The following is a 52,312-nucleotide window of genomic DNA, read 5'->3' on the forward strand; positions in this document are numbered from 1 at the left end:
CCGGGCTGCGGGTGCTGGTGCCACGTGAGCTGGCCTACGACAGCCGGGACGGGCAGTGGCGCTGGCGGGAGGACATCCCGCCGCGCAACCGGCGGCTGGCGTTGACCCAGGCGGAGATCGACGACCTGCTGGACCGGGGCTTCCCGCTGCCTGAGTGGCACACCCCGCCCGCGGTCGCCCGAGAGCTGGCCCGGGCCCGTCCGCCGCGCCGGTACCGCGGGCTGGTGGTCTTCCTGACCGGGCTGTCCGGCTCGGGCAAGTCGACCATCGCCCGGGGCCTCTCGGACGCGCTGCGCGAGGGCGGTGAGCGGACGGTCACCCTGCTCGACGGTGACGTGGTGCGCCGGGAACTCTCCGCGGGGCTCGGGTTCACCAAGGCCGACCGGGACCTGAACGTACGCCGGATCGGCTGGGTCGCCGCCGAGATCGCCCGGCACCGGGGGGTCGCCATCTGCTGCCCGATCGCGCCGTACGCGGCGGCCCGGGCGACTGCCCGGGAGATGGCGCTGGCCGCTGGGGCGGGGTTCGTGCTGGTGCACGTCGCCACTCCGTTGGAGGTCTGCGAGCAGCGTGACCGCAAGGGTTTGTACGCGCGGGCCCGCGCCGGCCTGGTCACCGGCATGACCGGCGTCGACGACCCGTACGAGGAGCCGACCGACGCCGACCTGGTGCTGGACACCAGCGATCTGCCCGTGGACGAGGCGGTCCAGGCGGTGCTGCACCACCTCACCGAGAGCGGCTGGGTCGAGCCCAAGCATCCGCCGCTCTGAGCGCCGGGCATTCGGCGCGGGCAGCGCCCCGGTTGGGCGGTACCGGTCGGTGAGTTGCCGGCCGCGCGGCGGGTGGCCGGGCCGGGCCTGACCAGGCTCAGCCGCGCGGCCGTGATCGCGCGCTCGGCCGACGGCTGGTCGCTCCGGGCCGCCGCCGGACCCACCCCGCTCCTTTCACCGGCTCCGGCCACGCGCTAATGTTCATTCTTGTTGGAACGCGTTTGACCACGTGAGAGTACGTGAGCGGCCGGGAGGTGCGGCGGATGCTGGCGCAGCAGCGGCAGGCGACGATTCTGGAGCGGGTCCGCGCGGCGGGCGGCGTACGGGTCAGCGAGCTGGCCGCCGAGTTCGGCGTCTCGGACATGACGATCCGGCGTGACCTGGAGACGCTGCACGAGCGCGGTCTGCTGGCCAAGGTGCACGGCGGGGCCACGCTGGCCGGGCCGGGGTCGACCGACGAACCCGGGTTCCGGGCGAAGTCGGTGCGGCAACCGGCCGAGAAGGCGGCCATCGCCGGCCGGGCGGCGCAACTGGTCCGACCGGGCGCGGCGGTCGCGCTCTCCGCCGGCACCACCACCGCCGAGCTCGCCCGCCGCCTGGTGGACGTGCCCGGGCTGACGGTGGTGACCAACTCGCTCCCGGTGGCCGAGATCATGCACGCGGGTGGGCGGCCGGACCAGACGGTGGTGCTCACCGGCGGGGTGCGGACGCCGTCCGACGCCCTGGTCGGGCCGCTGGCCGTCGGGGCGATCCGATCGCTGCACCTGGACCTGCTCTTCCTCGGCGTCCACGGGATCAGCGAGCGGGCCGGGTTCACCACGCCCAACCTCATGGAGGCGGAGACCGACCGCGCCCTGGTCGCGGCGGCCGACCGGCTGGTGGTGCTCGCCGACCACTCCAAGTGGGGCACCGTCGGCATCTCCTCGATCGTCGAGCTGTCGGCCGCGCACGTGCTGATCAGCGACGCCGGGCTGCCGATTGAGGCACGACGGATCCTCGGCGAACGCGTGGGCGAACTGGTGATGGTGTCGCCGACGGGCGCGCCGACGAATGGAGGGGCGGCGGAGTGAAGCGCACCGAGGTCCGGCTGGCCGACGGCCGGGAACTGATCTACTTCGACGAGCGGGACGACGCCGTCCGTGACCAGCCGGACCGGCGAGAGCTACCGCCTCCGCCGCACGCGTCGCAGTTGCGCTACGACCCGCTGACCGACGAGTGGGTGGCGGTCGCCGTGCACCGGCAGACCCGTACCTTCCTGCCGCCGGCCGACGAGTGCCCCCTCGACCCGTCGGTGGGTGACCGGCTCACCGAGATCCCGGCGTCGGACTACGACGTGGTGGTCTTCGAGAACCGGTTCCCGTCGCTGAGCAGCCGGGTCGCCGACGCGCCCGGGGAGATCACCCCGTTCACCCCGTTCCGGCCGGGGCTCGGTCGTTGCGAGGTCGTCTGCTTCACCTCCGACCACAACGCCTCGTTCGCGAGGCTCTCCCCCACCCGGGTCCGGACGGTGATCGACGCGCTCGCCGACCGCACCGTGGTTCTGAGCGAGCTTCCCGGGGTGGAGCAGGTGTTCTGCTTCGAGAATCGGGGTGTGGAGATCGGCGTGACGCTGCACCACCCGCACGGCCAGATCTACGCGTACCCCTTCGTCACGCCGCGGACCCGGACGATGCTCGCCGCCGCGCGCCGGCACGCCGAGCGCACCGGCGGCAACCTTTACGCCGACGTGCTCGCCGCCGAGCGGGCCGCCGGCGAGCGGGTGGTCCTGGCCAACGAACACTGGACGGCGTACGTCCCGGCGGCCGCCCGTTGGCCGTTCGAGGTGCACGTGGCCCCGAACCGGCCGGTGCCGGACATCCCGGCGCTGGACGACGCGGAGCGGGACGCCTTCGGGCCGCTCTACCTGGACCTGCTGCGCCGGTTCGACGGGCTCTTCGACATGCCCATGCCCTACATCGCGGCGTGGCACCAGGCGCCGGTACGGATCGACCGCGAGCTGGGCCACCTGCACCTGCAGCTGTTCAGCATCCGCAGGGCGAAGGACAAGCTGAAGTACCTGGCCGGCTCGGAGTCGGCCATGGGCGCCTTCATCAATGACATCGCACCGGAACGCGCCGCCGAACTCCTCCGCGCCGCCTGACCGGGGCCGCTCCATCCGGGGACAGGCGGGGAAACCCTCGGAACAGGGCGCGGGGGGCCCGGGACAGGGCCCCCCGCAGGGAAGGGACGGCTGGCTGTGCACGACAGCCGGGAAGGCTGGCTGATTGGCACTCGTGCCGCGCGGTCACCGCGGCCAACCCTCCTGGACGCGACTGGCATCTCGTCCACCTTGGTCAACGAGGCGCGCCGAGTCGAGTGACGGAAAAATAATCCGTCCGGCACGACGAAGCCCGCCGGCACGATGCCGGCGGGCTTCGTCGTTGCTGGTGGCGATCAGACAGCCAGCTTGCGGGCCAGGTTCTCGTCGAGCGCGTTCATGAACTCGTCGGTGGTCAGCCATGGGGCGTCGCGCGAGATCAGCAGCGCGAGGTCCTTGGTCATCTGGCCGCCCTCGACGGTGTCGACGATGACCTGCTCCAGGGTGTTGGCGAACTCGGTGACCGCCGGGGTGCCGTCCAGCTTGCCCCGGTGGGCCAGGCCCCGGGTCCAGGCGTAGATCGAGGCGATCGGGTTGGTCGAGGTCTTCTCACCCTTCTGCCACTGCCGGTAGTGCCGGGTGACCGTGCCGTGCGCGGCCTCGGCCTCGACGGTGCGGCCATCCGGGGAGAGCAGGACGGAGGTCATCAGACCCAGCGAGCCGAAGCCCTGCGCGACGGTGTCGGACTGCACGTCACCGTCGTAGTTCTTGCAGGCCCAGACGTAGCCGCCCTCCCACTTCAGCGCGGCGGCGACCATGTCGTCGATCAGCCGGTGCTCGTAGGTGAGGCCGGCGGCGTCGAACTCCGCCTTGAACTCGTTCTCGAACACCTCGGCGAAGATGTCCTTGAACCGGCCGTCGTACGCCTTCAGGATGGTGTTCTTCGTTGACAGGTAGACCGGGTACCCGCGGTCCAGGCCGTACCGGAACGAGGCCCGGGCGAAGTCCCGGATCGACTCGTCGAAGTTGTACATGCCCATGGCGATGCCGCCGCCGGAGAAGTTGGCGACCTCCATCTCCACCGGCGCGGAGCCGTCGGACGGGGTGTAGGTGACGGTCACCTTGCCGGGGCCGGGCACCACGAAGTCGGTGGCCTTGTACTGGTCACCGTGGGCGTGCCGGCCGATGATGATCGGCTTGGTCCAGCCGGGGACCAGCCGCGGCACGTTGGACATGATGATCGGCTCACGGAAGACGACGCCGCCGAGGATGTTGCGGATGGTGCCGTTCGGCGAACGCCACATCTTCTTGAGGCCGAACTCCTCCACCCGGGCCTCGTCCGGGGTGATCGTCGCGCACTTGACGCCGACGCCGTGCTCCTTGATGGCGTTGGCGGCGTCGACGGTGACCTGGTCGTCGGTCTCGTCGCGGTGCTGGATCGACAGGTCGTAGTAGTGCAGGTCGACGTCGAGGTAGGGCAGGATCAGCTGCTCACGGATCTGCTTCCAGATGATCCGCGTCATCTCGTCGCCGTCGAGCTCAACGACCGGGTTGTTTACCTTGATCTTCGCCATCGGCCGGCGCTCCTCTCGGGGGACACGTGCTCAAGCAGTACGAGCGTACTGGAAACTGGCCGGCACCCCCCAGCCGGCCTCGGCGGCAGGGAAATCGGGGCGGCCGGCGCGGAAGATCACTGGCATCATCGCCGGATGCCACTGAGCCGTACCCACGGGTCTATCACGGTCACCGCGATCACCGACGGCGAGGGGCCGTTCTTCGCGCCCCGCACGGAGGCGTTCCCGGCCGCCACCGCCGAGCAGTGGCGGGAGGCCGACCGCCGGGACCCGGCCGCGGTGACCGCCGACGGACGGTGGTGGCTGCACTTCCGCTGCTTCGCGATCCGGGCCGGCGACGGGCGGACAACCCTGGTCGACGCCGGCATCGGGCCGGCCGACTCACCGGCCGCGAGCTGGGCGCCGGTGCCGGGTCGGCTCCCCGCCGAACTGGCCGCCGCCGGTATCGATTCGGCCGACGTACGGACCGTCGTGCTCACCCACCTGCACACCGACCACGTCGGCTGGGCGGTCACCGGGTCACCCGGCACGCCGTACTTCCAAAACGCCACGTACCTGCTCCAGCGTGCCGAGGTAGCCGCCGTCGACCGGGTCAACCCGGAGCTGCGGGCCGGGCTGATCGCGCCGTTGCGCGCCGCCGGCCAGCTGCGGGAGGTCGACGGCGAGAGCACCATCGGGCCCGGCGTACGACTGCTCCCGACGCCCGGGCACACCCCTGGGCACCAGTGCGTGCTGGTGGAGGCGGACGAGTCACGGCTGCTGCTCACCGGCGACCTGCTGGTGCACGCCGTGCAGCTGGTCGCTCCCGAACTCGGGTACGCCCACGAGGAGGACCCGGCGACGGCCCGCGCGTCCCGCACAAACCTGCTGCGCACCCTGGCCGAGGCCGGCCCCACGATCCTGGCCACCCCCCACCTGTCCGCCCCCTTCCACCTCCACCCCTGACGCCTTCCCCGGCTCACCCACTCGCCGTCGCCCGGGTGAGCCGGGGGTGGGGGTGGGATGGCAGGAGGGGCGCGCCGTACGCGGCGCGCCCCTCCTTCGGTGGTGCTCAGGTCACATGTTGGCGACGTCGGCCTGCTTGGCGCGGACGGCCTCGGCGGCCTCCTTGAGGCTGTTGAGCTCGTCGGCGTCGAGGTCGGTCTCGACGACCCGCTTCACACCCTCGGCGCCGATCTGCGCCTCGACGCCCAGGTAGACGCCCGAGATGCCGTACTCGCCGTCGACCCAGGCGCAGACCGGCATGATCTCGCCGGAGTCCTCGGCGACCGCCTTCGCCATCTTGGCCGCGGCGGCGGAGGGGGCGTAGTACGCGGACCCGGTCTTCAGCAGCGCGACGACCTCGGCGCCACCGTTGCGGGTCTTGACCACGAGCTCCTCGATCTGCCCGTCGGGCATGACCTCGCGCAGCGGCTTGCCGTTGACGGTGCTCTTCGAGGGCACCGGCACCATGGTGTCGCCGTGCGAGCCGAGGGTGAGGGTCTTGACCGACTTCACCGGTACGTTCAGCGCCTCGGCCACGAAGTTGGTGAACCGGGCGGTGTCGAGCATGCCGGCCTGACCGAGCACCCGGTTCTTCGGGAACTGGGTGGCGAGCTGGGCCAGGGCGGTCATCTCGTCGAGGGGGTTGGAGACCACGATGACGACGGCGTTCGGGGCGTACTTGGCGACGTTCTCGGAGACCTGGCGGACGATCTTGGCGTTCGTCTCCAGCAGATCCATCCGGCTCATGCCCGGCTTGCGGGGCAGACCCGCGGTGATGACGACGACGTCGGAGCCCTCGATGGCCTCGTAGCCCTCGCCGTTCGGGCCGGTGGTGGCGCCGACGACCTTGGTCTCGAAGCCTTCGACCGGGCGCGACTGGTTGAGGTCCAGCGCGAGGCCCGCCGGCTTGCCCTCCACGATGTCGGTGATCACAACGGTGTCGAAGACGTCGTACTCGGCCAGGCGCTGTGCGGTGGTGGAGCCGTAGAAGCCGGCCCCGACGACAGTGACCTTCTTACCCATGGTCGTCCCACTCCCTGATACCAGTCGGTTTTCCGGACCGTATCAGTCATCCTGGCACCGATCCGGCCAGGGGCGGACGGTTATGACGCCGTTGGCCTGGAAGGGGGCCCCTATCCGGAATCCGCCGGCGGAGCGGGTCAGCCCTGCTCGGCGCGCTCGACCACGTTGGTGAGCAGCATGGCCCGCGTCATCGGCCCGACCCCGCCCGGCATCGGCACCAGAGCGCCGGCCACCTCCACCACTGCCGAGTCCACGTCGCCGGTGTAGCGGCCCTTGCCGTCCGGACCGACCACCCGGGTGATGCCGACGTCGACCACCACCGCGCCCGGCGTGACCATGTCGGCGGTGAGCAGGCCCGGAACGCCGGCCGCCACGATGACGATGTCGGCGGCCCGGGTGTGCGAGGCCAGGTCGAGCGTGCCCGTGTGGCACAGCGTCACTGTCGCGTTCTCGCTGCGCCGGGTCAACAGCAGGCCGAGCGGACGACCGACGGTGTTACCGCGACCGACCACCACGACCTTGGCGCCGCTCAGCGCGACGTCGTGCCGGCGGAGCAGCTCGACGATGCCGCGCGGGGTGCAGGGCAGCGGGCCCGGGTAGCCGAGCACCAGCCGCCCGAGGTTGACCGGGTGCAGGCCGTCGGCGTCCTTCGCCGGGTCGATCAGCTCCAGCACGCGTTGGGTGTCGAGGTGGCCGGGAAGCGGCAGCTGGACGATGTAGCCGTGGCAGGCCGGATCGGCGTTCAGTTCGGCGAGCACCTGCTCGACCTGAGCCTGCGTGGCGTCGGCCGGTAGCTCTCGCCGGATCGAGGCGATGCCCACCTCGGCGCAGTCGCGGTGCTTGCCGTTGACGTACGCCTGCGATCCGGGATCGGACCCGACGAGGACCGTCCCGAGCCCCGGGGTGATCCCTCGTTCGGCCAGAGCCTTGACCCGCGTCCGCAGCTCGTCCTTGATTTCCGCCGCGGTCGCCTTGCCGTCCAGAAGCGTCGCCGTCACGTGCAGATCGTCTCACGGCCGACGCCCTCCGGTTACGACGACCCGACGACCGCCGCGACCGGCGGGCTGCCTCCGCTCCGTCCATTGGTAACCGTGTGTGACATGAATTGCGTCACTCTTCGTATCCGTTGTGTTCTGCGTCACGCCACCTCCGGACGGTTAGGTGGCTTAGGCAACAATCTGGGCACCGGGTTCGCGATTCGCCCATTCAGCCAACAAACCGGACAGCCACTGCCCTGCGCCAGGCTCAAAAGCGCTCGTCAGAGCCAAATTGACCAAGGTGCGCCTAACAACACCGCCACCCCCGAACAGAAGTCGTCCAACCGCCTCGTTATCAGGTTGTGATCAAGTCGTTGCCGAAGTCCCGTGAACGGCCTACCGTTGCCGCTCGTTGCGCAGCGTTACCCAGCGTCGGGCTCGACTGCGCAGTGTGAGGAGATGAGGAGGCTTCATGCGAGTTCGTAGGCTCGCTGCCTGGACCGCCCTCCCGCTCGCTGTGACGCTGGGCCTTGCGGCCTGCGGCAGCGGTGGCGACGGCGGTTCCGGCGGCAGTGGTTCCGACACCGTCAGCATTCAGATCGCCGAGCCGCAGCACCTGGTCCCGACCAACACCACCGAGACGGCCGGCAACCAGGTGATCTCCGGCTTGTTCAGCCCGCTCGTCGACTACGACGCGCAGAACAAGCCCGTCGAGGTCGCCGCCGAGTCGGTCACGTCGACCGACAACAAGGTCTGGACGATCAAGCTCAAGGACGGCTTCACCTTCCACAACGGTGAGAAGGTCAAGTCCGACAACTACATCAACGCCTGGAACTACGGCGCCTACGCGCCGAACGGCCAGGGCGGCAGCTACTTCTTCGAGAAGATCGCCGGCTACGAGGACCTCCAGGGCAAGCAGCCGAAGGCCAAGACCCTGTCCGGCCTGAAGAAGCTGGACGACCTGACCTTCCAGGTGACCCTGGGCTCGCCGTACATCGACTTCAAGACGATGCTCGGCTACAACGCGTTCTACCCGCTGCCGGACGCCGCGTTCTCCGCGCCCGGCGTGCTGAAGAGCGACTACGAGCAGGCGCCGATCGGCCAGGGCCCGTTCAAGATGAAGGGCACCTGGCAGCACGACAGCAAGATCGACATCGAGCGCTACGACGCCTACCCGCTCGACAAGCCGAAGGCCAAGAACATCGAGTTCCGGATCTACCAGCAGCTCACCGCGGCGTACGCGGACCTGCTGGCGGACAACCTGGACGTGCTCCCGACGATCCCGACGGAGAACCTGAGCACCGCGCAGACCGACCTCGGCGACCGGTACCAGACCAGCCCGATGTCGTCCTTCCAGTTCCTGGCCTTCCCGACGTTCGACAAGGACTTCGCGAACCCGGACGTGCGCAAGGCGATCTCGATGGCGATCGACCGGGACGAGATCACGAAGTCGATCTTCAAGAACTCGCAGGCTTCCGCTCGTTCGTTCGTCTCGCCGGTGCTGCCGGGCTACCGGGAGAACACCGCGGGTGCGGCCGGTGAGTTCAACCCGACCGAGGCCAAGAAGCTCTACCAGGCCGCCGGCGGCCCGTCGAAGATCGTCATCTCCTACAACGGCGACGGCGGTCACAAGGACTGGGTCGACGCCACGGCGAACCAGCTCAAGGCCAACCTGGGCGTCGATGTCGTCGGCTCCGCCGAGCCGAAGTTCGCGGACCTGCTGAACAAGGTCGAGAAGAAGCAGCCGGTGGGCATGTTCCGGCTGGGCTGGGTCATGGACTACCCGTCCATGGAGGACTACCTCGGCCCGCTGTACACCACCAACGGCTCGTCGAACTACTACGGCTACAGCAACCCGGAGTTCGACCGGCTGGTCAAGGAGGGCTCCGCGGCGCCCACCCAGGACGAGGCGATCAAGAAGTACCAGCAGGCCGAGGACATCCTGGCCAAGGACATGCCGGTGATCCCGCTCCGCTTCGGCGAGAACGTGTTCGGGCACTCGTCCAAGGTCAAGAACGTCGAGATGGACCTGTTCCAGCGCGTCAACCTGGTAAAGGTCGAGGCGGCCAGCTGAGCTGACCGCGGCTTGGGCCACCCGGGGAAACCCGGGTGGCCCGGGCACATCCGAACCGGCCTGGTCGCTCGGCGTCCGGGCCGGTTCCGGCGCCGGCCCGGACGGGCCGAGGACCGGGGTCGCAGGCGTTTCCGGTTCGACCAGAGATGTCGTCTCGCGACCCTTTCGCATTTTTCCGGAGAGACTGGAAAGTATGTTCCGCTACATCCTGCGGCGCCTCCTACAGATGGTCCTGGCCTTCCTCGGGACCACGCTGATCGTCTACGCGCTGATGTTCGCCGGCCAGGGCGACCCGATCCAGGCACTTGCCGGCGAGCGACCGGTGACGGCCGCTCAGCGGGCATACCTGACGGAGAAGTACCACCTCGACGCGACCGGTATCGGCGGCTTCTTCTACCGCTACTTCGACTACGTCAAGAGCCTGCTCCAGGGCGACCTGGGCCAGTCGCTGACCGGCCGGCAGATCGGTGACATCCTCCAGCAGGCCTGGCCGGTCACCGTGAAGCTCGCCCTCATCGCGCTCGCGGTCGCGGTGATCTTCGGCGTCACCGCCGGCGTGATCGCCGGCATCCGCCGCGCCGGTATCTTCGACAACTCCACGCTGGTACTGACGCTGCTGGTGCTCGGTATCCCGACCATCGTGCTGGCCCCCCTCGCCCAGTACTTCCTGGGCGTCAAGTGGCAGCTCTTCCCACCCACCGCCGGCGCGGAACCCGACTTCTACGCGCTGCTGCTGCCCGGCATCGTGCTCGGCTCGCTCTCACTGGCCACCGCGCTGCGGCTCACCCGCACATCGGTGGCGGAGAACCTGCGGGCCGACTACGTCCGCACCGCGCGGTCGAAGGGCCTGCTGAAGCGGCGCATCGTCAGCGTCCATGTGCTGCGCAACTCGCTCATCCCGGTGGTGACCTTCCTCGGTGTCGAGCTGGGCAACCTGATGAGCGGCGCGATCATCACGGAGGGCGTGTTCAACATCCCCGGTGTGGGCTTCAACCTCTTCCGCGGCATCCGCACGGAGGACGGCCCCCTGGTGGTGGGCATCGTCAGCGTGCTCGTCGTGGTCTACCTGGTCTCGAACCTGCTGGTGGATGTCCTGTACGCCGTACTCGACCCGAGGATCCGCTATGAGTGAGCGCAGCGAACGAATCATCAGCGCAGTGTTCCGCGGCTCGGCACGCCCCGGAGCCCAGCGAGAGGGTGCGCCGACAGGGCGCGGCGAACGAATCATCAGCGCAGCGTGCTTGGGCGCTCATGCCGGCACAGAGCGGAGCGAGGTGCAGGCATGAGTGATTTCGAAACGGTGGCGGCCAGCGAGAACCAGGCCGCTCGGCGTGGACCCTCCGGCGAGCCCGGCACGCCGAACCAGGTCGGTCAGCAGAAGGTGCGCAGCCTCGCCGGCGACGCGTGGCGTGACCTGCGCCGCAACCCGATCTTCTGGTTGTCGCTCCTCCTGGTCACGATCGTCAGCCTGATGGCGATCGTTCCGGGTCTGTTCACCCCGAACGACCCGCAGGACTGCATGTTGTCCCGGCAGAACGCCGGCCCGTCCGGTGGCGCGATCTTCGGGTACGACTTCCAGGGCTGCGACACGTTCTCCCGGGCGGTCTACGGCTCGCGGGCCTCGCTGCTGGTGGGGGCGCTCTCCGCGCTGGTCACCGGAGTGATCGCCCTGCTCATCGGCATGCTCGCCGGCTACTTCGGCCGCTGGGTCGACGCGGTGCTGTCCCGGCTGATCGACATCGTGCTCGGTATTCCGCTGCTGCTGGCCGCGATCGTGCTGCTCAAGCGGGTCGGCAGTGACAACTCGAACGCACGGATCTTCGCCGTCATCTTCGTGCTGGCCGTCCTTGGCTGGACCACGGCGGCCCGGGTGGTCCGCTCCTCGGTGATCACCGCCAAGGAGCAGGACTACGTTGCCGCGGCCCGGATGCTCGGCGCCGGTCACGGCCGGATCATGTTGCGGCACATCCTGCCGAACTCACTGGCCCCGGCCATCGTGGTGCTGACCATCGCGCTCGGCTCGTTCATCGCCGCCGAGGCCACGCTCTCGTTCCTGGGCATCGGCCTGAAGGCGCCGACGATCTCCTGGGGCCAGGACATCGACACCGGCCGCATCCACATGCGGGAGTCGGCGACCCCGCTGCTCGTCCCCTCGGCGTTCCTCGCGCTGACCGTGCTGGCCTTCATCATGCTCGGCGACGCGATCCGTGACGCCTTCGACCCGAAGCTGCGGTGAGTTCATGCGAGCGCGAGAAGTGAGCGAAGCGAGCCCCGCAGTCGCGAGCGGAAAGGCAGATCAGTCATGACCGACGCCGTCACCCAACCCACGCCCGCCTCCGCGACACCCGAGGGCGGCCACCTGCTCGAGGTCCGGGACCTGCACGTCGAGTTCCGCACCCAAGAGGGCGTGGCCAAGGTGATCAGGGGGGTGTCGTACCACCTCGATGCCGGGGAGACGCTCGCCGTGCTCGGCGAGTCCGGCTCCGGCAAGTCGGTGACCGCCCAGGCGATCATGGGCATCCTGGACACCCCGCCCGCGCACATCCGCTCCGGCCAGATCCTGTACCAGGGACGTGACCTGCTCACCCAGCCCGAGGGCCAGCGGCGGCAGGTACGCGGCAAGGAGATCGCAATGATCTTCCAGGACGCGCTCTCCGCGCTGAACCCGGTGTTCCCGGTCGGCTGGCAGATCGGCGAGACGCTGCGCACCCGCGAAGGGATGTCCCGGGCGGACGCCCGCCGCCGGGCCATCGAGCTGATGGACCTGGTGAAGATTCCGGCCGCCGAGCGGCGGATCGGCGACTACCCGCACCAGTTCTCCGGCGGTATGCGGCAGCGCGTCATGATCGCGATGGCGCTGGCGCTCAACCCGAAGGTGCTGATCGCCGACGAGCCGACGACGGCGCTGGACGTGACGGTGCAGGCCCAGATCATGGACCTCCTCGCCGACCTGCGCCAGGACCTCGGCATGGCGATGATCCTGATCACCCACGACCTGGGTGTGGTCGCCGGCGTCGCCGACCGGATCGCGGTCATGTACGCCGGCCGCATCGTCGAGCACGCCGACGTCCAATCGCTCTACCGGGCGCCGGCGCACCCGTACACCAAGGGGTTGCTGGAGTCGATCCCGCGCCTGGACGTCAAGGGCCAGAAGCTCGCGACGATCAAGGGGCTCCCGCCGAACCTGATGCGGATCCCGTCCGGCTGCCCGTTCCACCCCCGGTGCCCGTACGTGCAGCAGGTCTGCCTGGACGTGGTGCCGAACAGCCTGGTCCTCGGCGACGGCCGAACCAGCGAATGCCACTTCGCGCAGGAGGTGCTTGATGACAGCGCCCGCTAGCTCCACCAAGGTCCGCGGCGAGACCATCCTCTCCGTCGACAACCTGACGAAGCACTTCCCGATCACGCAGGGCGTGCTGTTCAAGAAGCAGGTCGGCGCGGTCAAGGCCGTGGACGGGGTGAGCTTCGAGCTGCGCCGGGGCGAGACCCTCGGCATCGTGGGCGAGTCCGGCTGCGGAAAGTCGACGCTCGCCCGGATGCTGATGCGGCTGGAGACGCCGACCTCGGGCAAGGCCACCCTGGAGGGGCAGGACCTGTTCAAGGCCTCCGGCAGCGAGCTGCGCCGGCTGCGACGCAACATGCAGATGGTCATGCAGGACCCGTACACCTCGCTCAACCCGCGGATGACGGTCGGCGACATCATCGGTGAGCCGTTCGAGATCCACAAGGACGCGGCGCCGAAGGGTAGCAAGCGCAAGCGGGTGCAGGAGCTGCTCGACCTGGTCGGGCTCAACCCGGAGCACCTCAACCGGTACCCGCACCAGTTCTCCGGCGGCCAGCGGCAGCGCATCGGCATCGCCCGTGCCCTCGCGCTGCACCCGGAGGTCATCGTCTGCGACGAACCGGTGTCGGCCCTGGACGTCTCCATCCAGGCCCAGGTGATCAACCTCCTGGAGCAGCTCCAGGACGAACTCGGGCTCTCGTACATCTTCATCGCGCACGACCTGTCGGTGGTCCGGCACATCGCGGACCGGGTCGGCGTCATGTACCTCGGCAAGATCGTGGAGATCGGCACCGAGGACGAGATCTACGAGCGGGCCACGCACCCCTACACCCAGGCGCTGCTCTCCGCCGTGCCGGTGCCGGACCCGGAGGTACGCCACGAGCGGAACATCATCCGCCTGACCGGCGACGTACCCTCCCCGGCCGACCCGCCGTCGGGCTGCCGGTTCCGTACCCGGTGCTGGAAGGCGCAGGACATCTGCGCCCGGGAGGAGCCGCTCACGGTCCCGCGTGCCGCCGACCCGCACCCCTCGGCCTGCCACTTCGCCGAGCTGCGTCCGACGGTCGCCTGACCCGCGTACGTTCGCGCCCCGCGTTCCACGAACCTCTCCGGTCGTGGGACGCGGGGCGCACTGTTTCCCCAGCGGAGCCGCAGCGCCGGTAGGACAGCTCACGGCGAGCCACCGCCCGCACGACCGGCCTGCCCAGGCCCGGCTGCCGCGACCGGGCCGGCCGGCGAGGCAGCCGACCCGGATCGCGGTCGAGTTCTCAGTGGAAGAAGTGACGGGTTCCGGTCAGGTACATGGTCACGCCGGCCTCCTTGGCGGCGGCGACGACCTCCTCGTCGCGGATCGACCCGCCCGGCTGAACGATGGCCCGTACGCCGGCCTCGATGAGGATCTTCGGGCCGTCGGCGAACGGGAAGAACGCGTCGGAGGCACAAACCGAACCATCGGCCCGGTCGGCACCGGCCCGACGGACCGCGAGCTGAGCCGAGTCGACGCGGTTCACCTGGCCCATGCCGACGCCCACGGTCGCACCGTCCTTCGCCAGCAGGATCGCGTTGCTCTTCACGGCACGGACCGCCCGCCAGGCGAAGACGAGATCGCGCAGCGTCTCCTCGTCGGCCGGGTCGCCGGCCGCGAGCTGCCAGGTGGCCGGGTCGTCGCCCGCCGCGTCGATCCGGTCCGCCAGCTGCACCAGCACGCCACCGCTGACCTGCCGCCACTCCGCCGCCGCCGGGTTCCACGCCGGAGCGCGCAGCAGACGGATGTTCTTCTTCGCCTGGAGGATCTCGACCGCCCCGGCCTCGAACTCCGGCGCCACCACCACCTCGGTGAAGATGTCGGCCACCTGCCGGGCCATCTCGACCGAGACCGCCCGGTTGACCGCGATCACCCCGCCGTACGCGGAGACCGGGTCGCAGGCGTGCGCCTTGCGGTGCGCCTCGGCCACGTCCGCACCGATCGCGATGCCGCACGGGTTGGCGTGCTTGATGATCGCGACCGCCGGCTGGTCGGTGAAGTCGTTCGCGGCCCGCCACGCGGCGTCCGCATCGACGTAGTTGTTGTAGGACATCTCCTTGCCGTGCAGCTGCTCGGCCTGGGCCAGCCCCGCCGGCGCGTCCGCGTCGGTGTAGAGCGCCGCAGCCTGGTGCGGGTTCTCGCCGTAGCGCAGTGCCCGGTCCGCCCGCAGCGCCAGCCCGGCGAAGCCCGGCCACTCCGGCTCGCCGCTCAACTGCACCGCGCACCAGTTCGCCACCGCGACGTCGTACTCGGCGATGTCCGCGAACGCCCGCGCGGCCAGGGCCCGGCGCTGCGCCAGGGTGAAACCGCCGGCCTCGATCGCCGCGAGCAGTACCGGGTACGCCGACGGGTCGGTCACCACAGCGACCGAGGCATGGTTCTTCGCCGCGGCACGGACCATCGCCGGCCCGCCGATGTCGATCTGCTCCACGCACTCATCGAGGCTCGCGCCGGAGGCGACCGTCGCCTGGAACGGGTAGAGGTTGCTCACCAGCAGGTCGAACGCGGCCACCCCCAGCTCGTCGAGCTGGTCGACGTGCGACTGCTTGCGCAGGTCGGCCAGGAGACCGGCGTGCACCTTCGGGTGCAGCGTCTTGACCCGCCCGTCGAGGACCTCGGGGAACCCGGTGACGGTCTCCACCGCGGTGACCGGCACCCCGGCGCCCGCGATGGTCGCCGCGGTGCTTCCGGTCGACACGATCTCTACGCCGGCCGCGTGCAGCGCCTGGGCCAGCTCGACCAGGCCGGTCTTGTCGTAGACGCTGACCAGCGCGCGCCTGATCGGGCGGCGCTCGTCCTCAGTGGAGCTCACGGATCGTGACCTTTCTTCCGATGATGGTCCAGCCGTTCCGGACGAGACGGCCGACCTGCTCGACGAGCTGATGCCGCTCGGCCGATTTGATGCGCTCGGTGAGCGTCTCCTCGTCGTCATCATCGAGCACCGGCACGGCGACCTGCGCGACGATCGGGCCGGTGTCGGTGCCGGCGTCGACGAAGAAGAGCGTGGCACCGGTGATCTTCACGCCGTAGGCGAGGGCGTCGCGCGGGCCGTGGATGCCCGGAAACGCGGGCAGCAAGGTGTTGTGCGTGTTCAGGTAGCGGTCACCGAAGGCGGCGAGGAAGTGCGGCCCGACCAGCTTGAGGAACCCGGCGGAGATTACGAGGTCGGGGCGGTGCTCGGCGACCTGCGCGGTGAGCGCCCGGTCCCAGTCCTCCCGGGTGTCGTACGCCTTCAGCGGCACCACGAACGTCGGCACCCCGGCCGCGGCGGCCCGGTCCAGCCCGCCGATACCGTCCCGGTCGGCGCCGACCGCGACCACGACCGCGCCGTACCCCGGATCGCTGGCGGAGTCGAGCAGCGCCTGGAGGTTGCTTCCGGAACCGGAGACGAGGACGACGACACGGGCGGCGGACACGGGCTCGGGCACGCGGCAACCCTATCGGGCAGGCCGGAGTGATCAGCGTCTGGGCGGCGTGCCGCCGGCCGGGACGGCGCGAAGGCGGTACGCTGCCGCTCGCCCGGATCGGCGCGTCTCCAGCCGCGCAGCGCGCGTGACCGATCCGCCGCGTCGACGACAGGAGGCCGCCCACCGCCGTGAACATTCCCGGAGCCGGTGGACACCGGCCCTGCGACCGCTCCGGCAGTCGGCCGTCCCCATGTCGAGTCGACCTCCCGGCAGGGTGATCCGGGCCGCGCGCCCGGGCACCGATCAGCGTCCTGGTGAACCCGAATCCTCGGCATCACGTGTTGCGGGTGGTGCATGGCCGGGCTCTCGGCGCGATCATGAGTAGCAACACCGACACGAAACGACGGACACAGCCAAGGAGCCTCGTCGAATGCAGCCCGGTTACCCCGGTCAGGACCCGCACGGACAGCAACCCAACCAGGATCCGACCGCTCAGCCGCACGATCCGTACGCCCCGCCGCCGGCCGCTCCCTACGGGCAGCAGCCCACCTCCGGGCAGCCCTACGGCCAGCCGCAGCCGCCGCAGCCCCCGTACGGGCAGCAGCCCACCTCCGAGCAGCCCTACGGCCAGCCGCAGCCCCCGTACGGGCAGCAGCCCACCTCCGGACAGCCGTACGGCCAGCCCTACCAGGACCCGTACGGGCAGCAGCCGCAGCAGCCGTACGGCGCGGCGCCCACGTACCCGAACGCCGGCTACCCGCAGCCCGGCGGCCAGAGCAACACGCTGGGCCTGCTGTCGATGATCCTCGGCATCGCGTCGATCCCGCTGGCGTGCTGCCCTTACCTGGGCATCCCGGTCGGCATCGCCGGCATCATCACCGGATACCTGGGCAAGCAGAAGGCCGAGCGGGGACAGGCGAGCAACGCCGGGCAGGCCAAGGCCGGTCTGATCTGCGGCATCGTCGGCGCGATCCTGGGCATCGTGGTCGTCATCGTCACCATCGTCGCGAACGTGAACCTGCCGACGGAGCCCTGATCGTCGGTTGACCGAAAGGGGCGTTCCGCGGCTCGCGGGACGCCCCTTCGTCGTTCAGCAGGCCGGGTTCGGCGGCGACGACGCCGGTGCCCGGTCACGTCACGGCGAGCCGGCCCGACGAGGCCCGCCGCGCGACGCTCCCGGTCAGCGGGCGGAGCTGCGGGTGAAGGTGCGGGTCGCGGCGGCACCGAGCAGCGCGCCGGCCGCGACCACGGCGGCGGTCACCACCCCCACCTGCCAGGCGACCGGCCCCATCTCGGCGAGCCGGCCGCCGCCGAGCGGCCCGCCGGAGAGAGCCGCGGCCGCGCCGAGCAGCACGCCGGCCACGGGGCCGCCGATCGCGGCCGACCCGAGCAGCGGGCCCCAGGCCGGCGGCGTGCGGGTGTCTGCCGCGAGCCGCATCAACCGGCGGGCGAGCAGCCAGCCGGCGGCCATCCCGGCCAGCACCGGCACCGCGAGCAGAGCGGCGCCGATGCCGTCCATCGGTCCGCGTGGCAGGCCGGCGAGCAGCGGTACGGCCGGCAGCGCGCCCACGGAGACCTCGCTGGTCCGTACGGCGGTGTCGGTGCCGACGGCGAACCCGGGACCGAGCAGGTAACTGGCCGACCAGACCATGGCGTTGGGGGCGTACGCCAGGCTGATCAGGATGATCCCGGCCTGCCCGGCGACCCCGGTCCGGTACGCCCCGATCATGTCGGCCGCGTCGCCACCACCGGTCGCCACGGCCAGCCCTGCCGCGCCCGCCCCCGCCGCGAGCAGCAGCAGCCCGGCGACCAGGCCCGTGCGGACCCCGTCGCGCAGCACCGCCGGCGCGCGTTCGGCGAAGAGCACCGCGACTCCGGTGATCCGTACGGACCCGATCAGTGCGGCGAGCGCGCCGAGCAGGGCGAAGGTCACCCCCGCGCGGAGCGGCGAGGCGGCCGGGGCGCCCGTGCCCGCCAGCAACGCGGCGAGGACGCCGAGCAGCGCGTAGCCGGCGGCGACCGCGCCGGCGGCGACGAGTGCCGCACGGGGCGACCGTCCGCCGCGGGCGCCGATCGCCCGGCTGACGTGCACGCCGGCCCGCGCCAGCCGCCAGACCACCAGCGCGGTGAGCGCCAGCGGGGCGATCCCGATCGGCCCGGCATCGGTCCGCAGCGGAACGCCGTGCCCGAGCAGCCAGCCGGCCAGCCCGGCCCGCAGCGCACCGGTGAACGACCCGGCGTCCTCGGTGAGCTGACCCAGGCCGAGCACGAGCGTGACCGGCAGGTAAGAGGTGAATGCGGCCCCGACGGCGGCCACCGCGGCGGCCACCGCCAGCGGGGCCCGCGCGCGGGACGACCCGTCGGAGCGCGCTGCCGCCACCCGCCTGCCGGCGACGCGGCCGGCAGGCCGTTCGTCGGCGGCGACCGCACCGGAACGGCGGGTTTGCTCAGGGGTGTCGGGGGACATCGTGGTCTACTCTGGCACGTCGCGCCCGCGACGGCAGTCCGATACCGCCCCGGCGCGGCCGCGAGTTCCCCGATCGCCACACCCGCCGGCGCCGCCCATGCCGGAAGAGACTCGGCGTCGGGTCGTGGCGCGCGGGTGCCGATCGACGGCGTACGTCCGGAACGGCTGAGGGGGCCGACCGGTCCGGTCGACCCCCTCATCAGGCATGCCGCTCAGCTGGCGGACATGATCTCCCGCATCAGGCGGGCGGTCTCGGTCGGCGTCTTGCCGACCTTGACGCCGACCGCCTCCAGCGCCGCCTTCTTCGCGTCGGCGGTGCCGGCGGAGCCGGAGATGATCGCGCCGGCGTGGCCCATGGTCTTGCCGGGCGGCGCGGTGAAGCCGGCGATGTAGCCGACCACCGGCTTGGTCACGTTGGCCTTGATGAACTCGGCGGCCCGCTCCTCGGCGTCGCCACCGATCTCACCGATCATCACGATCGCGTCGGTGTCCGGGTCGGCCTCGAAAGCCGCGAGGGCGTCGATGTGGGTGGTGCCGATGATCGGGTCACCGCCGATGCCGACGCAGGTCGAGAAGCCGATGTCACGCAGCTCGTACATCATCTGGTAGGTCAGCGTGCCGCTCTTGCTGACCAGGCCGATCCGGCCGGAGCCGGTGATGTCGGCCGGGATGATGCCGGCGTTGGAGGCGCCCGGGGACGCGATGCCCGGGCAGTTTGGACCGATGATCCGGGTCCGCTCGCCCTTGGCCACGTTGTACGCCCAGAACGCGGCGGTGTCGTGCACCGGCACGCCCTCGGTGATCACCACGGCGAGCTCGATCCCGGCGTCGATCGCCTCGATGACCGCGCCCTTGGTGAACTGCGGCGGGACGAAGATCACCGTGACGTCCGCCCCGGTCTCCTTGATCGCGTCCGCGACGGAGGCGAAGACCGGCAGCGCGGTGCCGTCGAAGTCGACGGACTGACCCGCCTTGCGCGGGTTCACGCCGCCGACGACGTTGGTGCCGGCGGCGAGCATCCGCCGCGTGTGCTTGGAACCCTCGGAGCCGGTCATCCCCTGCACGATGACCTTCGAGTCCTTGGTCAACCAGATTGCCATGATCAGACCCCCGCCGCGGCCAGCTCGGCGGCCCGCTCGGCCGCGCCGTCCATCGTGTCGACCCGCTCGATCAGCGGGTTGTTAGCGCCGTCGAGGATCGCCCGGCCGGCCTCGGCCTTGTTGCCGTCGAGCCGGACGACGAGCGGCTTGGTGACCTTCTCACCACGCTGCTCCAGCAGGGCGAGCGCCTGCACGATGCCGTTGGCGACCTCGTCGCAGGCGGTGATGCCGCCGAAGACGTTGACGAAGACGCTCCGCACCGACGGGTCGGTGAGGACGATCTCCAGCCCGTTGGCCATGACCGCGGCGCTCGCGCCACCGCCGATGTCGAGGAAGTTGGCCGGCTTGACGTTGCCGTGCCGCTCTCCGGCGTAGGCGACCACGTCGAGGGTCGACATGACCAGACCCGCGCCGTTGCCGATGATGCCGACCTCGCCGTCGAGCTTGACGTAGTTGAGGTCCTTCTCCTTGGCGGCCTGCTCCAGCGGGTCCACCGCGGCCTGGTCGACCAGACCCTCGTGGTCCGGGTGCCGGAACGCGGCGTTCTCGTCCAGGCTCACCTTGGCGTCGAGCAGCAGCAGCTTGCCGTCGCGGGTCTTGGTCAGCGGGTTCACCTCGACCAGGGTGGCGTCCTCAGCGACGAACGCCTGCCACAGCCCGACCGCGACCTCGACGACCTGGTCGGCGACCTCGGCCGGGAAGCCGGCGGCGGTGACGATCTCGCGCGCCTTCGCCTCGTCCACGCCCTTGACGGCGTCGATCGGTGCCTTGACGACCTTTTCCGGGGTCTCGGCGGCCACCTGCTCGATGTCCATACCGCCGGCCACGCTGGCGATGCAGAGGAAGGTGCGGTTCGCCCGGTCGAGCAGGTAGGAGAAGTAGTACTCCTCGGCCACGTCCGCGGTCACGGTGATCATGACCTTGTGGACGGTGTGCCCCTTGATGTCCATGCCGAGGATGTCGGTGGCGCGGGCCACCGTCTCCTCCGCGCCCTCGGCCAGCTTCACGCCGCCGGCCTTACCCCGGCCACCGACCTTCACCTGCGCCTTGACGACCACCCGGCCGCCGAGGCGTTCGGCGATCGCGCGGGCCTCCTCCGGGGTGGTGGCGACGCCGCCGGCGAGCACGGGCAATCCGTGCCGCTCGAACAGGTCCCGCCCCTGGTACTCGTACAGGTCCACGATTGCGCGTCCCGTCCCGTCTCCGCGGCGCGCCGTCGCGCCGCCACCAGCGTTCAGAAAACAGTTTGACGCCTGTCATCACTTGAAACAGGCCATTGGCCGCAGCCTAGCGAGGTGGGTACCGGCGGCAACCGAGCGGGTGCGCGGTGTGCGGTAATACACAACCGCGCAGTGAGGACGGTCTCCACCACCGCACATTCCACCGTCCGGGCGATGTTGCCGGAAGTGCGTAACCCCTCCGTCGGGGCGTCGTTGAGTCAGATGTCGGAGCGCTGATCAGCGCGATGACGGGAGACGGCCGATGCCCTGTCGGTCGAGGGGTGGCGGCGGGGCATCGTGCATAGAGGGGCCGGACGTGTGAGGGGTGCGTCCGGCCCCTCCCCCCGTGTCCGGAGTCTGCCGGCCCCAGGTGTCCGGGGCTCCCGCCGCCGTCGTCAGCTGACGGGCTGAGCCACGTTCTGCCGCACCCAGTCCACGATCGAGGTCGTCGTGGCACCCGGCGTGAAAATCTTGGCGACACCCAACCGCTCGAGCTCGGGAATGTCGCCGTCGGGGATGATGCCGCCACCGAAGACCACGATGTCCTCCGCCTCGCGCTCGGCGAGCAGTTCGAGCACCCGCCGGAAGAGCGTCATGTGCGCGCCGGAGAGCACGGAGAGCCCGACCGCGTCGGCGTCCTCCTGGATGGCCGTCTCCACGATCTGCTCGGGAGTCTGGTGCAGGCCCGTGTAGATGACCTCCATACCCGCGTCGCGCAGCGCGCGGGCCACCACCTTCGCTCCTCGGTCGTGGCCGTCCAGGCCTGGCTTGGCGACGACGACCCGAATACGAGAGCTCATCAGCGCACACCTTTCACCGGCTCCACGGCCATTCACCTGAACGAACGGTAACCCGGGCGACGGGGGCCGGGAAATCCGGGCCGGAATCCTCGACCCACCAGGGCGGACGGCGACCCCGGCCACGGGGCGCGGGCGCGGGACCGCACCGCCGGCCTCGGACGAGTCGGACCGGTCCGGTCGGGCTTGCGCCGCAGGTGCGGGAACCGGTAGGGACCGGTCGACCGGGCGGCGCCTCGACGCCGGCGACCAGCACCGCCGCAGCCGGACAGGTGCCCGGCGTCAAGTCGGACGACTCCGCCGTACCGGTCACGCTCCGCGACGAACGGGCAGTAAATGGCACGCCGATCGGCGGCGCAAGGCGTTGCAATACCGGACACAAACGGACGGATCGCCGCGCCGATTCGGCGCTTTGGCTTGTGACTCGTGTGGCGGTTGGCTAACGTGTCCACGGTTGTCATCGAGTCCATGGACGGGTGACGACGCAGCCAACAGAGGTTCACCCGAGCGTCACCGAACGTCCGAACGGCTGCTTCGGAACCCCGACAACGGAGGGTATGCGTGCGCCAGCGCCTGTCGTCTGAGCCCGATAGATATCGTGGTCGCCGCCGCGTACCCACCCCACCGCGGAGCCGCTACGCCGCAGTCGTCACCACCGCCTTCGTCGGTGCCGGCATCGTCGCACTCGGCGCGGGCGCCATGCCGGACGCCAAGAGCATCAGCCCGTCGGCCCTCGACGAGATCCAGCAAGCTTCCGTCGCCAGCCAGGACGCGGCCGCCCGTGCCAATTCCGCCGACCGTGCCTCCCGGGACAGCGCCCGGGAGAAAGAGGCTGCCGAAGCCGACGTCTGGCTGCTCCCCCTTGAGGGCTACGACCTGAAGTCGTCCTACGGGGAGCGCGGGGGCAAGCTGCACACCGGCGTCGACCTGGTCGCGCCCGAGGGCACCCCGTACGTCGCGATCCACGACGGCACCGTCACCAAGGCCGGCTGGTTCGGCGGCTACGGCTACGCGGTGATCGTCCGGCACGCGGACGGCAGCGAGGCGATCTACGGCCACTCCTCCGTTCTGAGCGTGCAGGAGGGGCAGCAGGTCAAGGCCGGCGACCAGCTCGGGCTGGTCGGCATGACGGGCCACGCCTACGGGTCTCACCTGCATCTCGAGCTCCATGTCAAGGGCGAGCCGATCGACCCGAAGCCGTTCCTCAAGGAACGCGGAGTGGACATCGAGCTGCAAGTCGAGGCTTACTACAACGAGGTAGCCGCGTCCTGACGCTGCGTATCGACCGTTGACCGCCCGGATCAGCCGATCCGGGCGATTTTTCGTGCCGGGAAGTGACCTGGCTCACCGGCCCGAATGTGACCGTCGCCACCGACGACCATGATCACTTAGCGGGTCAGAACGGTCGGCAAGTGCGGATCCGGACAGCCTGCGGCACGGCGGCGGCGTGGCCGACCCGCCCCGTCGACCTCCGCCGCGCCGGCGCTCACCAGGATCGGTCGGGTCCGAACCCTCGACACGTGAAGGTCCACCCGTGCAGGAAGACAGCACCACGCAGAACGAGCAGCCCGCCGACGAGGACGTCGTCCAGCACCGGCGGCGGGCCGGTCGGGTCCGGCTCCTCGTGGTCGGGGCGGCCGCCCTCGTCGGCCTCGGCGTCGCCGGCGCCGCGATCGCCACGACCGGGGACGACCACGACCCGGCCCCGGTCTCGCTCGACGCGCAGGCCCGCACCGAGGCCGCCGCCCGCGCCGACCGCTCCGCGCGGGAGTCGACCGCGCCGGTCACTCCTTCGGCCAGCCCGACCAGCGTCAGCCCCTCCCCACTGGTCAAGCCCGCCACCCCGAAGGCGAAGCCGAAGCCGAAGAAGACGGCAAGGCCGAAGCCGGCCTGGGTCATCCCGATGAAGGGCGCGACGATCACCTCGTGCTTCGGTCCCCGCTGGGGCACCCAGCACCAGGGCATCGACTTCGCCATGCCCGCCGGCACCCCCATCCACGCCGCCTTCGGCGGCACGGTGGTCAAGGCGGGGGACGCCGGTGACGGGTACGGCAACTCGGTCTTCATCGACCACGGCAACGGCTACCTGACCCACTACGCGCACCAGAGCCGACTCATCGTCAGCGTCGGTGACAAGGTCGCCGCCGGTCAGGTCATCGGCTACGAGGGTGCGACCGGCGACGCCACCGGCCCCCACCTGCACTTCGAGGTGCACCAGGGTCAGATGTGGAACCAGATCGACCCGGCGCCGTTCCTCCGCGCCCACGGCATCGACGTGGCCTGCTGAGATGGCGCAAGGCGAAGCCCGGTCCGACGGCACGCCGGACCGGGCTTCGCCTTGCGATCAGCCGGCCGGGCCGGTCAGAGCTTGTCGATCGGGGCGTGCCGCAGCACCAACCAGAGCGTCTGGTCGCCGAAGTCGATCTGCGCGCGGGCGGAGGGGCCCTGCCCCTCGACGACGAGCACCCGACCCAGCCCGTAACGCTGGTGATTGACCCGGTCGCCCGCAGCCACCTTGGGCACCTGCCGCAGCTCGCTCGCCGTGCTCAACCGGCTGGCGTCCACGCCGAGCCGCCGCGCCAGCTCAGCCGCCTTCGGCGTACCACCGGTGAAGCCGCCACGCCCGCCGGGCGTACGGTCCGCGCGGCCGCCGACGCCGCCTCCCCCGCCGGCCCACGAGGTGTACGACCCCTCGGTGCGCTCCCAGCGCACCAGCTCCGGCGGTAGCTCCTCGAGGAAACGCGACGGCGGGTTGTAGGCCGGCTGCCCCCACGCCGAACGGGTCACCGCCCGGGACAGGTAGAGGCGCTGCCGGGCGCGGGTGATCCCCACGTACGCCAGCCGCCGTTCCTCCTCCAGCTCGCGGGTGTCACCGAGCGAGCGCAGATGCGGGAAGACGCCGTCCTCCAGGCCGGTCAGGAAGACCACCGGGAACTCCAGCCCCTTCGCGGTGTGCAGCGTCATCAGGGTGACGACACCCTGGTGCTCCGGGTCGTCGGTGGGCACCTGGTCCGCGTCGGCGACGAGCGCGACCTGCTCGAGGAAGCCCGCCAACGTGGCCCGCTCCCCCTCCTCCGCGGTCGCCTCGATCCGCTCGGTGTACTCGCGGGCCACGCTCACCAGTTCCTGGAGGTTGTCGACCCGGCCGGCGTCCTGCGGGTCGACGCTCTCCTCCAGCTCGCTCAGGTAACCCGAGCGGGTCAGCAGCGCCTCCAGCACCTCCTCCGGAGTGCCGGTCTCCGCCAGCTCACGGGCGCCGTCGAGCAGGGCGACGAAGTCGGCGATGCTGTTGGCGGCGCGGGTGGAGATGCCCGGCGCCTCCTTGGCCCGGCGCAACGCCGCGCCGAAGGAGATCCGCTCCCGGCCGGCGAGCGCTTCGACGCACGCCTCCGCCCGATCGCCGATCCCGCGACGCGGAGTGTTCAGGACGCGGCGCAGGCTGACCGTGTCGTCGTCGTTGACCACGGCGCGCAGGTAGGCCAGCGCGTCCCGGACCTCCTTGCGCTCGTAGAAGCGCACCCCGCCGACCACCTTGTACGGCAGGCCGACCCGGATGAACACCTCCTCGAAGACACGGGACTGGGCGTTGGTGCGGTAGAAGACCGCCACGTCGCCCGGGCGGGCCTCGTCGTCGTCGACGAGCCGGTCGATCTCCCGGGCCACCCAGTCCGCCTCCGCGTGCTCGGTGTCCGCGACGTAGCCGACGATCTGCTCACCGGGGCCGGCATCGCTCCACAGCCGCTTGGGCTTGCGGGAGGTGTTCCGGTCGATGACCGCGTTGGCGGCGTTGAGGATGGTCTGGGTGGAGCGGTAGTTCTGCTCCAGCAGGATCGTCCGGGCGTCGGGGTAGTCCCGCTCGAACTCCAGGATGTTGCGGATGGTCGCGCCCCGGAACGCGTAGATCGACTGGTCGGCGTCACCGACCACGCAGAGCTCGGCCGGCGGCAGCCCCTCGGTGCCCGAGACCAGCTCCTTGATCAGTACATACTGGGCGTGGTTGGTGTCCTGGTACTCGTCGACCAGCACGTGCCGGAAACGCCGGCGGTAGGTCTCCGCGACGTGCGGGTGCGACTGGAGCAGGTGCACCGTCGTCATGATCAGGTCGTCGAAGTCGAGCGCGTGGGCCTCGCGCAGCCGGCGCTGGTAGAGCGTGTACGCCTCGGCCAGCGCCCGCTCGTTCGGGCCCTTCGCCCGGGTCGCGAACTCCTCCGGGTCGACCAGTTCGTTCTTCAGGTTGGAGACCTGGGCGGCCAGCCCACGCGCCGGGTAGCGCTTCGGGTCGAGATCGAGCTCACGGGCGACCAGCTGCATCAGCCGGCGGGAGTCGTCCGCGTCGTAGATCGAGAAGGTGGACTTGAGCCCGGCGTGCTCGTGCTCGGCGCGCAGGATCCGTACGCACGCGGAGTGGAAGGTCGACACCCACATCAGCCGGGCCCGCGGGCCGACCAGGGCGGCGACGCGATCCTTCATCTCGCCGGCGGCCTTGTTGGTGAAGGTGATCGCGATGATCTCCCCCGGGTGCACGTCCCGCGCCGCGAGCAGGTGGGCGATCCGGTGGGTGAGCACCCGGGTCTTGCCGGAGCCGGCGCCCGCCACGATCAGCAGGGGCGAGCCGGCGTGGGTGACTGCGTCGCGCTGCGGCCCGTTCAGCCCGATGAGCAGTTCCTGAGGGTCGAGACGGTGGCCAGCGGACCCGGACCGGTGCGGGCGGGCCGGCTCCGGCGCGGGCAGGGACGCGGGAATGTCGAAGAGAGGATGCATCGCACGGCGAGTCTATGCCGCCGGCCGGACACTCCCCGACCGCGCACGCCCGTCCCCTTCGGCACGGATGGGCACCTTCCCGGCGCGTTGGTGCTGATCGGGCCCCCGTTATCGACCGGCTCAGGCCTGGGTAACCCGGCTGGCGGGAATTCTTGCGCCCGGGCCGCCGACGTGGGCATACTCGACGACGTGTTCGGTCAGCGCTACTACTTTTACTACGGCACCGGGAGTCCGGCAGCCGTAGGTCGCGCCTGATCAACAGACCTGCGAAAAGCCCCGGGCTCCTGAGCCCGGGGCTTCCTCGTTCCCGGGTTCCGGCCACCGGGGCACGACGTCCGAGGGATACGACGAAGATGACAGACGTGGTGCAGCAGAACGGCGGACCGGCCCGGAGCAACGACGGGAAGCCCGACGAATCGACGGCCGTTGCCTCGGCCTCCTCCGGTGAGACGGGCAGCTCGGGGCCGGGGCGGGTGATGGACGCCGGTACGCAGGAACCTGAGACGGCGGCCCGGATCCGGCAGATCCGCGCCCGGATCGACCAGATCGACCAGGCGATCATCGACCTCTGGCAGGAGCGGGCGAGCCTCTCCCAGGAGGTCGGTGCGATGCGGCGTGCCGCCGGGGGTACCCGGCTGGTGCTCGCTCGGGAGCGGGAGATCCTGGAGCACTTCCGGGCGGCGCTCGGGCCCGACGGCACCCAGCTCGCGCTGCTGCTGCTGCGCGCCGGCCGCGGCCCCCTCTGACCCCACCCCACCCCCGTCTCCGGGCTGGGGGCAGTCGCTGTCGAGGCGGGGCCGGGAGGGGGAGGAAAGACGGAACCGCCTGCCGGTGTCCGTGGGGACGCCGGCAGGCGGTTCCGGGGTACGTCAGGCGGCCTCGTGGGTCGCCACGATCTCCCGCTTCTCGGCGAAGTGGCAGGCGCTCGGGTGGTCCGAGCCCGGCCGGATCTGCAGCACCGGCATCTCCTGGGCGCAGATGTCCTGCGCCTTCCAGCACCGGGTACGGAACCGGCAACCCGACGGCGGGTCGGCCGGGGAGGGCACGTCACCGGTCAGGCGGATAATCGCCTTGTGCTCGCGGACGGTCGGGTCCGGCACCGGCACCGCGGAGAGCAGCGCCTGGGTGTACGGGTGGGTCGGCCGCTCGTAGATCTCCTCCTCGGTGCCGATCTCCATGACCTTGCCGAGGTACATGACCGCGACCCGGCTGCTGAGGTGCCGGACCACCGACAGGTCGTGCGCGATGAAGACGTACGACAGGCCGAACTCGGCCTGGAGCTGCTCCAGCAGGTTCATCACCTGCGCCTGGATCGACACGTCGAGCGCCGACACCGGCTCGTCGCAGACGATGATCTCCGGACGCAGGGCGAGCGCCCGGGCGATGCCGATGCGCTGCCGCTGACCGCCGGAGAACTGGTGCGGGTACCGATTGATGTGCTCCGGGTTGAGCCCGACCAGGTCCAGCAGCTCCTGCACCCGCTTGCGTCGACTGCCCTTCGGCGCCACATCCGAGTGGATCTCGAACGGCTCGCCGATGATGTCGCCGACCGTCATCCGCGGATTCAGCGAGGTGTACGGGTCCTGCATCACCAGCTGGATCTGCCGGCGCAGGCGGCGCAGCGCTCCACCGGAGAGCTTGGAGATGTCCTGCCCCTTGTAGTGCACACTGCCGCCGGTCGCCTTCTCCAGGTTCATCAGCACCCGGGCGAGCGTCGACTTGCCACAGCCGGACTCGCCCACCACGCCGAGGGTCTCGCCCTGACGCAGATCGAAGGAGACGCCGTCGACCGCCTTGACGTGCCCGACGGTCTTCCGGAAGACCACGCCACGTGTGACCGGGTAGTGCTTGACCAGGTCACGGACCTCGAGGATGTTCTCAGTCACGGTTCAACAGCTCCTCGGCGAAGTGGCAGGCGCTGGCGCGGCCGGCGCCGATCTGCAGCAGCGGCGGCCGCTCTTCCCGGCAAACCGGCTGCACCATGGGGCAGCGGGGGTTGAACGAGCAGCCCTGCGGGATGTTCATCAGGTTCGGCGGCAGGCCCTTGATGGTGCGGAGTTCCTGCCCCTTCTCGTCGAGCCGGGGGATCGAGTTCAGCAGGCCCAGGGTGTACGGGTGCGCCGGCTTCGCGTACAGGTCGTACACGTTGGCTTCCTCGACGATCCGGCCGGCGTACATGACCGCGATCCGGTCCGCGACGTCGGCGACCACGCCGAGGTCGTGGGTGATCAGGATCATGCCCATCTGCCGCTCGCGCTGAAGCTCGGCCAGCAGATCCATGATCTGGGCCTGCACGGTCACGTCGAGCGCGGTGGTCGGCTCGTCCGCGATCAGCACCTCCGGGTCGAGCGCGAGCGACATGGCGATCATCGCCCGCTGCCGCATACCACCCGAGAACTGGTGCGGGTAGTTGCTGAACCGGCCCTTGGCGTTCGGGATCTTGACCTGATCGAGCATCTCGATCGCGCGCTTCTTGGCTTGCGCGCGGCCCATGCCACGCCGGACGCGGAACTGCTCGGCGATCTGGAACCCGACGGTGAAGACCGGGTTCAACGCGGAGAGCGCGTCCTGGAAGATCATCGCGATCCCCTCGCCGCGGATGCGGCGACGCTCCTCGAAGGACATTGTGAGCATGTCCTTGCCGTGGTACCGCACCTGCCCGCCGGTGACATGACCGGGCGGAGTGTCGAGGATGCCCATGATGGTCTGCGCGGTGACGCTCTTGCCGGAGCCGGACTCGCCGAGCACGGCGAGGGTCTCCCCCGCGTCGACATGGTACGTGACCCCGTTGATGACCTTGGCGACGCCGTCGCGGGTACGGAACTCCACCCGGAGGTCGTCAACCTCGAGCAGGCGGCCGGCGGGACGCCCGGAGGCGCCCGCGGCGGACTGCTCGGACACGAGAATGTCGGACACTGGATCTCCCCTAGCGGAGTTTCGGGTCGAGCGCCTCGCGGACCGCCTCGCCGAGCGTCACGAAGCTCAGCACGGCGGCGACGAGGAACGCGGCGGGGAAGAAGAGCAGGTACGGGGCGACCCGGATCAGGCTCTGCGCCTCGTTGATGATGATGCCCCACGAGACCACCGGCGACTTCAGCCCGACGCCCAGGAAGGAGAGCGTCGCCTCGGCGCCGATGAACGAGCCGACCATGATCGTGCCGTACACCAGGATCGGGGCCAGGGTGTTCGGCAGCAGGTGCTTGAGGATGATCCGGCCGGTGCCGGCACCGAGCGCCCGGGCCGCCACGATGTAGTCGGCCTCCTTGCTGGCGAGCACCGAGGAGCGCATGAGCCGCATCACGACCGGCCAGCTGAGCACGACGAGCGACGCGATGACGAGGCCCTTGACCTGCCACTCGCCGTTGTTGCTGCCGACACCGTTGAAGGTGGTCAGGATGACGATCGCGCCGAGCACGAACGGAAGGCCGAAGAAGACGTCCGCGATCCGGGAGAGCAGGGCGTCCAACCAGCCGCCACGGAAGCCGGCGATCATGCCCATGCTGCCGCCGATCAGCAGCACGCCGGTCACCGACAGCAGGGCCACCACGATGGACGCGTTGGCGCCGTAGATCGTCCGGGCGAAGACGTCCTGGCCCTGGATGTCGTAGCCGAACCAGGCGTGCCCGGACGGCTTCTCGAGGCTGCGGCTCAGGTCACCGGCGGTCGGGTCGGCCGAGGTGAAGAGTGAGGGAAAGGCGGCCATCACGATGAAGAGCAGGATGAAGGCCGCGGAGATCCAGAAGAGCGGCTTGCGCCGCAGGTCCCGCCAGGCGTCGCCGAGCAGTCCGCGGGGCTTCTCCTGGCGCCCGTTCGCGGGCAGGCCGGCGTCGGTCGGGCCGCCCGTCTCGGTGGGCTGGTGCGCCGGCGGCGTGCCGACGATCGAAGCAACAGTCGGGTCACTCACGCCGCCACCTCGCTCCGCTCGGTGCCGCCCTGAGTGGACCGGCGCACCCCGTTGATGATTAGTTCGCTTCGCTCACTCATAGCGGATCCTCGGGTCCAGGGCGGCGTAGAGCAGGTCCACCAGCAGGTTCATCAGGAGATAGACGAGCACCAGGATGACCACGATGGAGACCACGGTGGCACTCTCCTTGGTGGTGATCGCCTTGTAGACGGTCCCGCCGATGCCCCTGATGTTGAAGATTCCCTCGGTGACGATGGCGCCGCCCATCAGGGCACCGAGGTCGGTGCCGAGCAGCGTGACCACCGGGATCAGCGAGTTGCGCAGCAGGTGCACACCGACCACCCGACGCATCGGCAGACCCTTGGCGATCGCGGTGCGGACGTAGTCGGAGCGGCGGTTCTCCGAGATGCTGGTGCGGGCCACCCGGGCGATGTACGCCATCGAGATGCTCCCGAGCACGAAGCCGGGCATGATCAATTCGGAGAACCGCATCTCGTTCGACACGGTGGGCTCGACGATGTGCCACTGGACGCCGAGCAGCCACTGGAGCAGGAAGCCGATGACGAAGATCGGCAGCGCGATGAGGAAGAGCGTGGAGACCAGGACCAGGTTGTCCAGGAAGCCGTTACGCCGCAGGCCGCTCAGCACACCCGCCGTCAGGCCGATGATCGCCTCGATCGCCAGGGCCACCAGGGCCAGCTTCAGCGTGTTCGGGTACGCCGTGACGATGATGTCGTTGATCGATCGACCGCCGAAGGTCGTGCCGAAGTCCCCCTGGAAGAGGTTCTGCATGTAGTGGGCGTACTGCACGTACCAGGGCTGATCCAGGTGGAATTTCTCGGTCATCGCCGCGACGAATCCGGGCGGGCAGGGCCGCTCACCGCACTTGCCGGCAAACGGGTCGCCGGGCACCATCACCCAGACGAGCACGTAGATCAGCAAGGTCGTTCCGATGAAGACCGGGACGAGTTGGAGCAGCCGTCTCAACAGATAACGGCCCATGGGGTGGTCCTCCAGACAGGGGGCGGGTCGGCGGCCGACACGCTTGTTGACGTCGAGGGGCCTTGTGCGCCTCTCGCGGAACGGCCCTAGGTCGGGCTCACCTGGTGCGGTGAGCCCGACCTGGGTCAGACCGTACGGATCAGAGCTCGACGGAGGTGATGTCGATCTCGCCGACGTTGGTCAGTTCGACCTTCTTGATCTTGTCCGAGTGGCCGGACTGCTGGCCCTGGAAGTAGACCGGGATCGACGGGACATCCGCGTCGATGATCTTCACTGCCTCGGCGAACTTGGCGTGCGCCTCGTCGATGTTGGCGGCGCCGCTCGCCTCCTTGGCCAGCGCGTCGACCTGCGGGTTGCTGTACAGGCCGTCGTTCGACGAACCACCCTTGACGTAGAGCGGGTTGATCCAGTTCTCCACGTCCGGGTAGTCCTGCTGCCAACCGGCACGGTACGGGCCGGTCATCTTGTGGGCGTTGATCTGCTCACGGAAGACCGCGAAGGTCGGGATGCCCTCGGCCCGGGCGTTGATGCCCAGCACGTTCTTCACGCTCTGCGCGACGGCCTCCATCCACTCCTTGTGGCTGGCGTCCGCGTTGTAGTAGAAGACCATGTCGCCCTGGTAGCCGCTGGACTCGGCGAAGAGCCGCTTGGCCTCGTCCGGGTTGTACTGGCAGGCGGTGCAGTTGCCGGCCACGGCGCCCGGGGTGAGCGGGTTGGCCCAGCTGTCGGCCGGGATGCGGTTGCCGAAGAAGATCTTCTCGGTGATCTCCTGCCGGTTGACGGCCAGCGAGATCGCCTTACGCAGCTTCGCGTCCTTGAACTTCGGGTCGTACATCGGGAAGGCGATGATGCCCGTCGACGGGGTGGTCGACTGGATCGCCCGGTCGGCCAGGTCCGTCTTCCACTTGTCACCCGCGAGCGCGGAGACCGGGACCTGCTGCTGGAAGTCGAGGTTGCCAGCGAGGAGGTCGTTGTAGGCCGCCGTGTCCTCCTGGTAGAGCTTGACCTCGACGTCCTTGATCTTCATCTTGTCGCGCAGCGTGTAGTCGTCGAAGCGCGTCAGCTTGATCGACACGTCGTCTTCCCACGACACGAACTTCACCGGGCCGTTGCCGACCGGCTTCTTGCCGAACTCGTCCGGCGTCTGGGTGAAGAACACGTCCGGCAGCGGCACGAAGGCGCTGTAGCCGAGCTTGGTCGGGAACACCGCGGTCGGGGCGCCGAGGGTGACCTCGAAGGTGTAGTCGTCGACGACCTTCAGGCCGGACATCTCCTTGACCTTCGGCTCCGCCGCCTTCTGCGGCCCCTCGCCGTCCGGGTCCTCGGACTGGACGTCGGCGAAGCCCTGGATGTCGGCGAAGAAGCTGGAGTTCTGCGCGCCGTTCGGCGAGTAGGCCGCCCAGTTCCAGGCCTTGGTGAAGTTCGCGGCCTTGACCTCGGTGCCGTCGTGGAACTTCAGGCCCTTCTTGATCTTGATCGTGTACACCTTGGAGTCGGTCGTCTCGATCGACTCCGCGACGGCGTTCTGCGGCGCGCCGCCGTTGTTCGGGTACTCGACCAGCCCGGTCCACAGGTAGTCGATGATCGCGCCACCACCGGTCTCGGTGGTGTTCGCCGGAACCAGGGGGACCTCCGGCTGGGTGCCGTCGATGATGATGGCGCCGTCTGCACTGTTGCCGGCGTCGCCGCCGTCGTCGCTGCTCGAGCATCCGGACGCGATGAGCGCGACTGCCGCGCCCAGCGCGACCGCGCTGCTCGTCCGCTTCGAGACTCTCATTCCGAGGGGCCTCCTCTTTCTAACCTGGTTCCGTCGTGGGTATCACGCACGTCTGGGGGGTGACGCCAACGGCGGCCCCGGTAGCGCAGACCGCCGAACACCACTGGGAAGTCGGGACACCCCTGGTGCACCGATCCGCCGGGCCACCCCACCGGCTCGGGATCGACACCGGGCACGCGTCGCCCCCACGGCACCGCGGTTGTCAGCGACGAACGTGGGGGTCGGATCGTGCGGGGTGCCTCACACCGGGGGCGAGGTGCTGCCACTGTGACACCAACCGGGCTCTTCCGTGAAGGTGCCGTTATCAAGACGTTAGTTGGCCGCCACGTTGCCGATACTTGAGAAAAGATCATGAAACGTGCAGCTCATGCCGCTCTGAGCAGGTAAGACCTTGTCCCACCGACACGTCCCTCGCGCGCGTACTCTCGGGCCCTGTGAGCTTTCCCGCGTCCGCTCCAGTACTCGCTGACGTCCATCGCGCGCTAGCGGTTTTCGCCCATCCGGACGATGTCGACTTTGCCTGCGCGGGCACGATCGCCGGCTGGAAGGACGACGGCATCGAGGTCGCCTACCTCATCGCCACCCGAGGAGAAACGGGCGGCTTCGACGACACCGAGCGGACCGAGATGCCCCGGCTGCGGGAGGCGGAGCAACGCGCCGCCGCCGCGACGCTCGGAGTGGAGCAGGTCGAGTACCTCGACGGCTACCCGGACGGAACGCTCGCCCCGACCCGGGCACTGCGCCGCGACATCACCGCGGCGATCCGCCGGTTCCGGCCCGACCGGGTGCTGACCCACGCGCCGCTGCGGCGCTGGGAGCAGCTCACCGGCCCGAGCCATCCCGACCACCTGGCCGTGGGTGAGGCCACCACGTGCGCCATCTACCCCGACGCGCGCAACCGGTTCGCCCACCTCGAACTGGCCGCCGAAGGGCTGGAGCCGTGGGTCGTCCGGGAGGTCTGGTACACGGGCGGGCCCGCCCCGGACCACGCGGTCGACGTCACCGAGCGGTTCGACCGCAAGGTCGCGGCGATGCGCGCCCACCGCTCACAGACCGGGCACTTCGATGTGGAGGGTTGGACCCGGGACCGGCTCACCACCGCCGCGGACAACGCGGGCCTGCCTCCCGGCCGGCTGGTCGAGGCGTACACCGTGCTGCGCACGGAGTAGGGATTACGCCGCAACCGGCGCCGATCAGACCAGCCGGCGGTCGGCGGCCCACCGGGACAGCTCGTACCGGTTGGACATCTGCAGCTTGCGCAGCACGTTGGAGACGTGGGTCTCGACCGTCTTGATCGAGATGAACAGCTCCTTGGCGATCTCCTTGTACGCGTACCCCCGGGCGAGCAGCCGGAGCACCTCGCGCTCCCGGTTGGTGAGCTGATCCAGCTCGGGATCGGCGACCGGGGCGTCCGGTCGGGCCGCGAAGGCGTCGAGCACGAACCCGGCCAGCCGAGGGCTGAACACGGCGTCCCCGTCGGCGACCCGGCGAATCGCCGCGGTCAACTCGTCCGGGGAGATGGTCTTGGTGACGTAGCCGCGCGCCCCGGCCCGGATCAGCCCGATGACGTCCTCGGCGGCGTCCGAGACGCTCAGCGCCAGGAACTTGACCTGCGGGTGCGTACGCCGCATCGCCTCCAGCACCGCGCGCCCGCCACCGTCGGGCATGTGCACGTCGAGCAGGACGACGTCCGGCACGGTCGCGGCGATCCGGTTGACCGCCTCGGCCACCGTGCTCGCCTCCCCCACCACCTCGACGTGCGCACCCAGTTCGGCGCGTACGCCCGCGCGGAACATGGCGTGGTCGTCCACGAGGAACACCCGCAGCCGTTCGGCACGGGCACCCGCTCCCTCGACCGGTTCCATCGGCTGGTCGGCCATGGTCATCTGTCCCTTTCCGCTGTGGACGAGTCCCGGGAGGTCGGCAGGATCAACCGGATCTCGGCGCCCTCCCCCGGTGCGGACCGGATCTCGGCCCGACCGCCGTGACGCTTCATCCGCCCGATGATCGAACCACGTACACCGTGCCGGTGGTCCTCCACCGTATCCGGGTCGAACCCCTTCCCCCGGTCGCGGACGAAAACACTGACCTGTTCCGGCTCCACCTCGGCGTAGAGCGAGACGGTCTGCACCCCGGCGTGCCGGGCGGCGTTCACCAGCGCCTCCCGGGCGGCGGCGACCAGTGCGCCGACCCGCTCGTCGGTCTCCCGGTCGCCGACCACCACCGCCTCGACCGTGATCGCGAAGGTGTCCTCGACCTCGGCGGCGACCTGCTCCAGCGCAGCCGCGAACCGCTCCGTCGGCGACCCCGTCGGCTTGTAGAGCCAGTTGCGCAGCGACCGCTCCTGCCCCCGAGCCAGCCGCTGCACGGTCTTGACGTCGCTGGCGTTGCGCTGGATCAGGGCCAGGGTGTGCAGCACCTGGTCGTGCACCATCGCGGCGAGCTCGGCCCGCTCCTGCTCGCGGATGCGCCCCTCCCGCTCCGAGCGGAGCTGGTTGTACGTCCGCCACAGCACCGGCGCCGCGACCACACCCACCCCGGCGAGGCCGACCAGCGCGAAGATGACGCCGTTGATCACCGCGTCGAGGTTCTGGGCCGGTGAGTAGACGGCGGCGACACCGATGATGCCGACCGCCACGAGCACCCCGCCGCCGATGAAGCGGAGTACGAACGCCCGTCGATCGCTCTCCTCGACCACGGCGCCGAGCCACGGCACCGGCAGGGACTCCCCCCACCGCCGGCGACGCTCGGGCTCCGACTGGTGCCAGATCACCCCAGCGCCCACCGCGATGATCGCCACCAGCCAGCCGGCGGTGCCCGCCGCGCCGATCGAGTCGAAGACCATCACCTGGACCAACAGGACACCGAGCCCGATCGCCACGAACGGCAGCAGCTGGGCCACGTCGCGACGCGGCGGGACAGCGGTGTCACCGGGCCGCAGCGGCACCACCGCCCAGAAGGCCGCGTAGAGCAGCAGCCCGAGCCCGCTCAGCCCGAGCAGGACCATGAACGCCACCCGTACCCGCAGCACCGAGATGCCCAGATGTTCGGCGATCCCGGCGGCCACCCCCGCGGCCATCCGGTGCTCCGGGGCGCGGTAGAGGCGCGGTGGCGGGCTGACGCTGCTGATCGGAAGCTCCCTCGTCGAGGCGGTGGCGCCGGGCCCGCACGGGGTGCGGCCGGCGCTGACGGCGGTACGGGTTCGATCGTCACACGCTGCGACGGGTACCTGCCACGGGGACGCCCCGGACATTCCAGCACCGCGATATCAGGGTGCCGTCAGGGTCGGCTCCTGAGGTCACTCGGGCGGATGAGGCAGCAGTATCGAGAGCATGACCGAGGAAGCTGCCCAGCCGCCCCGAGCAGGGGCGGCACAGCCGGGCGGAGCAACGCCCCCACCCCCCGCGTCCACCGGCTGGACCGGGTCCACCCCGTTCGACCCGGCGCCGGTGGCCGGACCGTACCCGCCGGGAGCACAGGTACCCGGGCCGGCGGCGGCCGCCGGAGCGCACCCCGGCTCAGGACCGGCCGGGTACGGCCCCGGGCCGGGCCAGGGCGCGCCAGCCGGAGGTGGCGGGCCCACCCCGGGCTTCGGCCCGGGCGGCACCGGTCCGGCCTTCGGATCGACCGGGGCCGGCGGCGCCGGGGGTACGCCGCCACCACCACCCGGCGGTCCGGCCGGCGCGCCCAGCGGTCCACCGCCCGGCGCGGCCGGGTTCACCACGCGGTACGGGCTGGTCCGCCCACGCGAGGGGCGCTACCTGGCCGGCGTCTGCGCCGCCATCGGCCGCGCCACCAACACCGACCCGGTGCTCTGGCGAGTGCTCCTCGCGGTGCTCGGCTTCTTCGGCGGGATCGGCATCCTGGTCTACATCACCGCCTGGCTGATCATCCCCGGGGAGGGCGACACCGCATCACCTGTCGAGTCGATGCTCGGTCGCGGCCGGTCCAGCATGTCGCCGGTCACCGTGATCGTGCTCGGCATCGTCGCGGCGGTCGGCTTCGGCTACATCGTCACCGACGCGTTCCGGGCGGTGCTGCTCGGTGCGGCCATCCTGATCGGCGGCGCGCTGCTGCTGAACCGGGAACGCCGCCGCATCCAACCGGTTCCGGCCGGTCCACCGCCCGCGGCGCCGCCCGGCCCGGTGCCCCCGGTCAGTTACCCGGCACCGGCTCCGTACGCCGCGCCGCCCGCCGCCGACCTGGCCACCATGCCCGGCGCACCCGCGCCCGGGGTCGGTCCGGCGACCGGACCGCAGCCGTTTCCCGGCGGGCAGTCGGCGAGCGCTCCGCACGGGGGGAGCGCTCCCGAAGCCCGGCCGCCGGCTGCCACGCCGGGCTCGGGGCAGCCCGCCGACCGCACGGCCGAGCTGCCCACCTGGCCGCCGGCCGAGCCGACCGCGCCCCAATGGCCGGCTCCGGCGGCGAGAGGCGGCTGGCAGGCCACGCCGACGGGGGCCGGCTGGCGGACCACTCCGGCGGGCGGCAGTGGGTACCCACCCACCGCGCCGATGCCCACGAGCGGCTACCGTCCGCCGTTCGCGCCACGCGGCCCGTACGCCACCCAGTCCCCGCCCGCACCGCCACCGAAGCCACCGAAGCCACCGAAGCGGCCGAAGGAGCGGTCCGCGCTCGGCCCGGTGACCTTCTCACTGATCTTCCTGGCCCTCGGCCTGGTCGCCGTCCTCGACCTGCTCGACGTCTTCGACGTCGGCGCGTCGGCGTACTTCGCCGCGGCGCTGGTCGTCATCGGCCTCGGACTGCTGGTGGGCACCTGGTTCGGCCGGGCCCGCTGGCTGATCGCGCTCGGGCTGGTGACCGCGTCCGCGCTCGCCGTGGCCACGGTGGCCGAGTCGTACGACCGGTTCCGGGGCGTCGACGGTGCCGTGACCTGGGCTCCGGCCAGCTACCAGGACCTCGCCACGCGCTACGAGAACAGCTTCGGCGACGCGGTGCTGGACCTGCGCTCGGTCGACTTCACCGGACACAACACGGAGATCACCGTCTCGGTCAACTTCGGGAAGGGCACGGTCGTGGTGCCGCCGAACGTCGACGTGACCGCGGTGGCCGACGTCAACGCCGGCGACGCGACCGTCTTCGGGCAGCAGCAGCCCGGGCCCGCCGGGGGATCCCGGGAGTTCACCGACCTCGGCGCGGACGGTGCCGGTGGCGGCACGCTCCGCCTCTTCGCCCACATCAATGCCGGAAGCCTGGTGGTGACCCGATGAAGGCGCACCGTACCGATCTCGTCTCCTTCGCCTTCGGGCTGCTCTTCCTGGGGCTCACCGCCTGGTGGCTCTCGGCCAGGATCCTCGGACTCGCCGTGCCCCCGGTCGGCTGGTTCCTGGCCGGGGCGCTGATTCTGATCGGGGTATTCGGTCTGGTGGGTGCGCTCCGCTCGGGGCGGCACGCCGACCGCGAGGTGGCCACGGACGACACCGCGCCGACCGGCGACGCGCCCGCGGCCCAGGGCACGGACGTCCCGGCCGACGGCATGCAGATCGCCGCCGTGGGAGCGAACGCCGAGGACCCGGTCTCCGGAGGCAGCCGCACCGGCTGGCACCCGGACCAACCCACGTCCGGCGGGATCCTCCCCGGCTGGGAGCCGGACCCGCCGGCCGTCGGCGGGATCCACCCGGCCTGGCAGGTTGACCGCACGACGGAGGAGCTCCGGCCGGACGGGATCGACGCCGGGCGCGACGCGGACACGACGGACACCCTCGATCAGGTGGACGCCACGACGACCAGGATCGAGCCGACGGACGCCGACGCCGGTCCCGATGACGGGGACGAGCGGCCGACCGGGGCGGTCACCGATGCGCCGGGCGGCGTGGTCGAGGACCACCCCGAAGGCGGGCCGGGCGGGGTCGCCGGTTCCTCGTCGGCTGGTCCGGGTCGACGGGACGACCCGCGGGGTTGACCAGGCCCGGCAGTGGGTGCTCGGTCCGGCTCACGGCGGCGGTGCGATCGGCGCGCGTGGACGCCTATGCTGGCCGATGGAGTTCCGCCTCCGTGGGTCGATCCCGCCCCGCCACAGCGGCCCGTCGCGCTTGCCGTGTCTACCCCGTCAGGAGCCCTTCCGACATGACCCAGTCCCCCGCCGTGCGTACCCCCGGCCGGCCCGGTCCGGTCCGCATCGGCGAGCGAGCCGCCCGTACCCTCGTCACCGAGCTCGCCCGGCTCAACGACTCGAAGGCCGCGCTGCTCGTCGGCGTGAACCCGCAGTCCGCGGTACTGGCCGCGGCGATCGAGGCGCTGCTGCCCGGTGACCAGCTCACCGTGGTGCCCGTCGAGGGAGGGTCGGCCACCGCGCTGCGCGAGCACATCACCGCCCAGGGCCGGTGGGTCGCCGACCGGGTCCGGGTGGTTGACTCTCTCGCCGAGGCCGACCCCGCCGAGGTGGTGATCGCGGGTGAGCCACTCCTCGGTACGGCCGAGGAGACCCGCATGACGATCGACACGCTCGGCAAGCATCTCGGCGACGGGGCGGTGCTCAGCGTGGCGACCGCCGCCGCGCTGGGCCGGACCGCGGGCGCGGCGGCGGAGTTGACGCGGCAGAGCGCCCTCCACGGCGTCGGCACCGACCTGGTGCTGCGCAACACGCCGCCGGTACGTCTGCACCGACTCCGGTTCACCCCGGCGAGCCCGGTCACCGCGACGCGGCTGGCTCCCGCCCACCGGCCGTCGAGCGTGCCGCTGAGCCGGTCCATGCACATCGACTCCAACGGGGTGGCCGCGGCCGGCATCAGCCTCGGTCTGGCCGCGCTGGCCCGGCTGACCAGGCCGAAGTCGAAGCTCTGGCTGCTGCCGGCCCTCGCCGCCGCGCCGGTCGCCGCGTTCTTCCGCGACCCGGAGCGGGATGTGCCCGAGGACCCGTCGGCGGTGGTCGCCGCGGCGGACGGGCAGGTCCTGTCGGTGCAGCGCCTGCACGACGAGCGCTTCGGTGACGGGGAGTGGCTGCGGATCGCGGTGTTCCTGTCCGTGTTGGACGTGCACGTCAACCGTGCCCCGGTGGCCGGCAAGGTGGTCGACTACTTCGTGGCCGACGGTGGGTTCGTCAACGCCATGAAGCCGGACGCCGAGCACAACGTGGCCGCGTACACGGTGCTGGACACTGTGCACGGCGCGGTGGTGGTCGCCCAGCGCACCGGCCTGATCGCCCGCCGGATCGTGCAGCGGGTGCCCATCGGCTCCCTGCTGGCCAAGGGCGAGCGCTTCGGGCTGATCCGGTTCGGCTCGCGTACCGACGTCTACCTGCCGGCCGCTGCGGCGGAGCCGCTCGTCGGCCCCGGTGACAAGGTGGTCGGCGGAGCGACGGTGATCGCCCGCTGGCGTTGAGGCCGCAAACGTGAGGAGGGGGCGCCGCGGGTCGCGGCGCCCCCTCCTGCTGTCCGGGTCGGGCGGTGTTTTCCGCTCGGTCAGGCGGCTCGCCGCTGGCGCAGCCAGAGCACCGGCCCGCTGGCCAGGTAGCCCACGACGATCAGCGCGAAGGTGAGCCGGATGTCGACCAGAGCGCCGACCACCGGCGCGAGCCACAGCCACGGCGGCAGCTTTACCAGCCGGGCGAGCTTGGCGTACGGGAAGCTCGACACCATCGCGAAGGCCAGCAGCGCGACCCCGGCCAGGAGCACGGGACCGGGTACCGGCAGCCCGATGGCGACGGACATCGCGAGCACGGCGGCGGCCATGGTCGTGGGTACGCCGCAGAAGAACCGGCCGTCCTTGGGCGAGACGTTGAACCGGGCGAGCCGGATCGCGGCGCAGCCCGCGACGAGCGCGCAGGCGACAGCCGCCGCCGCGGTCGAGACGGAGCCGGCGAGCGAGGCGTAGACGACAACCGGCGCGGCGATGCCGAAGGAGCACATGTCGGCCAACGAGTCCATCTGCGCGCCGAACGGACTGGCCACCCCGAGCTTGCGGGCCAGCGCGCCGTCCAGGCCGTCGAACGCGACGCAGGCGATGAGGGCGATCGCGGCGATGCGTACCTGGCCCTGCATGGCCAGGAAGATGGCGAGCACGCCGAGTGTCAGGCTGCTCAGGGTGCACGCGTTGACCAGGGCGAACTTCACCCGGCGGGTGATCGTACGTTCGCCGGGGAGCAGCGGGATCGACCGGGCCGCGGCGTCGTCGGGCTCGCTGACCGGCGGCAGGGCCGGGCTGACCGGCGGCAGGGCCGGGCTGACCGGCGGCAGGGCCGGGCTGACCGGCGGCAGGGCCGGGCTGACCGGCATGACGGCTTCGACCTCGGCCCGGCTGAACCGGTTCAGGCCGTAGCGGCGACGGCGGTCGACGTAGCGGGGCTCGACCAGGGCCGTGTCGGCGCCCCCGGCCAGTTCACCGTCGCGCCGGCCTACCCGGACCAGCAGCACCTGCCGGGCGAATGCGCCGCCACGGCGGAGCGGACCCGCCCAGCGACGCCCTGCGGGGCGCGGACTGTCGGTCGTACGACGCCGGCGCCATGGGGCTCTCGGCACGCTTCCTCCATCACCGGATCGGCTCTACCGCCTCGAGGACGGAGATCCGGCTGTCTCGTACCGAGCCTGACGCGACCCGGCAGCCGTTGTGCGGAGTACACCATTGCACAGGGAACGGCGCTTGGCGATAGCTGTCCGAGGGCTTTATATCTCCATATTCCGCTCAGACAGCTCTGTCATTCGCAACCAGGGCCTCATCGCCCGTTATCCATCATTCCCTACCTCGACTGTAGCCCAGACGGCCAGAGGCGGCTCGGGCGGCGGGGCTCATCTTCCCCGTCGTCCGGTGGCCCAGGCAGCGACCTCGGTCAACGGCAGGTCGTCGAGTCGGTCGGGCATGAACCAGTCGGCGCCGGCGGTCGAGCCTCCGACCGCCTCGGTGACCCGGGCCTCGGTGGGCGCGTCGACCACCACCCGGTAGATCACCCGCACCCCGTGCCAGTCCAGTGGACGCCCCTCGGGCCCGAGCGCGGCCGGGTTGTGCAGGTTGTCCACGCCCATCAGCTCGATCACCCGGCCGAGTTGGCCGGCCTCCTCGACCAGCTCGCGCAGGAGCGCGGGCACGGGCTGTTCGCCGTGGTCGGTACCGCCCCCGGGCAGGTGCCAGAGCCCGGCGCCGGGGTACCCATCGGCGATCTTCGTGAGCAGCACCCGACCGTGCGGGTCGGTGACCAGCCCGTACGCGGCGAAGCGCAGGCGGCGGTCGCCGAGCGGCGGGAAGGACGACGGGTCGGCCCGCCCGGCGGGCAGCGGCTCGACCGGCAGGCCGAGCAGTTCGGCGGTGAACGGCATCAGCGGCACCGCCGCCGCCTCCTGCGGCGTGAACCAGCGGGTCGAGTCGGTCGTCCCGGCCCGCCCGTCGCGCGGCGCGCCCCCGGTCACGGTCAGGTCGAAGGCCAGCCGGTCGGTGTGCAGTGACACGTCGGCCTCGGGGAACGGGATCACGTCGGCGACCACCGCGCGCAGCCCGGCCACCTCGACGGTCAGCCCGGTCTGCGCGGTGACCTCGCGAAGCACGGCGTGCGCGGGGTGTTCGGCGTGCGCCACGACGCCGCCGGGCAGGTGCCAGACGCCCGGGAACTGGGCGCCGGCCGAGCCGCGTACGAGCAGCACTCGATCGTCGTCCCGGTAGAGCCCGTACGCGCCCACCTGCCGCCGCTGCTGCATGCCGTGGCCCCCGCCCCGCGTTCCGTTGGGTCGATCATGAAGTTATCGCCGTCCATCCGGCGTGTCCCGACAATAACTTCATGATCACCGGGGTGACCTTCGGGGGGAGAGGGAGGGGATGGAGGTTAGGTGAGGTGGGCGGCTTGGACGGCTTCGGCGGTGACCTCGGTGAGGCGTTCGACTGGGAGGGCGCCCAGCTCGGCGGGAGCGAACCAGCGGGCCTCGCAGGTGGAACCGCCCACGTCGGCCACGGTGGGCGGCGCCGGCCGGTCGACGACCACTCGGTAGAAGGCGCGTACGCCGTGCCAGTCGATCGGGTAGCCCTCCGGCCCGAGCGAGGCGGCGTCCCGGTGGCTGGCCACCCCGAGCAGCTCGACGAGTCGCCCGTCCTGTCCGGTCTCCTCCACCAGTTCGCGGATGAGCGCCGCGCCGGGCTGCTCGCCGTAGTCCGTACCGCCGCCGGGCAGGTGCCAGCAGCCGGCGCCGGGATAGCCGTCGGCGACGCGGGTGAGCAGCACCCGGCCCTCCGGGTCGGTGCAGACCGCGTACGCGGCGAAGCGCTGCGCCCGGTGCAGCCCGTCCGGGCCGGGCGCCGCGTAGAACGACGGGAACTCCGGCGGCTCCTCGGGAACCACGTCGCCCGAGGAGGCGGGCAGGTCGAGGGCACGCGCGGTGAACGACCGCAGCGGCAGCTCGGCGGCTTCCTCGCGGGTGAACCACCGGGCCAGGTCGGTCGGCCGGTCGACCCGGTCGGTGAGCGTCCCGCCGCGCACCGACACCCGGTAGATGAGCCGGTCGGTGTGGATCGTGATCCCCCGCTCGGGCAGGGCCCGCATGTCCGCCAGCACGTCGTGCAGCCCGGTCACGGCCACCGACAAGCCCGTCTCGGCCGCCGTCTCCCGGACGACCGTGTGGTTGGGGTCCTCGCCGTGGTCGACCGCCCCACCGGGCAGCGACCAGGTGCCGGGTGTGCCGGAGCGCTGTGATGCGCGGACCAGCAGAACCCGGTCGGCCGAATCAGCACAAACTGCGTATGCCGCGATCCTGCGGAGCGGCGTCAGCGCGGTGGTCACGGGAGAAAATTCTCCCCCGGGCAGGTTACCGGCATCGAAAAGAGTCAGATTGCTGACTCAAAGCTGCCGACTCAGGGGACCGTCAGGGTATAGATCCGGGCGCTCACCGAGGCCGTCCAGGCGCCGGGCACGGAGGGTGGAGACATGACGACCAACACCCCTCCGCAGACCCCGTACAAGCAGCTCCGGCGACCCACCACCGACCGCATGGTGGCCGGTGTCGCGAGCGGCCTCGGCCGCTACCTCAACGTCGACCCCACGCTGATCCGGGTGGCCTTCGCGGTCACCGGCCTGCTCACCGGCGGGCTGTCGCTGCTGGCGTACCTGATCATGTGGTTCCTGATGCCCGAGGAGCCGTCCGGCGCCCCCGCCTGGCCGTACCCCGCGGGCACCGCGCCGCAGCCGCCGCCTCCCACGGCGCAGACGGCCCCGCCGGGGTACGCCCCGGCGCCGGCCTACCCGCAGGCCACCGTCCCGGTCCCGCCGAGCGGGCCCGTGCCGCCGGCCGCAGGCTGAGCCGGGATCACTCCCACTCGATGGTGCCCGGCGGCTTACTGGTCACGTCCAGCACCACGCGGTTGACCTCGGCCACCTCGTTGGTGATCCGGGTGGAGATCTTCACGATCACGTCGTAGGGCAGCCGGGACCAGTCCGCCGTCATCGCGTCCTCGCTGGAAACCGGGCGCAGCACCACGGGATGCCCGTAGCTGCGCCCGTCACCCTGCACGCCGACGCTGCGCACGTCGGCCAGGAGCACCACCGGGAACTGCCAGACGTCCCGGTCCAGGCCGGCGGCGGTAAGCTCCTGCCGGGCGATCAGGTCCGCCTTGCGGAGCAGGGCGAGCCGCTCCTCGTCGACCGCACCGATGATCCGGATGGCCAGACCCGGACCCGGGAACGGGTGACGCCAGACCATCGCCTCGGGCAGCCCCAACTGCAGACCGAGCGCGCGGACCTCGTCCTTGAAGAGCGCCCGCAGCGGCTCGACCAGGGCGAACTTGAGGTCCTCCGGCAGCCCACCGACGTTGTGGTGGCTCTTGATGTTGGCGGTGCCGGTGCCGCCACCGGACTCGACGACGTCCGGGTAGAGGGTCCCCTGCACCAGGAACTCGACGTCTCCGTGCGCGGCGATCTCCCGGGCAGCGGCCTCGAAGACCCGGATGAACTCCCGGCCGATGATCTTGCGCTTCTGCTCGGGGTCGGTCACTCCGGCGAGCGCACCCAGGAACCGGTCCCGCGCGTCGACCACCTTGAGCTTGATGCCGGTGGCCGCCACATAGTCCTTCTCGACCTGCTCGGCCTCACCGGCCCGGAGCAGACCGTGGTCGACGAAGACGCAGGTCAGCTGATCGCCGACGGCCTTGTGCACGAGCGCGGCCGCGACCGCCGAGTCGACGCCGCCGCTGAGGCCGCAGATGACCTCTTTGTCGCCGACCTGCTCGCGGATCCGGGCCACCTGCTCGTCGATGATGTTCTCCGGCGTCCAGGTGGGCTCGATGCCGGCGATCTCGTAGAGGAAGCGGGTGAGCATCTCCTGGCCGTGCGCGGTGTGCCCGACCTCCGGGTGGAACTGCACGCCGGCCCGCCGCCCGGCCAGGTCCTCGAACGCGGCGACCGGCGCCCCGGCGGACTCGGCGGTCACCGTGAAGCCGTCCGGCGCCTCGGTCACGCAGTCGCCGTGGCTCATCCAGACCGGCAGGTCGGCGGGGAGATCCTTGAGCAGCACGCCGGAGTCCGGGCGGGCCTGCAACGGGGTGCCGCCGTACTCACGGTTGCCGGTGTGCGCCACCGTGCCGCCGAGCGCCCGGGCCATCGCCTGGAAGCCGTAGCAGATGCCGAAGACCGGCACTCCGGCAGTGAACATGCCGGCGTCGACCTGCGGGGCATCGGGCGCGTAAACGCTGGCCGGGCCGCCGGAGAGGATGATCGCGGCCGGGTTCTTCGCCAGCATCTCGGCGACCGGCATCGTGTGCGGGACGATCTCGGAGTAGACCTTCGCCTCACGTACCCGGCGCGCGATCAGCTGGGCGTACTGGGCTCCGAAGTCCACCACGAGGACGGGGCGAGGCGTGCTCATGTGGCCAAAGCCTACCCACTGTCACGGCCGACCCTGGCCGCGCCCCGCGCTGAACCGGGACGTCCCCTTTTTCGGCCTGACGCTACGGTCGCAGCGCCGCGGGAGCGTGCGCCGGCACCGCCGGTTGCCGAGGTGCGACCGGGTCGATCCGCCGGTACGGCTCGCCGAGCAGCGGCCGGGGGTCCTCCTCGCCCTTGTTCGGCCAGAGGGACATGGCCCGCTCGGCCTGAGCGGTGATGGTCAGCGACGGATTCACCCCGAGATTCGCCGAGACGGCCGCCCCGTCCACGACGTGCAGCCCCGGATGGCCGAAGATCCGGTGGTACGGGTCGATCACCCCGTCGGCCGGGGTCGCGCCGATCACCGCCCCGCCAAGGATGTGCGCCGTCACCGGGATGTCGAACGGCTCGGTCAGCGCGCCGCCCGGCGTACCGCCGATCTCCTCGGCGAGCAGCCGGGCCGCCGCGTGGCCGGCCGGAATCCAGGCCGGGTTCGCGGTGCCGTGCCCGGGGCCGCTGACCAGCCGGCCGCGCCGGAACCGGAGGGTGAGCGAGTTGTCGACCGACTGCATGACCAGGGCGATCACGGTCCGCTCCGACCAGCGCCGTACGGAGATCAACCGGGCGGTGCTGCCGGGCTGGCGCAACAGCGTGCCGAACCAGCGCCGCACACGGTGCGGCCCGCCCTCGACCAGCAGCGACTGCAGCAGTCCCATCGCGTTGGAGCCCCGCCCGTAGCGGACCGGCTCGATGTGGGTCTGCGCGTCGGGGTGGAACGAACTGGTGATGGCCACACCCTCGGTGAAGTCGAGCCCCGCGGCCCGGGCCTGCCGGCCGGGCACCGACGCCCCCAGAATCGCCTCCGAGTTGGTGCGGGTCAGCTCGCCGAGCCGGGGCGAGAGCGCGGGCAGCGCGCCGGTGCCCTTCATCTCGTGCAGCAGCCGCTGGGTGCCGAGCGCCCCGGCGGCGAAGACGACCTGGTCGGCCCGGATCACCTGCCGCCGCCGGCGCAGCCGGGCACCGGTCCGGACGGTGTGCACCTCGTACCCGCCCTCCGGGTGGGGGCGTACGGCGGTCACCGTGGTGAGCGGGTGTACCCGCGCGCCGAGCCGCTCGGCCAGCCACAGGTAGTTCTTGACCAGCGTGTTCTTCGCCCCGACCCGGCAGCCGGTCATGCAGGAGCCGCAGTGGGTGCAGCCGGTGCGCTCCGGGCCGACGCCACCGAAGTACGGGTCGGCGATCCGCTCGCCGGGTCGCCCGATGTGCACGCCGACCGGGGTGGCGTGGAAGGTCCGCCCCACCCCCATCTGCTCGGCCACCGCCCGCATCGCCCGGTCCGCGCCGGTGTCCCTCGGGTACGCGGTGACGCCGAGCATCCGCTTCGCCTGGTCGTAGTGGCGGGCCAGCTCGTCGCGCCAGTCGGTGATGTCCCGCCACTGCGGATCGGTGTAGAACGCGGGAAGCGGCTCGTAGAGGGTGTTCGCGTAGACCAGGGAGCCGCCGCCCACACCGGCGCCGGAGAGCACCAGCACCCCACCGCCGGCCCGCCGGTCGGCGGCCCGCAGCAGCGTGATCCGTTGGATGCCGTAGCAGCCGAGTCCCGGCGCCCACAGGAAGCGTCGCGCCCGCCACGACGTACGGGGGAATTCGTCGTCGGCGAAGCGCCGCCCGGACTCCACGACGCCGACGGCGTATCCCTTTTCGGTCAGCCGTAGCGCGGTGACGCTGCCGCCGAAGCCGGATCCGATGACGAGCACGTCGTACCGCATTCCCGCATCATTACCCGCCGGTAGCCGTCGCGCCAGAGCCGAGGACGCGCGATCATGCTCTGCACCCGCCGCATCGGCGCCCCGGCCGCAACCCGCGGCACCCGTCGGAGCGTTGTTCCAGTAGGGGTGGAAGGAGGCCGGATGAGCCTCGGATCGGGTGCGGGTCGTCGTAATCGCCTGCTGATCGGGCTGCTGCTCGCCACAGTGGTGCTCGTGTCGGCGGGCGGTGTGGTGATCAGCCGCCTGGTCGGCGGGTCGAGCCCGGAGCGTGGCGCCGCGCCGGCGCCGACGTCGGCCACGAACACGCCCGCCGCGACGCCCAGCTCGCCGCCACCCCCGCCGGGCGCCGACATCACCGGCCCGCTCAACCTCCTGCTGGTCGGGGTGGACACCCGGGTCAGCGTCCCCGGCTGGGAGCCGCACGCCGACGCGGTGCTGGTCCTGCACGTGCCGCGCGGACTGGACCGGGCCTACCTCTTCTCGCTCCCCCGCGACCTGCTGGTCGACATCCCCGCTTTCCCCAAGGCCGGCTACCGCGGCGGGCGGACCAAACTGACCCACGCGATGAGCTACGGCAGCCGGGTGCCCGGCCACGCCAAGCAACCGAGCGCTGCGCAGGGGTACGAGTTGCTGCGCAGCACGGTGAGCGGCTACACCGGCTTGCGCATCGACGCCGGCGCGGTGGTCACCTTCGCCGGGTTCGACCGGCTGGTGGACAGCCTCGGCGGGGTGGACATCCGCATCGACCAGCGGGTCGCCTCCCGGCACCGGCAGCCCGACGGTCGGCACCGGGAGAGCGCGCCGGGCGGCTACACCGGCCCACAGATGGTGTACGAAAAAGGCAACCGCCACCTCACCGGGTGGCAGGCGCTGGACTACGCCCGGCAGCGCTACATCCCCGGCGGCGACTACAGCCGGCAGCGCCACCAGCAGCAACTGATCCGAGCACTCGTCGGCAAGATCCTCGACCAGGGGCTCGCCCGGGACCCGGACCGGGTGCAGCAGGTCGTCGAGGCGCTCAGCGACACGCTGATCTACGTCGGCGGGCGCAAACTGATCGACATCGCGTACGCCCTGGGTGGTCTTCCCGCCGACCGGCTCGCGCTGGTCGGCCTACCCGGAAAATCGGTCGGCTCGGGGAGCGGCTACCGCGGCGAACAACTCACCTCGGTCGGCCGCCGTTTCCTCAGCGAGCTGCGCGCCGCCCGCGCCGACGCCTACCTCGCCAAGAACCCCAACCTCCGCATCACCCCCTAACCCCGCCCCTCACGCCCCCTCCGGCCCCCTCCCGTCCCCCCCTCCCCTCCCCCCCCGCCCTCCCCGTTGATCAAGAGGTTTGCGGCAGCGATTGAGATCGACTCCGCCGCAAACCTCTTGATCAACGGCGCGGCACGAGGTGGCGCAGTGGGCGGTCAGAGGGGTTTGGGTTCGGCGGGGCGTTCGGTGCCGTAGAGCCAGGCGTCGAAGAGCTTGCCGAGCTTCTTGCCGGAGACACGTTCGGCGAGCGCGATGAACTCGTCGGTGCTGCCGTTGCCGTTGCGCATCTCCGCCGACCAGGTCCGCAGGATCTCGAAGAAGGCGTCGTCGCCGACGGCCACCCGCAGCGCGTGCACGGTCATCCCGCCCCGCTGGTAGACCGAGTTGCTGAACAGGTTCTCCACCCCCGGCTTGCCGGGCGGGGTACGCCAGACCTGACCCGACGAACCGTGGTAGCCGGAGGCGAACGACTCCTCGACCTTCCGGCCGCCGCCGTGCTCGGTCCAGAGCCACTCGGCGTACGTGGCGAGCCCCTCGTTGAGCCAGATGTCCTGCCAACGGGTCAACGCCACGCTGTCGCCGTACCACTGGTGGGCCAGTTCGTGCGCGACGACCTCGGTGTTGACCCCCTGCCGGAAGAAGTCGGCGGAGTAGACCGGCCGGGACTGCGTCTCCAACGCGTACCGGATCCGCGGGTCGGAGATCACCACGCCGCCGTACGCCTCGAACGGGTACGGGCCGAACACGGTCTCCAGGTAGTCGGCGACCTTGACGGTCTCGGCGATCGAGTCGTCCGCTGCCCCCTTCGGCACGCCGGTCTGGAGTGCGCTGTAGATCGGCCGTCCCTTGTGCTTGCCGGTCGTCACCCGCAACTTGCCGATCACCACGAAACTCAGGTAGCTGGCCATCGGGGCACGCTCGGCCCACTTCCAGGTGGTCCAACCGGCGCGGCTGACCTTCTCGCCCGGCACCCCGTTACTGACCGCCGTGAGCCCCTCCGGCACGGTGATCTCGAAGTCGTACGTGGCCTTGTCGGACGGGTGGTCGTTGACCGGGAACCAGGTGCTCGCCGACTCCGGCTGGCCGAGCGCGATCGCACCGTCCTCGGTGTGGACGAAGCCACCACCGCCGAGCAGCTCGTTCTCCAACTGCTCCGGCTCGCCGTCGTACCGGACCTCCGCCACGAAGCCGTTGCCCGCGATCAGGCCCTTCGCCGGGGTCACCGTGAGCTCGTCGCCTTTACGCGAATGCCTGGCCGCGACACCGTCCACGGTCACCGAGCGCACGGTCAGTCCGGCCAGGTCGAGGTTGAACGCGGACAGGTCACTGGTCGCCGAGGCGTGCACGGTGGTGGTGCCGGTGAGCCGGTCCTTCGCCGGGTCGTACCGGACCTTGACCGTGTACCGGCCGACGTCGTAACCGCCGTTGCCGTAGCTGGGGAAGTACGGGTCGCCCGCGCCCGCCGCGCCCGGCTTGAAGTGCCGCTCGGCGGGCTGCGACGGCGGCACCGCCGGCTCGGCCGCGTCCGGGGTCGAGCCGCACCCGGCCAGCAACGCCCCGGTCAGCAGCAGACCGACATGCGCCCGCAGAGACCGCCGTAGCTGCCTCATCGCCTCGTCCTTTCGAAGTGCCGGTGGGCACCCCGCCCGACCGCCGCCGTAAGACCCGTACCGTCGGCGCCGTCGCCCGGTCCGCTCGCGGCAGGATACCGAGGATCGATCGCGTCGTCGCCACGCGGCCGGGGTCGGGCGCAGCCCGCGCCGCAACGGGTGACGTGGGGTCGTTCGTCGAAACCCCCGGCTCGACCGGGGCTTCCGGCACGGGTCCTAGGGCAGGGCGGGTGCGCTGCCGCTGATCAGCCAGGCGTCCATGAGCGAGCGCAACTGCCGGCCGGAGACCCGCTCGGCGAGGGCGACCAGGTCGGCCGTCGTGCCGTTGCGGTCCCGCCGCTCGGTCGTCCACTGTCGCAGGATGCGGAAGAACGCGTCGTCGCCGACGGTACGCCGTAGCGCGTGCACGGCCAGCGCGCCGCGCTGGTAGACGGCGGTGCCGAACATCGCCTCCCGGCCGGGGTCCACCGAGGGCCGCGTCCAGTCGGTGGTCGCGTACTGCGCCTCGAACGTCTGCTGCGCGCTCCGACCGCCGTCGTGCTCCTCCCAGAGCCACTCGGCGTACGTGGCGAAGCCCTCGTTCAGCCAGATGTCGCTCCACCGGCTCAACGAGACGCTGTCGCCGAACCACTGGTGGGCCAGCTCGTGCGCCACCACATTCGGGTCCGGGCGGCCGTCGGCGAAGAAGCCGGGCCCGTACACGGGCCGGGACTGGGTCTCCAGCGCGTACCCGATGCGTTCGTCGGCGACCGCCACACCGCCGTACGCCTCGAACGGGTACGGTCCGAACCGGCCGGCCAGGAAGTCGACGATCTCGCCGGTGCGGGCCAGCGAGGCGGCGGCCGGGCCGTTCGGCGGCTCACCCGACGGAACGGCGGTGACGATGGGCCGGCCCTCGTGCGTGCCGGTGCTGACCCGGTAGTCGCCGATCACCAGCGTGGTCAGGTAACTCGCCATCGGCGATCGCTCGCTCCAGCGCCACGTGGTCCACCCGCCGTCGCTGTACTTCGGGCCGGGAACGCCGTTGCTGAGCGCGGCGAGCCCGTCCGGAACGGTCACCGCGATGTCGTACGTGGCCTTGTCGGACGGGTGGTCGTTGACCGGGAACCAGGTCGCCGCCGAGTCGGGCTGGCCGAGCGCGATCGCGCCGTCGTCGGTGTGCAGGAAACCGCCGGAGCCGAGCGGGCCGTCGGTGACCGGGGCGGGCACCCCGGCGTACGCCACCTCGACGGTGAACCGGGCGCCGCGAGGCACCCCGCGGGCCGGCTCGACCACCAGCTCGTTTCCGGTCCGCCGGTGCTTGGCGGTGGCGCCGTCGACGACAACCCGGTCGACGTCCAGTCCGGCGAGGTCCAGGTTGAACCGGGACAACCCCTGGGTGGCGGTCGCGGTCAGCACCGCCTGCCCGGTGAGCCGGTCGGTCGCCGGGTCGTACCGCACGTCCAGGGCGTAGTGCGCCACGTCGTACCCGCCGTTGCCGTACCCGGGCACGTACGGGTCGCCGGCGTCCGCGCTGCCCGGCCGGAACGCGCCGTCCTCATCGGACGGGGTGCAGCCGCTCGCCGCGAGCAGCACCGCCAACGCGGCGGCGACCTGGTTCCCGGTCAACGACCACCCGTCCGACAAGGCCACGTACGACATCGCGGTGACCGTTCCGGACGGGC

42 protein-coding genes and 1 pseudogene (1 of these 43 cut by a window edge) are annotated in these 52,312 nt (G+C 71.2%); 19 read left to right on the forward strand and 24 right to left on the reverse strand.

Translation table 11 applies throughout. From position 1 onward, the window contains the following. From cysC to galT, 3 genes are all read left to right on the forward strand, one after another. On the forward strand, positions 1 to 770 hold the 3' portion of the coding sequence (cysC, locus tag ABZS42_RS01260; protein WP_355141259.1) for an adenylyl-sulfate kinase. 760 nt of this gene lie to the left of the window's left edge; the window shows 770 of its 1,530 coding nt (coding positions 761–1,530); its start codon lies beyond the left edge, outside the window; it ends in the stop codon at positions 768 to 770. Positions 771 to 1,033: 263 nt separating this feature from the next. Beyond that, the gene (locus tag ABZS42_RS01265) at positions 1,034 to 1,840 is read left to right on the forward strand and encodes a DeoR/GlpR family DNA-binding transcription regulator (protein WP_355141261.1); all 807 of its coding nucleotides are present in this window, start codon (positions 1,034 to 1,036) and stop codon (positions 1,838 to 1,840) included. Further along, positions 1,837 to 2,910, forward strand: a complete 1,074-nt coding sequence (gene galT, locus ABZS42_RS01270; RefSeq protein WP_355141263.1) for a galactose-1-phosphate uridylyltransferase — start codon at positions 1,837 to 1,839, stop codon at positions 2,908 to 2,910. The genes ABZS42_RS01265 and galT overlap by 4 nt, the downstream gene beginning before the upstream one ends. A gap of 293 nt (positions 2,911 to 3,203) precedes the next feature. Here the strand turns inward: galT and ABZS42_RS01275 are convergent, their stop codons facing one another. Continuing rightward, entirely contained in the window at positions 3,204 to 4,421 is a 1,218-nt protein-coding gene (locus tag ABZS42_RS01275; RefSeq protein WP_355141265.1) for an NADP-dependent isocitrate dehydrogenase, read from the reverse strand. Between the two features lie 135 nt (positions 4,422 to 4,556). Here ABZS42_RS01275 and ABZS42_RS01280 point away from each other — a divergent pair, with 135 nt between their 5' ends. Continuing rightward, positions 4,557 to 5,366 carry an MBL fold metallo-hydrolase gene (locus ABZS42_RS01280; protein WP_355141267.1) on the forward strand — a complete coding sequence of 270 codons (810 nt, stop codon included), beginning with the start codon at positions 4,557 to 4,559 and terminating at the stop codon, positions 5,364 to 5,366. 111 nt (positions 5,367 to 5,477) lie between these two features. On the opposite strand, the gene mdh is transcribed toward ABZS42_RS01280, so the two are convergent. Together mdh and ABZS42_RS01290 are read right to left on the reverse strand one after the other, a co-directional pair. Next, complete coding sequence (mdh, locus tag ABZS42_RS01285) at positions 5,478 to 6,428, reverse strand: malate dehydrogenase (RefSeq protein ID WP_355141269.1); 951 nt, start codon at positions 6,426 to 6,428, stop codon at positions 5,478 to 5,480. A gap of 137 nt (positions 6,429 to 6,565) precedes the next feature. Continuing rightward, a complete protein-coding gene (locus ABZS42_RS01290; protein ID WP_355141271.1) occupies positions 6,566 to 7,426 on the reverse strand; it encodes a bifunctional methylenetetrahydrofolate dehydrogenase/methenyltetrahydrofolate cyclohydrolase in 861 nt (286 codons plus the stop codon). A gap of 451 nt (positions 7,427 to 7,877) precedes the next feature. On the opposite strand from ABZS42_RS01290, the gene ABZS42_RS01295 reads away from it, so the two are divergent. From ABZS42_RS01295 to ABZS42_RS01315, 5 genes are all read left to right on the forward strand, one after another. Further along, on the forward strand, positions 7,878 to 9,479 hold the full coding sequence (locus ABZS42_RS01295) for an ABC transporter substrate-binding protein (RefSeq protein WP_355141273.1): 1,602 nt from the start codon (positions 7,878 to 7,880) through the stop codon (positions 9,477 to 9,479). 193 nt (positions 9,480 to 9,672) lie between these two features. After that, positions 9,673 to 10,611: an ABC transporter permease gene (locus ABZS42_RS01300; protein ID WP_355141275.1), complete on the forward strand. Its 939-nt coding sequence runs from the start codon at positions 9,673 to 9,675 to the stop codon at positions 10,609 to 10,611. 150 nt (positions 10,612 to 10,761) lie between these two features. Continuing rightward, the gene (locus tag ABZS42_RS01305) at positions 10,762 to 11,715 is read left to right on the forward strand and encodes an ABC transporter permease (protein ID WP_355141276.1); all 954 of its coding nucleotides are present in this window, start codon (positions 10,762 to 10,764) and stop codon (positions 11,713 to 11,715) included. A gap of 66 nt (positions 11,716 to 11,781) precedes the next feature. Next, the gene (locus ABZS42_RS01310) at positions 11,782 to 12,819 is read left to right on the forward strand and encodes an ABC transporter ATP-binding protein (RefSeq protein WP_355141278.1); all 1,038 of its coding nucleotides are present in this window, start codon (positions 11,782 to 11,784) and stop codon (positions 12,817 to 12,819) included. Beyond that, complete coding sequence (locus ABZS42_RS01315) at positions 12,803 to 13,834, forward strand: dipeptide ABC transporter ATP-binding protein (protein WP_355141280.1); 1,032 nt, start codon at positions 12,803 to 12,805, stop codon at positions 13,832 to 13,834. The genes ABZS42_RS01310 and ABZS42_RS01315 overlap by 17 nt, the downstream gene beginning before the upstream one ends. A 196-nt stretch (positions 13,835 to 14,030) precedes the next feature. Here the strand turns inward: ABZS42_RS01315 and purH are convergent, their stop codons facing one another. Together purH and purN are read right to left on the reverse strand one after the other, a co-directional pair. Further along, on the reverse strand, positions 14,031 to 15,599 hold the full coding sequence (gene purH, locus ABZS42_RS01320) for a bifunctional phosphoribosylaminoimidazolecarboxamide formyltransferase/IMP cyclohydrolase (protein WP_355141282.1): 1,569 nt from the start codon (positions 15,597 to 15,599) through the stop codon (positions 14,031 to 14,033). Beyond that, positions 15,586 to 16,215 carry a phosphoribosylglycinamide formyltransferase gene (gene purN / locus ABZS42_RS01325; protein WP_355141284.1) on the reverse strand — a complete coding sequence of 210 codons (630 nt, stop codon included), beginning with the start codon at positions 16,213 to 16,215 and terminating at the stop codon, positions 15,586 to 15,588. The genes purH and purN overlap by 14 nt, the downstream gene beginning before the upstream one ends. A 409-nt stretch (positions 16,216 to 16,624) precedes the next feature. On the opposite strand from purN, the gene ABZS42_RS01330 reads away from it, so the two are divergent. Further along, on the forward strand, positions 16,625 to 17,230 hold the full coding sequence (locus ABZS42_RS01330) for a DUF4190 domain-containing protein (RefSeq protein WP_355141285.1): 606 nt from the start codon (positions 16,625 to 16,627) through the stop codon (positions 17,228 to 17,230). A gap of 144 nt (positions 17,231 to 17,374) precedes the next feature. Here ABZS42_RS01330 and ABZS42_RS01335 read toward each other — a convergent pair whose 3' ends face one another. The 4 genes from ABZS42_RS01335 to ABZS42_RS01350 form a co-directional block, all read right to left on the reverse strand. Then, complete coding sequence (locus ABZS42_RS01335) at positions 17,375 to 18,661, reverse strand: DUF6350 family protein (protein WP_355141287.1); 1,287 nt, start codon at positions 18,659 to 18,661, stop codon at positions 17,375 to 17,377. A gap of 212 nt (positions 18,662 to 18,873) precedes the next feature. Then, the gene (gene sucD / locus ABZS42_RS01340) at positions 18,874 to 19,761 is read right to left on the reverse strand and encodes a succinate--CoA ligase subunit alpha (RefSeq protein ID WP_355141289.1); all 888 of its coding nucleotides are present in this window, start codon (positions 19,759 to 19,761) and stop codon (positions 18,874 to 18,876) included. 2 nt (positions 19,762 to 19,763) lie between these two features. Continuing rightward, entirely contained in the window at positions 19,764 to 20,942 is a 1,179-nt protein-coding gene (gene sucC / locus ABZS42_RS01345) for an ADP-forming succinate--CoA ligase subunit beta (protein ID WP_355141291.1), read from the reverse strand. A gap of 434 nt (positions 20,943 to 21,376) precedes the next feature. Further along, positions 21,377 to 21,781: a cobalamin B12-binding domain-containing protein gene (locus ABZS42_RS01350; RefSeq protein WP_355141293.1), complete on the reverse strand. Its 405-nt coding sequence runs from the start codon at positions 21,779 to 21,781 to the stop codon at positions 21,377 to 21,379. A gap of 558 nt (positions 21,782 to 22,339) precedes the next feature. Between ABZS42_RS01350 and ABZS42_RS01355 the strand changes: the two genes are divergently transcribed. Next, positions 22,340 to 23,050 (forward strand): M23 family metallopeptidase, encoded by a 711-nt coding sequence (locus ABZS42_RS01355; protein ID WP_355141295.1) that lies wholly within the window; start codon positions 22,340 to 22,342, stop codon positions 23,048 to 23,050. 262 nt (positions 23,051 to 23,312) lie between these two features. Then, the gene (locus ABZS42_RS01360; RefSeq protein ID WP_355141297.1) at positions 23,313 to 24,065 is read left to right on the forward strand and encodes a M23 family metallopeptidase; all 753 of its coding nucleotides are present in this window, start codon (positions 23,313 to 23,315) and stop codon (positions 24,063 to 24,065) included. Positions 24,066 to 24,139: 74 nt separating this feature from the next. Here the strand turns inward: ABZS42_RS01360 and pcrA are convergent, their stop codons facing one another. Continuing rightward, positions 24,140 to 26,539 (reverse strand): DNA helicase PcrA, encoded by a 2,400-nt coding sequence (pcrA, locus tag ABZS42_RS01365; protein ID WP_355141299.1) that lies wholly within the window; start codon positions 26,537 to 26,539, stop codon positions 24,140 to 24,142. A 476-nt stretch (positions 26,540 to 27,015) separates the two neighbouring features. On the opposite strand from pcrA, the gene ABZS42_RS01370 reads away from it, so the two are divergent. Beyond that, positions 27,016 to 27,285, forward strand: coding sequence for a chorismate mutase (locus tag ABZS42_RS01370; protein ID WP_355141373.1), 270 nt, complete (start codon positions 27,016 to 27,018; stop codon positions 27,283 to 27,285). A 123-nt stretch (positions 27,286 to 27,408) separates the two neighbouring features. Here the strand turns inward: ABZS42_RS01370 and ABZS42_RS01375 are convergent, their stop codons facing one another. The 5 genes from ABZS42_RS01375 to ABZS42_RS01395 all read right to left on the reverse strand — a co-directional run bounded on the left by ABZS42_RS01375 (position 27,409) and on the right by ABZS42_RS01395 (position 33,222). Then, positions 27,409 to 28,425 carry a dipeptide ABC transporter ATP-binding protein gene (locus tag ABZS42_RS01375; protein WP_355141301.1) on the reverse strand — a complete coding sequence of 339 codons (1,017 nt, stop codon included), beginning with the start codon at positions 28,423 to 28,425 and terminating at the stop codon, positions 27,409 to 27,411. After that, the gene (locus tag ABZS42_RS01380; RefSeq protein ID WP_355141375.1) at positions 28,418 to 29,440 is read right to left on the reverse strand and encodes an ABC transporter ATP-binding protein; all 1,023 of its coding nucleotides are present in this window, start codon (positions 29,438 to 29,440) and stop codon (positions 28,418 to 28,420) included. Before ABZS42_RS01380 ends, ABZS42_RS01375 begins: the two co-directional genes overlap by 8 nt. 25 nt (positions 29,441 to 29,465) lie before the next feature. Next, on the reverse strand, positions 29,466 to 30,443 hold the full coding sequence (locus ABZS42_RS01385) for an ABC transporter permease (protein WP_355141303.1): 978 nt from the start codon (positions 30,441 to 30,443) through the stop codon (positions 29,466 to 29,468). Between the two features lie 72 nt (positions 30,444 to 30,515). After that, positions 30,516 to 31,445, reverse strand: coding sequence for an ABC transporter permease (locus ABZS42_RS01390; protein WP_355141305.1), 930 nt, complete (start codon positions 31,443 to 31,445; stop codon positions 30,516 to 30,518). Between the two features lie 139 nt (positions 31,446 to 31,584). Continuing rightward, positions 31,585 to 33,222, reverse strand: coding sequence for an ABC transporter substrate-binding protein (locus ABZS42_RS01395; RefSeq protein ID WP_355141307.1), 1,638 nt, complete (start codon positions 33,220 to 33,222; stop codon positions 31,585 to 31,587). A 434-nt stretch (positions 33,223 to 33,656) separates the two neighbouring features. On the opposite strand from ABZS42_RS01395, the gene ABZS42_RS01400 reads away from it, so the two are divergent. Beyond that, on the forward strand, positions 33,657 to 34,391 hold the full coding sequence (locus ABZS42_RS01400) for a PIG-L deacetylase family protein (protein WP_355141309.1): 735 nt from the start codon (positions 33,657 to 33,659) through the stop codon (positions 34,389 to 34,391). A gap of 24 nt (positions 34,392 to 34,415) precedes the next feature. Here the strand turns inward: ABZS42_RS01400 and ABZS42_RS01405 are convergent, their stop codons facing one another. Together ABZS42_RS01405 and ABZS42_RS01410 are read right to left on the reverse strand one after the other, a co-directional pair. Continuing rightward, positions 34,416 to 35,102 carry a response regulator transcription factor gene (locus tag ABZS42_RS01405; protein ID WP_355141377.1) on the reverse strand — a complete coding sequence of 229 codons (687 nt, stop codon included), beginning with the start codon at positions 35,100 to 35,102 and terminating at the stop codon, positions 34,416 to 34,418. A gap of 2 nt (positions 35,103 to 35,104) precedes the next feature. Continuing rightward, positions 35,105 to 36,352: a PspC domain-containing protein gene (locus ABZS42_RS01410; RefSeq protein ID WP_355141379.1), complete on the reverse strand. Its 1,248-nt coding sequence runs from the start codon at positions 36,350 to 36,352 to the stop codon at positions 35,105 to 35,107. A gap of 202 nt (positions 36,353 to 36,554) precedes the next feature. Between ABZS42_RS01410 and ABZS42_RS01415 the strand changes: the two genes are divergently transcribed. From ABZS42_RS01415 to ABZS42_RS01425, 3 genes and pseudogenes are all read left to right on the forward strand, one after another. Beyond that, positions 36,555 to 38,450: a PspC domain-containing protein gene (locus ABZS42_RS01415; RefSeq protein ID WP_355141311.1), complete on the forward strand. Its 1,896-nt coding sequence runs from the start codon at positions 36,555 to 36,557 to the stop codon at positions 38,448 to 38,450. Continuing rightward, positions 38,447 to 38,629: pseudogene (locus ABZS42_RS01420) on the forward strand (hypothetical protein); the annotation flags it as partial. The gene ABZS42_RS01415 and the pseudogene ABZS42_RS01420, both read left to right, overlap by 4 nt. 677 nt (positions 38,630 to 39,306) lie before the next feature. Next, positions 39,307 to 40,560: a phosphatidylserine decarboxylase gene (locus ABZS42_RS01425; RefSeq protein ID WP_355141313.1), complete on the forward strand. Its 1,254-nt coding sequence runs from the start codon at positions 39,307 to 39,309 to the stop codon at positions 40,558 to 40,560. Between the two features lie 80 nt (positions 40,561 to 40,640). Here ABZS42_RS01425 and ABZS42_RS01430 read toward each other — a convergent pair whose 3' ends face one another. The 3 genes from ABZS42_RS01430 to ABZS42_RS01440 all read right to left on the reverse strand — a co-directional run bounded on the left by ABZS42_RS01430 (position 40,641) and on the right by ABZS42_RS01440 (position 43,936). Beyond that, positions 40,641 to 41,591, reverse strand: coding sequence for a CDP-alcohol phosphatidyltransferase family protein (locus tag ABZS42_RS01430; protein ID WP_355141381.1), 951 nt, complete (start codon positions 41,589 to 41,591; stop codon positions 40,641 to 40,643). Positions 41,592 to 41,963: 372 nt separating this feature from the next. After that, positions 41,964 to 42,863, reverse strand: a complete 900-nt coding sequence (locus tag ABZS42_RS01435; protein ID WP_355141315.1) for an NUDIX domain-containing protein — start codon at positions 42,861 to 42,863, stop codon at positions 41,964 to 41,966. Positions 42,864 to 42,988: 125 nt separating this feature from the next. Beyond that, a complete protein-coding gene (locus ABZS42_RS01440; protein WP_355141317.1) occupies positions 42,989 to 43,936 on the reverse strand; it encodes an NUDIX domain-containing protein in 948 nt (315 codons plus the stop codon). A gap of 144 nt (positions 43,937 to 44,080) precedes the next feature. Here ABZS42_RS01440 and ABZS42_RS01445 point away from each other — a divergent pair, with 144 nt between their 5' ends. Next, positions 44,081 to 44,452 carry a PspC domain-containing protein gene (locus ABZS42_RS01445; RefSeq protein WP_355141318.1) on the forward strand — a complete coding sequence of 124 codons (372 nt, stop codon included), beginning with the start codon at positions 44,081 to 44,083 and terminating at the stop codon, positions 44,450 to 44,452. A 7-nt stretch (positions 44,453 to 44,459) separates the two neighbouring features. Here ABZS42_RS01445 and guaA read toward each other — a convergent pair whose 3' ends face one another. After that, the gene (gene guaA / locus ABZS42_RS01450) at positions 44,460 to 46,013 is read right to left on the reverse strand and encodes a glutamine-hydrolyzing GMP synthase (protein WP_355141320.1); all 1,554 of its coding nucleotides are present in this window, start codon (positions 46,011 to 46,013) and stop codon (positions 44,460 to 44,462) included. Positions 46,014 to 46,095: 82 nt separating this feature from the next. After that, positions 46,096 to 47,781: a GMC family oxidoreductase gene (locus ABZS42_RS01455; RefSeq protein WP_355141322.1), complete on the reverse strand. Its 1,686-nt coding sequence runs from the start codon at positions 47,779 to 47,781 to the stop codon at positions 46,096 to 46,098. Between the two features lie 141 nt (positions 47,782 to 47,922). Here ABZS42_RS01455 and ABZS42_RS01460 point away from each other — a divergent pair, with 141 nt between their 5' ends. Then, complete coding sequence (locus ABZS42_RS01460; RefSeq protein WP_355141324.1) at positions 47,923 to 49,038, forward strand: LCP family protein; 1,116 nt, start codon at positions 47,923 to 47,925, stop codon at positions 49,036 to 49,038. A gap of 155 nt (positions 49,039 to 49,193) precedes the next feature. Here the strand turns inward: ABZS42_RS01460 and ABZS42_RS01465 are convergent, their stop codons facing one another. Continuing rightward, complete coding sequence (locus tag ABZS42_RS01465) at positions 49,194 to 50,648, reverse strand: M1 family metallopeptidase (protein WP_355141326.1); 1,455 nt, start codon at positions 50,646 to 50,648, stop codon at positions 49,194 to 49,196. Positions 50,649 to 50,864: 216 nt separating this feature from the next. Continuing rightward, on the reverse strand, positions 50,865 to 52,223 hold the full coding sequence (locus ABZS42_RS01470; protein WP_355141383.1) for a M1 family metallopeptidase: 1,359 nt from the start codon (positions 52,221 to 52,223) through the stop codon (positions 50,865 to 50,867). Positions 52,224 to 52,312 lie beyond the last annotated feature (89 nt).

It is taken from the genome of Micromonospora sp. NPDC005367, assembly GCF_040606825.1.
Classification (GTDB): domain Bacteria; phylum Actinomycetota; class Actinomycetes; order Mycobacteriales; family Micromonosporaceae; genus Micromonospora.

Coding starts and splice junctions, on each gene's coding strand:
- ABZS42_RS01415 (WP_355141311.1), top strand. CDS start 36,555: ATGACCGAGGAAGCTGCCCAGCCGCCCCGAGCAGGGGCGGCACAGCCG.
- ABZS42_RS01295 (WP_355141273.1), top strand. CDS start 7,878: ATGCGAGTTCGTAGGCTCGCTGCCTGGACCGCCCTCCCGCTCGCTGTG.
- mdh (WP_355141269.1), bottom strand. CDS start 6,428: ATGGGTAAGAAGGTCACTGTCGTCGGGGCCGGCTTCTACGGCTCCACC.
- ABZS42_RS01455 (WP_355141322.1), bottom strand. CDS start 47,781: ATGCGGTACGACGTGCTCGTCATCGGATCCGGCTTCGGCGGCAGCGTC.
- ABZS42_RS01425 (WP_355141313.1), top strand. CDS start 39,307: ATGACCCAGTCCCCCGCCGTGCGTACCCCCGGCCGGCCCGGTCCGGTC.
- sucD (WP_355141289.1), bottom strand. CDS start 19,761: ATGGCAATCTGGTTGACCAAGGACTCGAAGGTCATCGTGCAGGGGATG.
- ABZS42_RS01390 (WP_355141305.1), bottom strand. CDS start 31,445: ATGGGCCGTTATCTGTTGAGACGGCTGCTCCAACTCGTCCCGGTCTTC.
- ABZS42_RS01315 (WP_355141280.1), top strand. CDS start 12,803: ATGACAGCGCCCGCTAGCTCCACCAAGGTCCGCGGCGAGACCATCCTC.
- ABZS42_RS01335 (WP_355141287.1), bottom strand. CDS start 18,661: ATGTCCCCCGACACCCCTGAGCAAACCCGCCGTTCCGGTGCGGTCGCC.
- pcrA (WP_355141299.1), bottom strand. CDS start 26,539: ATGCATCCTCTCTTCGACATTCCCGCGTCCCTGCCCGCGCCGGAGCCG.
- ABZS42_RS01445 (WP_355141318.1), top strand. CDS start 44,081: ATGACGACCAACACCCCTCCGCAGACCCCGTACAAGCAGCTCCGGCGA.
- ABZS42_RS01435 (WP_355141315.1), bottom strand. CDS start 42,863: ATGCAGCAGCGGCGGCAGGTGGGCGCGTACGGGCTCTACCGGGACGAC.
- ABZS42_RS01395 (WP_355141307.1), bottom strand. CDS start 33,222: ATGAGAGTCTCGAAGCGGACGAGCAGCGCGGTCGCGCTGGGCGCGGCA.
- ABZS42_RS01300 (WP_355141275.1), top strand. CDS start 9,673: ATGTTCCGCTACATCCTGCGGCGCCTCCTACAGATGGTCCTGGCCTTC.
- ABZS42_RS01350 (WP_355141293.1), bottom strand. CDS start 21,781: ATGAGCTCTCGTATTCGGGTCGTCGTCGCCAAGCCAGGCCTGGACGGC.
- ABZS42_RS01310 (WP_355141278.1), top strand. CDS start 11,782: ATGACCGACGCCGTCACCCAACCCACGCCCGCCTCCGCGACACCCGAG.
- ABZS42_RS01460 (WP_355141324.1), top strand. CDS start 47,923: ATGAGCCTCGGATCGGGTGCGGGTCGTCGTAATCGCCTGCTGATCGGG.
- ABZS42_RS01275 (WP_355141265.1), bottom strand. CDS start 4,421: ATGGCGAAGATCAAGGTAAACAACCCGGTCGTTGAGCTCGACGGCGAC.
- ABZS42_RS01280 (WP_355141267.1), top strand. CDS start 4,557: ATGCCACTGAGCCGTACCCACGGGTCTATCACGGTCACCGCGATCACC.
- ABZS42_RS01405 (WP_355141377.1), bottom strand. CDS start 35,102: ATGGCCGACCAGCCGATGGAACCGGTCGAGGGAGCGGGTGCCCGTGCC.
- guaA (WP_355141320.1), bottom strand. CDS start 46,013: ATGAGCACGCCTCGCCCCGTCCTCGTGGTGGACTTCGGAGCCCAGTAC.
- ABZS42_RS01330 (WP_355141285.1), top strand. CDS start 16,625: ATGCAGCCCGGTTACCCCGGTCAGGACCCGCACGGACAGCAACCCAAC.
- ABZS42_RS01265 (WP_355141261.1), top strand. CDS start 1,034: ATGCTGGCGCAGCAGCGGCAGGCGACGATTCTGGAGCGGGTCCGCGCG.
- ABZS42_RS01370 (WP_355141373.1), top strand. CDS start 27,016: ATGGACGCCGGTACGCAGGAACCTGAGACGGCGGCCCGGATCCGGCAG.
- ABZS42_RS01305 (WP_355141276.1), top strand. CDS start 10,762: ATGAGTGATTTCGAAACGGTGGCGGCCAGCGAGAACCAGGCCGCTCGG.
- ABZS42_RS01465 (WP_355141326.1), bottom strand. CDS start 50,648: ATGAGGCAGCTACGGCGGTCTCTGCGGGCGCATGTCGGTCTGCTGCTG.